The organism is Brevundimonas sp. P7753 (genome assembly GCF_013386595.1).
Taxonomy (GTDB): Bacteria; Pseudomonadota; Alphaproteobacteria; order Caulobacterales; family Caulobacteraceae; genus Brevundimonas; species Brevundimonas bullata.
In genome coordinates this window covers 1-57,671 of record NZ_JACARP010000055.1, presented here as the reverse complement: position 1 = coordinate 57,671, position 57,671 = coordinate 1, and the positions used below count along the sequence as shown (strand labels likewise).

Annotated in this window: 49 protein-coding genes and 1 tRNA gene (1 of these 50 running past the window's edge); 8 read left to right on the top strand and 42 right to left on the bottom strand. The window is 66.0% G+C overall.

The annotated features are described in order from the left end of the window. From HX774_RS11475 to dnaE, 9 genes are all read right to left on the bottom strand, one after another. Positions 1-470: the 5' portion of a phosphatidate cytidylyltransferase gene (locus HX774_RS11475; RefSeq protein ID WP_114816294.1), read on the bottom strand. Its footprint begins 349 nt before the window's first position; 470 of the gene's 819 nt are visible here — the first part of the coding sequence; it begins with the start codon at positions 468-470; the stop codon falls past the left edge of the window. Beyond that, positions 470-1,234 (bottom strand): polyprenyl diphosphate synthase, encoded by a 765-nt coding sequence (gene uppS, locus HX774_RS11470; RefSeq protein ID WP_178826906.1) that lies wholly within the window; start codon positions 1,232-1,234, stop codon positions 470-472. Before uppS ends, HX774_RS11475 begins: the two co-directional genes overlap by 1 nt. Positions 1,235-1,264: 30 nt before the next feature. Continuing rightward, complete coding sequence (frr, locus tag HX774_RS11465; protein WP_114816296.1) at positions 1,265-1,822, bottom strand: ribosome recycling factor; 558 nt, start codon at positions 1,820-1,822, stop codon at positions 1,265-1,267. A 39-nt stretch (positions 1,823-1,861) separates the two neighbouring features. Further along, positions 1,862-2,599 (bottom strand): UMP kinase, encoded by a 738-nt coding sequence (gene pyrH / locus HX774_RS11460; protein ID WP_178826904.1) that lies wholly within the window; start codon positions 2,597-2,599, stop codon positions 1,862-1,864. A 139-nt stretch (positions 2,600-2,738) separates the two neighbouring features. Beyond that, positions 2,739-3,680, bottom strand: coding sequence for a translation elongation factor Ts (gene tsf, locus HX774_RS11455; protein ID WP_114816297.1), 942 nt, complete (start codon positions 3,678-3,680; stop codon positions 2,739-2,741). A gap of 100 nt (positions 3,681-3,780) precedes the next feature. After that, a complete protein-coding gene (gene rpsB, locus HX774_RS11450) occupies positions 3,781-4,629 on the bottom strand; it encodes a 30S ribosomal protein S2 (RefSeq protein ID WP_114816298.1) in 849 nt (282 codons plus the stop codon). A gap of 164 nt (positions 4,630-4,793) precedes the next feature. Further along, positions 4,794-5,144 carry a GFA family protein gene (locus HX774_RS11445; protein ID WP_178826903.1) on the bottom strand — a complete coding sequence of 117 codons (351 nt, stop codon included), beginning with the start codon at positions 5,142-5,144 and terminating at the stop codon, positions 4,794-4,796. Between the two features lie 15 nt (positions 5,145-5,159). After that, on the bottom strand, positions 5,160-5,573 hold the full coding sequence (locus tag HX774_RS11440) for a DUF3224 domain-containing protein (protein ID WP_255500410.1): 414 nt from the start codon (positions 5,571-5,573) through the stop codon (positions 5,160-5,162). After that, entirely contained in the window at positions 5,573-9,028 is a 3,456-nt protein-coding gene (gene dnaE / locus HX774_RS11435) for a DNA polymerase III subunit alpha (protein ID WP_178826895.1), read from the bottom strand. Before dnaE ends, HX774_RS11440 begins: the two co-directional genes overlap by 1 nt. A gap of 317 nt (positions 9,029-9,345) precedes the next feature. Between dnaE and msrA the strand changes: the two genes are divergently transcribed. Next, positions 9,346-9,978, top strand: coding sequence for a peptide-methionine (S)-S-oxide reductase MsrA (msrA, locus tag HX774_RS11430; RefSeq protein ID WP_178826893.1), 633 nt, complete (start codon positions 9,346-9,348; stop codon positions 9,976-9,978). Positions 9,979-10,009: 31 nt separating this feature from the next. Here msrA and HX774_RS11425 read toward each other — a convergent pair whose 3' ends face one another. Genes HX774_RS11425 through HX774_RS11410 form a run of 4 tightly spaced genes read right to left on the bottom strand, consistent with a single transcriptional unit; the run spans position 10,010 to position 13,667 of the window. After that, positions 10,010-10,726: an ABC transporter ATP-binding protein gene (locus HX774_RS11425; protein ID WP_255500409.1), complete on the bottom strand. Its 717-nt coding sequence runs from the start codon at positions 10,724-10,726 to the stop codon at positions 10,010-10,012. After that, positions 10,719-12,029 carry a lipoprotein-releasing ABC transporter permease subunit gene (locus tag HX774_RS11420; RefSeq protein ID WP_178826891.1) on the bottom strand — a complete coding sequence of 437 codons (1,311 nt, stop codon included), beginning with the start codon at positions 12,027-12,029 and terminating at the stop codon, positions 10,719-10,721. Before HX774_RS11420 ends, HX774_RS11425 begins: the two co-directional genes overlap by 8 nt. Next, the gene (proS, locus tag HX774_RS11415) at positions 12,026-13,342 is read right to left on the bottom strand and encodes a proline--tRNA ligase (RefSeq protein ID WP_178826889.1); all 1,317 of its coding nucleotides are present in this window, start codon (positions 13,340-13,342) and stop codon (positions 12,026-12,028) included. The genes HX774_RS11420 and proS overlap by 4 nt, the downstream gene beginning before the upstream one ends. Positions 13,343-13,400: 58 nt before the next feature. Further along, entirely contained in the window at positions 13,401-13,667 is a 267-nt protein-coding gene (locus HX774_RS11410) for a DUF1467 family protein (protein ID WP_178826887.1), read from the bottom strand. A gap of 90 nt (positions 13,668-13,757) precedes the next feature. Here HX774_RS11410 and HX774_RS11405 point away from each other — a divergent pair, with 90 nt between their 5' ends. Further along, positions 13,758-14,117 carry a 5-carboxymethyl-2-hydroxymuconate Delta-isomerase gene (locus HX774_RS11405; protein ID WP_178826885.1) on the top strand — a complete coding sequence of 120 codons (360 nt, stop codon included), beginning with the start codon at positions 13,758-13,760 and terminating at the stop codon, positions 14,115-14,117. Between the two features lie 143 nt (positions 14,118-14,260). Here HX774_RS11405 and HX774_RS11400 read toward each other — a convergent pair whose 3' ends face one another. The 21 genes from HX774_RS11400 to HX774_RS11300 all read right to left on the bottom strand — a co-directional run bounded on the left by HX774_RS11400 (position 14,261) and on the right by HX774_RS11300 (position 33,033). Continuing rightward, on the bottom strand, positions 14,261-14,599 hold the full coding sequence (locus HX774_RS11400; RefSeq protein WP_178826883.1) for a DUF3088 family protein: 339 nt from the start codon (positions 14,597-14,599) through the stop codon (positions 14,261-14,263). Next, entirely contained in the window at positions 14,599-16,272 is a 1,674-nt protein-coding gene (locus tag HX774_RS11395) for a ribonuclease J (protein ID WP_178826881.1), read from the bottom strand. The genes HX774_RS11400 and HX774_RS11395 overlap by 1 nt, the downstream gene beginning before the upstream one ends. Before the next feature lie 6 nt (positions 16,273-16,278). Beyond that, complete coding sequence (locus HX774_RS11390; RefSeq protein ID WP_178826935.1) at positions 16,279-17,085, bottom strand: type III pantothenate kinase; 807 nt, start codon at positions 17,083-17,085, stop codon at positions 16,279-16,281. Further along, positions 17,082-17,828 (bottom strand): biotin--[acetyl-CoA-carboxylase] ligase, encoded by a 747-nt coding sequence (locus HX774_RS11385; protein ID WP_178826879.1) that lies wholly within the window; start codon positions 17,826-17,828, stop codon positions 17,082-17,084. Before HX774_RS11385 ends, HX774_RS11390 begins: the two co-directional genes overlap by 4 nt. 6 nt (positions 17,829-17,834) lie before the next feature. Further along, the gene (gene nuoN, locus HX774_RS11380) at positions 17,835-19,277 is read right to left on the bottom strand and encodes an NADH-quinone oxidoreductase subunit NuoN (RefSeq protein WP_178826877.1); all 1,443 of its coding nucleotides are present in this window, start codon (positions 19,275-19,277) and stop codon (positions 17,835-17,837) included. 7 nt (positions 19,278-19,284) lie between these two features. Continuing rightward, complete coding sequence (locus HX774_RS11375) at positions 19,285-20,772, bottom strand: NADH-quinone oxidoreductase subunit M (RefSeq protein WP_114816350.1); 1,488 nt, start codon at positions 20,770-20,772, stop codon at positions 19,285-19,287. Positions 20,773-20,777: 5 nt separating this feature from the next. Continuing rightward, positions 20,778-22,859: an NADH-quinone oxidoreductase subunit L gene (nuoL, locus tag HX774_RS11370; RefSeq protein WP_178826933.1), complete on the bottom strand. Its 2,082-nt coding sequence runs from the start codon at positions 22,857-22,859 to the stop codon at positions 20,778-20,780. 14 nt (positions 22,860-22,873) lie between these two features. Beyond that, a complete protein-coding gene (gene nuoK, locus HX774_RS11365) occupies positions 22,874-23,182 on the bottom strand; it encodes an NADH-quinone oxidoreductase subunit NuoK (protein WP_105563431.1) in 309 nt (102 codons plus the stop codon). Next, the gene (locus tag HX774_RS11360) at positions 23,182-23,808 is read right to left on the bottom strand and encodes an NADH-quinone oxidoreductase subunit J (RefSeq protein ID WP_114816312.1); all 627 of its coding nucleotides are present in this window, start codon (positions 23,806-23,808) and stop codon (positions 23,182-23,184) included. Before HX774_RS11360 ends, nuoK begins: the two co-directional genes overlap by 1 nt. A gap of 63 nt (positions 23,809-23,871) precedes the next feature. Continuing rightward, the gene (nuoI, locus tag HX774_RS11355) at positions 23,872-24,363 is read right to left on the bottom strand and encodes an NADH-quinone oxidoreductase subunit NuoI (protein ID WP_040345161.1); all 492 of its coding nucleotides are present in this window, start codon (positions 24,361-24,363) and stop codon (positions 23,872-23,874) included. Further along, positions 24,363-24,566: a hypothetical protein gene (locus tag HX774_RS11350; RefSeq protein ID WP_178826876.1), complete on the bottom strand. Its 204-nt coding sequence runs from the start codon at positions 24,564-24,566 to the stop codon at positions 24,363-24,365. The genes nuoI and HX774_RS11350 overlap by 1 nt, the downstream gene beginning before the upstream one ends. Further along, a complete protein-coding gene (locus HX774_RS11345; RefSeq protein ID WP_178826874.1) occupies positions 24,566-24,760 on the bottom strand; it encodes a hypothetical protein in 195 nt (64 codons plus the stop codon). Before HX774_RS11345 ends, HX774_RS11350 begins: the two co-directional genes overlap by 1 nt. A 29-nt stretch (positions 24,761-24,789) precedes the next feature. After that, positions 24,790-25,866: an NADH-quinone oxidoreductase subunit NuoH gene (gene nuoH, locus HX774_RS11340; protein WP_178826871.1), complete on the bottom strand. Its 1,077-nt coding sequence runs from the start codon at positions 25,864-25,866 to the stop codon at positions 24,790-24,792. Positions 25,867-25,869: 3 nt separating this feature from the next. Next, a complete protein-coding gene (gene nuoG / locus HX774_RS11335) occupies positions 25,870-27,915 on the bottom strand; it encodes an NADH-quinone oxidoreductase subunit NuoG (RefSeq protein ID WP_178826869.1) in 2,046 nt (681 codons plus the stop codon). A gap of 5 nt (positions 27,916-27,920) precedes the next feature. Continuing rightward, positions 27,921-29,234: an NADH-quinone oxidoreductase subunit NuoF gene (gene nuoF / locus HX774_RS11330; protein WP_114816317.1), complete on the bottom strand. Its 1,314-nt coding sequence runs from the start codon at positions 29,232-29,234 to the stop codon at positions 27,921-27,923. Between the two features lie 6 nt (positions 29,235-29,240). Then, positions 29,241-29,507, bottom strand: a complete 267-nt coding sequence (locus HX774_RS11325) for a hypothetical protein (RefSeq protein WP_178826867.1) — start codon at positions 29,505-29,507, stop codon at positions 29,241-29,243. Then, positions 29,507-30,181 (bottom strand): NADH-quinone oxidoreductase subunit NuoE, encoded by a 675-nt coding sequence (gene nuoE / locus HX774_RS11320; protein ID WP_178826865.1) that lies wholly within the window; start codon positions 30,179-30,181, stop codon positions 29,507-29,509. Before nuoE ends, HX774_RS11325 begins: the two co-directional genes overlap by 1 nt. Beyond that, positions 30,178-31,356, bottom strand: a complete 1,179-nt coding sequence (locus HX774_RS11315) for an NADH-quinone oxidoreductase subunit D (protein WP_245945082.1) — start codon at positions 31,354-31,356, stop codon at positions 30,178-30,180. Before HX774_RS11315 ends, nuoE begins: the two co-directional genes overlap by 4 nt. Before the next feature lie 95 nt (positions 31,357-31,451). Continuing rightward, positions 31,452-32,078: an NADH-quinone oxidoreductase subunit C gene (locus HX774_RS11310; protein WP_114816321.1), complete on the bottom strand. Its 627-nt coding sequence runs from the start codon at positions 32,076-32,078 to the stop codon at positions 31,452-31,454. Beyond that, on the bottom strand, positions 32,075-32,665 hold the full coding sequence (locus HX774_RS11305; RefSeq protein WP_370523489.1) for an NADH-quinone oxidoreductase subunit B family protein: 591 nt from the start codon (positions 32,663-32,665) through the stop codon (positions 32,075-32,077). Before HX774_RS11305 ends, HX774_RS11310 begins: the two co-directional genes overlap by 4 nt. Further along, positions 32,656-33,033: an NADH-quinone oxidoreductase subunit A gene (locus HX774_RS11300; RefSeq protein WP_114816323.1), complete on the bottom strand. Its 378-nt coding sequence runs from the start codon at positions 33,031-33,033 to the stop codon at positions 32,656-32,658. The genes HX774_RS11305 and HX774_RS11300 overlap by 10 nt, the downstream gene beginning before the upstream one ends. A gap of 210 nt (positions 33,034-33,243) precedes the next feature. On the opposite strand from HX774_RS11300, the gene HX774_RS11295 reads away from it, so the two are divergent. Both HX774_RS11295 and HX774_RS11290 read left to right on the top strand, forming a co-directional pair. Continuing rightward, positions 33,244-34,851: an AbgT family transporter gene (locus tag HX774_RS11295; protein WP_178826860.1), complete on the top strand. Its 1,608-nt coding sequence runs from the start codon at positions 33,244-33,246 to the stop codon at positions 34,849-34,851. Positions 34,852-34,962: 111 nt separating this feature from the next. After that, positions 34,963-35,039: transfer RNA gene (locus HX774_RS11290), tRNA-Asp, on the top strand. Between the two features lie 95 nt (positions 35,040-35,134). Here HX774_RS11290 and HX774_RS11285 read toward each other — a convergent pair. Then, entirely contained in the window at positions 35,135-36,385 is a 1,251-nt protein-coding gene (locus HX774_RS11285) for a glycosyltransferase (protein WP_178826858.1), read from the bottom strand. A gap of 303 nt (positions 36,386-36,688) precedes the next feature. On the opposite strand from HX774_RS11285, the gene HX774_RS11280 reads away from it, so the two are divergent. Continuing rightward, positions 36,689-39,985, top strand: a complete 3,297-nt coding sequence (locus HX774_RS11280; RefSeq protein ID WP_178826855.1) for an autotransporter domain-containing protein — start codon at positions 36,689-36,691, stop codon at positions 39,983-39,985. Between the two features lie 149 nt (positions 39,986-40,134). On the opposite strand, the gene HX774_RS11275 is transcribed toward HX774_RS11280, so the two are convergent. Beyond that, positions 40,135-41,448 (bottom strand): amidohydrolase family protein, encoded by a 1,314-nt coding sequence (locus tag HX774_RS11275; protein WP_178826853.1) that lies wholly within the window; start codon positions 41,446-41,448, stop codon positions 40,135-40,137. Positions 41,449-41,629: 181 nt separating this feature from the next. Then, complete coding sequence (locus HX774_RS11270) at positions 41,630-44,644, bottom strand: TonB-dependent receptor domain-containing protein (RefSeq protein ID WP_178826851.1); 3,015 nt, start codon at positions 44,642-44,644, stop codon at positions 41,630-41,632. 949 nt (positions 44,645-45,593) lie between these two features. Here HX774_RS11270 and HX774_RS11265 point away from each other — a divergent pair. Together HX774_RS11265 and HX774_RS11260 are read left to right on the top strand one after the other, a co-directional pair. Continuing rightward, positions 45,594-47,105: a sensor histidine kinase gene (locus HX774_RS11265; protein ID WP_255500408.1), complete on the top strand. Its 1,512-nt coding sequence runs from the start codon at positions 45,594-45,596 to the stop codon at positions 47,103-47,105. Beyond that, a complete protein-coding gene (locus HX774_RS11260; RefSeq protein WP_114816327.1) occupies positions 47,102-47,479 on the top strand; it encodes a response regulator in 378 nt (125 codons plus the stop codon). Before HX774_RS11265 ends, HX774_RS11260 begins: the two co-directional genes overlap by 4 nt. Here the strand turns inward: HX774_RS11260 and HX774_RS11255 are convergent. The 5 genes from HX774_RS11255 to HX774_RS11235 form a co-directional block, all read right to left on the bottom strand. Continuing rightward, on the bottom strand, positions 47,466-49,052 hold the full coding sequence (locus HX774_RS11255; protein WP_178826849.1) for an NAD(P)/FAD-dependent oxidoreductase: 1,587 nt from the start codon (positions 49,050-49,052) through the stop codon (positions 47,466-47,468). The two genes, HX774_RS11260 and HX774_RS11255, sit on opposite strands and share 14 nt — an antisense overlap. A 36-nt stretch (positions 49,053-49,088) precedes the next feature. Further along, entirely contained in the window at positions 49,089-52,580 is a 3,492-nt protein-coding gene (locus HX774_RS11250; RefSeq protein WP_178826847.1) for a DNA methyltransferase, read from the bottom strand. Between the two features lie 57 nt (positions 52,581-52,637). Next, positions 52,638-53,849 carry an imidazolonepropionase gene (gene hutI / locus HX774_RS11245; protein WP_178826845.1) on the bottom strand — a complete coding sequence of 404 codons (1,212 nt, stop codon included), beginning with the start codon at positions 53,847-53,849 and terminating at the stop codon, positions 52,638-52,640. A 445-nt stretch (positions 53,850-54,294) separates the two neighbouring features. Next, a complete protein-coding gene (locus HX774_RS11240) occupies positions 54,295-55,185 on the bottom strand; it encodes an agmatinase family protein (protein WP_255500407.1) in 891 nt (296 codons plus the stop codon). A gap of 5 nt (positions 55,186-55,190) precedes the next feature. Then, positions 55,191-55,889, bottom strand: a complete 699-nt coding sequence (locus HX774_RS11235; protein WP_178826840.1) for a UTRA domain-containing protein — start codon at positions 55,887-55,889, stop codon at positions 55,191-55,193. Between the two features lie 95 nt (positions 55,890-55,984). Between HX774_RS11235 and hutU the strand changes: the two genes are divergently transcribed. Next, positions 55,985-57,649, top strand: coding sequence for a urocanate hydratase (gene hutU / locus HX774_RS11230; protein WP_178826838.1), 1,665 nt, complete (start codon positions 55,985-55,987; stop codon positions 57,647-57,649). Positions 57,650-57,671: the final 22 nt, after the last annotated feature.

Genomic DNA, 57,671 nt, shown 5'->3' with positions numbered 1-57,671 from the left:
GCGCTGCCGACCAGATAGGCCAGAATGTCGGACGCCCAGGCCACGGCGAACACCAGAACGGTCCAGTAAAGGCCCTGCGCATCGTTCAGGTCACGCAGCCAGATCAGCAGGACACAGGGCCAACCGAGGTAGAGAACCCCGTAGGCCGCATCCAGCGCCTCGGCCCCGCGCGAACGGGCGAACAGGCCCGCCGCCAGAGCGCCGAAGACCAGAAGGATCAGGGCCAGCGACATCTGGCCGACGTGGGCCGCGACCACGGCGACGATCAGCGCCAGCGCGACAGCCGCCCCGACCGAACGCCAGAAGCGCGGCGCGCTCATCCGCGCCCACTCGAACGCCAAAAGACCGCAGGCCGCGACGACCAGGGCACAGAACCAGCCGCCGCCGGCCCAGGTAGCCAGCACGGCCGCCGGCGCGAGCACCACGGCCGAGGCCGCTCTCAGGCCGATGTCACCGATCTTCAACGCCATCAACCTACCGCCGTCTTCGCATCGGCGTCTGACAGGACGTCGCGCCCGCCATATCGCCGCTCGCGATTACCATAGAGGGACACCGCCTCGGCCAGAGCCTCGGCGCCGTAGTCCGGCCAAAGGATGTCCTGAAACACCAGTTCGGCGTAGGCGGCTTCCCACAACAGGAAGTTGGACAGCCGCTGCTCGCCCGATGTTCGCACGATCAGGTCCACCGGCGGCGCCCCCGCCGTCGACAGGCCGGCCCCGAGGTCGTCCTCGGTCACGTCGCCCTCGAACTGTCCGGCGCGCGCCTGATCGATCAGCCGCTGGGCCGCATCCACCAGATCAGCCCGCCCGCCATAGTTGAACGCCACCTGCAAAAGGAATCGCGTGTTGTGGGCGGTCTGGGCTTCGGCGCGATCAACGATGGCGGCGATGTCGCTGGGCAGGCCCTTGCGGCGCCCCAGGATGCGGATACGCACGCCCGCCTCATCCAGCCGCTTGAGGTCGCTGCCGACGAACGCCCGCACCAGCCCCATCAGGTCCGACACCTCGTCCGCCGGGCGGCTCCAATTCTCGGTCGAGAAACCGAACACCGTCAGGCAGCGAATGCCGAAGTCCGGGGCCGCCTTGATCGTGCGCCGCAGAGCCTGAACCCCCTCACGGTGCCCCATGACGCGCGGCAGACCGCGACGCTCGGCCCAGCGACCGTTGCCGTCCATGATCAGGGCGACGTGACGTGGCCCCTTTTCAGGCCCGGTGGCGACGGTCTCGGCCGACATTGCTTGGGTCCCTCCCGACGCTGGCTTGCGTCAGACCTGCATGATCTCGACTTCCTTGACCTTCAAGGCCTCGTCGATCTTCTTGATGGCGGCGTCCGTGTCCTTCTGGACCTCGGCTTCCATCTTCTTCTGCTCGTCCTGGCTGATCTCGGTGGCCTTTTCGGCCTTTTTCAGGTCGTCGTTGGCGTCGCGACGCACGTTGCGCACGGCGATCTTCTGCTGTTCGGCGTATTTGCCGGCCAGCTTGACCAGGTCCTTGCGGCGCTCTTCGGTCAGCGGCGGCACCGGGATGCGCAGGGTCTGACCGTCAACGATGGGGTTCAGGCCCAGACCGGCGGCGCGAATGGCCTTCTCGACCGGGCCGACCATGCCCTTGTCCCAGACGCTGACCGAGATCATGCGCGGCTCAGGCACGCTGATAGCGGCCACGGCGTTCAACGGCGAGGTCGAGCCATAGGCGTCAACCTGAACCGGGTCCAACAAGCCCGAGTTGGCCCGGCCGGTGCGCAGACCCGCGAAGTCTTCCTTCAGCGAGGCGACCGCCTTTTCCATGCGGTCGCGATAGGTCTTGAGGTCGGGCTTGGCCATGGTGGTTTTCCTTGGTCTGTCGTTCGGGTGGAGAGCCGCTTACGCGGCCTTGTTGGTGATGACGGTGAAGGTGCCTTCGCCGCGCAGGGTCTTGCGCAGGGAGTCTTCCTCGCGGATCGAGAAGACCACGATCGGGATATCGCTGTCGCGCATCAGGGCGATGGCCGAGGCGTCCATGACGCGCAGGTCCTTGGCCAGGACCTCCTGATAGGTCAGCGTCTCGTAGCGGGTCGCGGTCGCGTCCTTCTTGGGATCGGCGGTATAGACGCCGTCCACGCTGGTCCCCTTCAGCAGGGCGTCGCAACCCATTTCAGCCGCGCGCAGGGCGGCGCCTGAGTCGGTCGTGAAGAAGGGTGCGCCCACGCCGGCGGCGAAGATCACCACCCGTCCCTTTTCCAGATGCCGCATGGCGCGGCGGCGGATGTAGGGTTCTGCGATGGCGGCCATGGGAATGGCGCTCTGGACCCGCGTATCGACGCCGATCTTCTCGAGCGCGCCCTGCATGGCCAAGGCGTTCATGATGGTCGCCAGCATGCCCATGTAGTCGGCGTTGGCGCGATCCATGCCCTCGGCGGCCTTGGACAGGCCACGGAAGATGTTGCCGCCGCCGATGACCAGGCAGATCTCGACGCCTTCGCGCGCCACCTGGGCCACAGCCGCCGCCACGACATCGACGGTCTTCATGTCGATGCCATAGGACTGATCGCCCATCAGGACCTCGCCCGAGACCTTGAGCAGGACGCGCTTGTAACGAAACTCGGAGGGGGCGTCGGGCATGGGTCTGGGTCCGTGGATACTGGGGTTAGGCATCCGCGCGAGGTGAATCGGCGGCTCATCATAGACGAAGGGCGCGCCGGCCATCAAAGCCGAACGCGCCCTTTTGAAAATTCTTCCCTTTCAGGAAGAAACTTCGGTGTTAGTTGCCGCCCGTCATCGAGGCGACTTCAGCGGCGAAGTCAGGGCTCTCGACCTTCTCGACGCCTTCACCCAGGGCCAGACGGACGAAGCCGGCCAGCTTGAGGTTCGAGGAGCCCAGTTCCTTGGCCGAGTTCACGACCAGCTGCTCGATGGTCACGTCAGGGTCCATGACGAACGGCTGCTTGGTCAGCACCACGTCCTTCTGGAACTTGTTGATCTGGCCTTCCACGATCTTGGCGATCATGGCTTCCGGGCGACCTTCTTCCTTGGCCTTTTCGGTCAGAACAGAGCGTTCCTTCTCGATGGCGGCCGGGTCCAGGTCGTCGGTGTTCAGCGACAGCGGCGCCGTGGCGGCGACGTGCATGGCGATCTTGCGGCCCAGTTCGCGCAGAGCAGCCTTGTCGCCCTCGCCTTCCAGAGCCACCAGAACGCCGATGCGGCCGACGCCCGGCGAGACGGCGTTGTGGACGTAGGACGACACGACGCCCTGCGACACGGCCAGACGGGCCGCGCGACGCAGCTGCATGTTCTCGCCGATGGTGGCGATCAGCTGGGTCACTTCGTCCTGAACGGTGCGGCCGCTTTCCAGCGTCGCGCCGCTGATGGCTTCGACGCCGTCATGGTGCAGCGCCAGGGCAGCGAACTGCTTGGCGGCGGTTTGGAACAGGTCGTTGCGGGCGACGAAGTCGGTTTCCGCGTTGAACTCGATGGCGGCGGCGACTTCGCCCTCGCCGTCTTCACGCGTGGCGACGGCGACAACGCCTTCAGCGGCGACGCGGTCGGCCTTCTTGGCGGCCTTGGACAGACCCTTGGCGCGCAGCCAGTCGATAGCTGCGTCGATGTCGCCGTTGGTTTCCACCAGCGCCTTCTTGCAGTCCATCATGCCGACGCCCGAACGCTCGCGAAGGTCCTTCACGAGGGCGGCAGTGATCTCGGCCATGTTCTTCTCCTGAAAATTCAAATGAGCGGCCGGGCATGGATAGCCCGGCCGCATGTCAGTTTGGCGTAGGCCCGATCACCGATCGGGCCCCGAGAGCGCCTTAGCCCTCGACCTTTTCTTCAGTCGTCGCGAGCAGTTCTTCAGCCACAGCTTCCGTACCGGCCGGGGCAGCTTCGGCTTCAACCGGAGCAGCAGCGGCTTCACGCAGCATGGGTTCAACCGGAGCTTCCGAAGCGCCCAGGTCGATGCCCGAGGCCGAAGCGCCTGCGGCCAGGCCGTCCAGGACGGCGTCGGCGATCAGGTCGCAGTAGGTCTGGATGGCGCGGGCGGCGTCGTCGTTGCCCGGGACCGGATAGGTGATGCCGTCCGGGTCCGAGTTGGTGTCCAGGATGGCGATGATCGGGATGTTCAGCTTGCGGGCTTCCTGGATCGCGATCGCTTCCTTGTTGGTGTCGATCACGAACATGATGTCCGGGATCGAACCCATGTCCTTGATGCCGCCCAGCGACAGTTCCAGCTTGTCCTTCTCGCGCTGCAGGTTCAGCAGCTCTTTCTTGACGCGGCCTTCGCCGCCGGTGGCCAGAACGGTTTCCAGCTCGCGCAGGCGGGCGATCGAGCCCGAGACGGTGCGCCAGTTGGTCAGCGTGCCGCCAAGCCAGCGGTTGTTCATGTAGTACTGGGCGCAGCGCGTGGCGGCTTCAGCCACCGGGCCGGCAGCCTGACGCTTGGTGCCGACGAACAGAACGCGACCGCCCTTGGCGGCGACGTCGCGCACAGCCACCAGAGCCTGGTGGAACAGCGGCATCGTCTGCGACAGGTCGATGATGTGGATGTTCGAGCGCGAGCCGAAGATGTAGCGGTCCATCTTCGGGTTCCAGCGGTGCGTCTGGTGGCCGAAGTGAGCGCCGGCTTCCAGCAGCGTACGCATCGAGAATTCTGGCAGTGCCATGATCGTGGTGTCCTTTTTCCGATCAAACCTAGCGTGGGCGAGTAAAAGGACCTGCGGTCCCTCGGAACGGTGCAGGCCGGGATGTCTCCCCGGACCGCGCCACGCCCACGTGCGAAGTGCGCGCGCTCTCTAGGCGGATTGTTCGGAAAAGGCAAGCCAATCAGTCAGAAGCTGCGCCCGTCCACACGCGTCGCCGTCCAGCTCCAGGGCTCCACATCGGTCAGCGTCCGCACATTGATCGCCGCCAACTCCGACCCGTCCGGCGCCACGCCATAGCCGAAGGGCTGAACTCCGCAGGTCTTGCAGAAGCGGTGATCGATCTTGTGCTGGTTGAAGAAGTAGGAGGTCGTGGCGTCCTCGCCCGCCGTCTGGCGGAAGGCTGCGCGCGGCGCGAAGGCCAGGACGAAGCCCTTTCGATAGCAGTGCGAACAGTTGCTCTCGATCAGGCCCTCCAGCCCGACCTCGACCTCATAGGCCACTGCGCCGCAGTGGCAGGACCCCTTATGCACCGGCATATTCGCTCTCCTCCTTCAGGATGTCGGCAGACTGTATTCCAGATCGTAGTGATGAACGCCGTCCTTGATCGTCAGATGAAAGACCCCGGCGATCCCCGCCAGGTCCCCTGCCCCCGATCCCGGCACGATGGTGATCAGCAGCTCCTGCGCGCCCCGGTCCATCAGACCGCGATGCACCAGGGTGAAGGCCCCTTCGCGACCGTCGATGACGCCGCGAACCCGGTCGAGCGCCACATAGGCGCCGGACCGCTCAGGGCTCATCGTCGCCAGCATTTCGCCAGCGGCGGTTCCGATTAGATCGCCATGAAAGGTCTTGGCCAGCAGCATCCGGCCTGGACCATCGACTGCCGCGCCCTGCGCCGGCTGAACCGGGGTGATGATGACGTCAAAGGTTCCGCAGGCTCGCTTCATCAGTTGCCCCTCGCTCATCAGGCGTCCTCCAGCATCACCACGCCCGGCGCCGACTTCAACGCCCCGCGCAGGGCGGCGTCGAGGCGATAGCGGCCCGGCAGCTTGATCTCGACCTCAGTGCGACCGCCCAGGGTCGCCTGCAACCAGACCTCGCCGCCCTTGCCCTGAGCCCGCGCCCGGTCCAGCCGCGCCTTCAGCGCCTCGGCGTCCGCCGTCTGCGCCGAAAGCACGACGCGCAGCCCGATCTGGGTGTCGTCCAGCAGGGTCTCCATCCGGCTGGCGTCGTCGCCGAAGAAGCGCACCTCGCCGTCCGCCGACTTGGCCCGCACCTTGACCAGAACCGAGGTCCCGACCTCAAGGATATCACGGCATCGCCGCAGCTGTTCCGGCGGGAACAGGCACTCGAACTCGCCCGTCGGGTCCGAGAAGGTGACGAAGGCGAACTTCTCGCCGCTCTTGGCGCTGGCCCGCTCCTGACGACGACGCACGACGCCGGCCATCAGGAAGGCTTCATGCCCGGCCTCCGCCAAGCCTTGCGCCTCGGCCACAAAGGTCACGCGCTTGCGCTTCAGCGCCGGCGTCAGATCCTCCAGCGGGTGGCCCGACAGATAGAATCCGACCGCCGACAGTTCCTGATCCAGCTTGTCCGGCCCGGCCCAGGGCTCCACGCTGCGCAGACGCGGGCGCGAGGCCCCTGCCTGATCCGCGCCGAACAGGCTGACCTGCGACGAGGCGCGCTCCGCAGCCACGCTCTGGCAATAGGCGATCAGGATGTCGGCCTGTTCGAACAGCTGGCGGCGGTTAGGGTTGAGGCTGTCAAAGGCGCCGGCCTTGGCCAGGCCTTCCAGCGCCCGCTTGTTGACCGCCTTTGGATCGACCCGTTCCAGGAAGTCGAAGAGGTCGGCGAAGGGTCCGCCCGCCTCGCGCACCTCGACGACATGCTTCATCGCCTCCAGGCCGACGTTGCGGATAGCGCCCAAAGCATAAAGGACGCTGCCCTGCCCGTCCTTCCACTGGACGTCGAAGTCCGCCGAGGAACGGTTGATGTCCGGGGCCAGGACCGGCACCTCGAAGCGGCGGCAGTCCTGATAGAAGACCGCCAGCTTGTCGGTGTTCGACAGGTCGAGGCTCATCGAGGCGGCGAAGAACTCGACCGGGTGATTGGCCTTCAGCCAGCCCGTCTGGAACGAGATCAGCGCATAGGCGGCGGCGTGCGACTTGTTGAAACCGTAGCCCGCGAACTTGGCCACCAGGTCGAAGATGGAGCCGGACTGAGCCTCGGGGACGTTCTTTTCCGAGGCGCCCTTGACGAAGCGAAGGCGCTGGAAATCCATCTCCTCCTTCTTCTTCTTGCCCATGGCGCGGCGCAGAAGGTCGGCTTCGCCCAGGCTGTAGCCCGCCAGGACCTGGGCGATCTTCATCACCTGTTCCTGATAGATGATGACGCCGTAGGTCTCGGTCAGAACCTCGGTCAGGGACGGGTGCAGATAGTCCACCTCGGCCCGGCCGAACTTCCGGTCGATATAGGTGTCGATCATCTCCATCGGCCCCGGCCGATAGAGGGAGATCAGGGCGGTGATTTCCTCGATGGAGCCGCAGCGCATCTTGCGCAGGGTGTCGCGCATCCCCTGGGATTCCAGCTGGAACACCCCGACCGTCTGGCCCGAGGCCATCAGTTCATAGGTCTTTGTGTCGTCCAGCGGCAGCAGGTTCCATTCCGGCGCCGCGCCGCGCCGCTCCAGATACTCCCGCGCCCGGTCCAGCACCGTCAGGGTCTTCAGGCCCAGGAAGTCGAACTTGACCAGACCCGCCGGTTCGACCCACTTCATGTTGAACTGGCTGGCCGGAATGGTCGAGCGCGGGTCCTGATACAGCGGCACCAGCTCGGTCAGCGGGCGGTCGCCGATGACGATGCCGGCGGCGTGGGTCGAGGCGTTGCGGTACAGCCCCTCCAGCTCCAGCGCCGTCTCCAGCAGGGTCCGGACCGCAGGCTCGGCGTCGCGCGCCTCCTTCAGGCGCGGCTCCAGATCAATGGCCTGGGCCAGAGTGACCGGGTTGGCCGGGTTGTTCGGCACCATCTTGCAGAGGCGGTCCACCTGGCCCAGCGGCATCTGCAGCACCCGGCCGACGTCGCGCAGCACGGCGCGCGCCTGAAGCGTACCGAAGGTGATGATCTGGGCCACCCGGTCCTTGCCGTAGTGGTCCTGCACATAGTCGATCACCTCCTCCCGCCGCTCCTGGCAGAAGTCGATGTCGAAGTCGGGCATGGAGACGCGTTCGGGGTTCAGGAACCGCTCGAACAGCAGGCCGAACCGCAAGGGGTCCAGATCGGTGATGGTCAGCGACCAGGCCACCAGAGAGCCGGCGCCTGAGCCCCGCCCCGGTCCGACCGGAATGCCGTGCAGCTTAGCCCACTTGATGAAGTCGGCCACGATCAGGAAGTAGCCGGGGAACCCCATCTGCTGAATTATCCCGACCTCCCATTCGAGGCGGGTCCAGTATTCCTCTTCCGGCGCGGCGGGCGCGACCTGTTGCAGGCGGGCCTTCAGCCCCTCGCGCGCCTGGTGCGCCAGTTCGTCGGGCTCGGAACGACCGGCGCCGGCGTCGAAGCGCGGCAGGATGGGCGCCCGCGTGGGCACCAGGAAAGCGCAGCGGCGCGCGATGTCGATGGTGTTGTCGCAAGCCTCGGGCAGGTCCGCGAACAGCTGGCGCATGGCCTCCGCCGTCTTGAACCAATGTTCCCCGGTGATGCGGCGCCGGTCTTCCTGGCCGGTGAAGGCGCCGTCGGAAATGCAGAGCAAGGCGTCGTGCGACTTCGCCTGCGCCGCCTTGGCGTAATAGACGTCGTTGGTGGCGACCAAAGGCACGTCGTTGGCGTAGGCCCAGTCGACCAGGCCACGCTCGGCGACCGGCTCCTGCGGCAGACCGTGGCGTTGCAACTCTACATAGAAACGATCACCGAAGACGCGCTTCATCTCTTCGAGAGAAGATATGGCGTCATCGCGCTTGTTCTGGACGAACAGAGGGTCGATCGGGCCGTCGGGACCGCCGGACAGCAGGATCAGCCCCTCGGACTTATCCACAACCAGTCGCCAGGGCACGCCCGGCTCCGACATCTCGCCGGCGTCAAGATAGGCGGCGGACGACAGGGCGCAGAGGTTGAGCCAGCCCTGCTCGTTCTGGACCAGTAGGACCACGGTCGAGGTCTTGGCCCAACGCTCGGCGACCTGGCCGCCGATGCCCAGCACGGGCAAGGCGCAGGCGACGATGGGCTGAACGCCCGCATCCTTGGCGGTCTGGCTGAACTCCAGGGCGCCGAACAGGTTGGCGCGGTCGGCCACGGCCACGGCGGGCATGCCGGCGTCCGCCGCCATCTTGCCGATCTTGCTGGCCTTGATCGCGCCTTCCAGCAGGGAATAGGCGCTGCGGACCCGCAGATGGACAAAACCCTGACTGTTCGCCGTTTCCGCCAATACCAACTCCGCTGATCCCGAAAACCGGGACCTCTCATATCCGACCGCCGCGCGGCCGAAGTTTGATCATGCAGGGAGTCGATGCGGCGATCACGTCACCAGGAAAGACGCCTGCCAGATCATCCAGACGAACCCGCCACACGACGCAAGCGACAGCATATCCCTCACCCAACGCGACATCGGCTTATCCCCAGTTAGCGTGTTCCTGAAACGTTCTATATTCCCGCTTTGTTCTCATTGCAAGCGCCCGTGAACGCCCACAGCCATCCGTCTTCCCGGCTTGCGCGTATGCTGAAGAGAATGACCGGGAGTGTCCTATGTCGCGCCTTCTGCCTCTGATCGGCTTGATCCTGACGGCGGCCTGCTCGCCCAGCGAAGCGCCCGCCAGCGCCGCGCCGCTGGAGCCCGCCCCGCCCGGCTATCAGACGGCGGTCTTCGCCGGCGGCTGTTTCTGGTCCAGCGAAAAGGCGTTCGACGGCCTGCCCGGCGTGCGCTCGGCGGTGTCGGGCTTCGTCGGCGGCACGCGGCCCAACCCGACCTATGAGCAGGTGATCCGAGGCGGGACCGGCTATCGCGAGGCGGTGCAGGTGACGTTTGATCCCGCCGTCGTCAGCTATCGCGCCCTGGTCGACCGCTACTGGCGCACCATCGACCCCACCGATCAGACCGGCCAGTTCTGCGATCAGGGCCCGTCCTATGTCACGGCGGTCTATGCCACAGAGGCCCAGACGGCGACCGCACAAGCGTCTCGCACAGCGGCCCAGGCCGCGCTGGGCGCCAAGGGCTCGCGCTTCACCACCCCGGTCTATCCCGCCATGCGCTTCTGGCCCGCCGGCGCCGAGCATCAGAACTACGCCCGGCGACGGCCCGCTCAGTATGAAGCCTATCGCGTGGGTTGCCGTCGCAGCGTCAGGCTGCGCGCCCTGTGGGGCGACGCCGCCGTGGGCTGATCAGCAGGCGCAAGACCTCAATCGGCTGGCCTCAGTAGGCTTGGGCCTCGGCGGCGCGTTCTTCCAGATGGCCGTCCTTCAGGGCGAAGACGCGGTCCATGTGACCGGCCAGCTCCATGTTGTGGGTGGCGATCAGGGCGGCGACGCCCGTGGTCTTGGCCAGTTGGCGCAAGCTCTCGAACACCGCGTGACTGTTGGTCGGGTCAAGGTTGCCGGTGGGTTCATCGGCCAGCAGCAGGCGCGGGCTGTTGGCCAGCGACCGGGCGATGGCGACCCGCTGCTGTTCGCCGCCCGACAGTTGCGCGGGCTGGTGCAGGAAGCGCTCGCCCAGACCCAGGCTGGTCAGCAGGGCCTCGGCCCGGCGGCGGGCTTCAGCCTCGGAATGACCAGCGATGCGCATCGGCAGGGCGACGTTGTCCCGTGCATCAAATTCCGGCAGCAGGTGGTGGAATTGATAGACGAAACCGATCCGCGACAAGCGCAGACGCGTGCGCGCCCGCTCGTCCAAACCGCCGACGTCCTCGCCGGCGATCATGACCTGACCGCTGGTCGGGCGCTCCAACAGGCCGGCGGCGTGCAGCAGGCTCGACTTGCCCGAACCCGAAGGTCCGATCAGGCCGACAACCTCGCCCGGCATGATGTCCAGATCGACGCCCTTCAACACCGTCAAGCCGCCAGAAGCCGTCGGATAGGTGCGGGTGATGCCGCGCAGGCGCAGCGTCGGCGTGGTGTTCAGCGGACTATTCAAAGCGCAGGGCCTCCACCGGGTCGATCCGCGACGCGTTCCACGACGGCGGCAGGCTGGCGAGGCAGCTCATGAAGAAGGAGAAGACCGCGACCCAGGTCACGTCCCACGGATCGACCAGGGCCGGGATGGCGTCCAGCATATAGACGTCGGCGTTGAACAGCTGCACCCCGGTAATGCCTTCGATGAAGTGCTGGATCGCGCCGATGTTCAGGCAGAACAGCAGGCCCAGCACCAGACCGGCGATGGTGCCGCCGATGCCGATAGCGGCGCCCGAGATGAAGAAGATGCGCAGGATCGACGAGGGGCTGGCCCCCACGGTGCGCAGGATGGCGATGTCGCGGGTCTTGTTCTTCACCAGCATGACGATGCCGCTGATAATGTTCATGGCGGCGATGGCCACGACCAGGCCCAGGATGATGCTCATGGCCACACGCTCGACCTTCAGCGCGCCCCAGAAGGCGGCCAGACGGGTGCGCCAGTCGGTGACGATGCTGCCGGGCCCGGCGGCCTGCTGCACCGGCGCCAGCAGGGTTTCGACCTGATCCGGCTCAGCGACCTTCATCTCGATGACGTCCCAAACGCCTTCCTTGCCGAAGAAGAGCTGGGCCTGTTCCAGCGGCATAAAGATGAAGGCGCGGTCGTAGTCGGCGGTGCCGGAGCTGAAGATGCCACCGATCCTGTAGGTCTTTTCCAGACCGCCGAGGTTGCCGAAGGCGCTGTCGGCCCCGGTCGGCGAATAGATGGACAGGGCGCTGCCCACGGTCAGACCCATCTGGTCGGCCAGAGCCTTGCCGATCAGGATATTGTCGCCGCCATAGGCGCCTTGACCGAAGGAGGCCCGCATCTCAGGCGTCAGGCTGTCATAGACGAACTTGGTCGAGGCCAGGTCCTGAGGCCGCACGCCGCGCACGACGCCGCCGGTCATCTGACCGCCCGCACGGAACATGGCGGGGGATTCCGTCAGCGGCGTCACCGAGACGACGCCGGGGACGTCGCCGATCCGCTTCACCGTCGCGTCGCGGTCGGGCGAGGTGAGCACCGGCCCCTGGACATACATATGCCCGTTGAACGACAGCATCCGCCCCAGCAGTTCGCTGCGGAAGCCGGCCATGATGCTCATCACGCTGATCAGCACCGCCACGGCCAGCATGATGCCGATGAAGCTGATGATGGCGATCAGGGCGACCCCGCCCTCCTTGCGCTTGGCGCGCAGGTAGCGAAGGGCCAGTCCGATCTCCCAGGCGGAGAAGGGACCGGCGGGCTTTACGGCAGGCGGCGCGGAAGCCGTCGCGGCGTCGGTCATTGCGTCAGCAGCTCCAGGGCGGCGTCCAGCGGCAGGGTTTGCTTCTCGCCCGTGGCGCGGCGCTTCAGTTCGACCACGCCGTCAGCCAGGCCCTTGGGACCGATGGTCAGCTGCCACGGCACGCCGATCAGGTCAGCGGTGGCGAACTTGCCGCCCGGACGCTCGTCGGTGTCGTCGTAGAGGACGTCCTTGCCCAGGGCTTCGAGTTTAGCCACGGCGTCTTCACAGGCCGCCGAGACGGCTTCGTCGTTGGCGCGCAGGTTAATCACCACCACGTCGAACGGAGCGACCGAGTCCGGCCAGATGATGCCGCCGGCGTCGTGGCTGGCCTCGATGATGGCGCCCATCAGACGCGACACGCCGACGCCGTAGCTGCCCATGTGGACCTCGGTGTCCTGACCGTCCGGCCCGGCGACCTTGGCCTTCATCGGGGTCGAGTATTTCGTGCCGAAGTAGAAGATGTGACCGACCTCGATGCCGCGCGCCGACAGGCGGTCGCCCTCGGCGGTCTGGCTCTCGAACTGGGCCGCGTCGTGCATTTCCTCGGTCGCGGCGTATAGAGCCGTGCGCTCGTTGAAGACGCCTTCCAGTTGTTCGACGCTGAGGTTGTGGCCCGGCGCGTCCATCTCGACCAGCTTGCGGTCGCAGAAGACCTCGCTCTCGCCGGTTTCGGCCAGAACGATGAACTCGTGGCTCAGGTCGCCGCCGATGGGGCCGGTGTCGGCGCGCATCGGCACGGCCTTCAGGCCCAGACGCGAGAAGGTGTTCAGATAGGCGGCGAACATCCGCTTGTAGGCGATACGGGCCGAGGCCTCGTCCAGATCGAAGGAATAGGCGTCCTTCATCAGGAACTCGCGGCCGCGCATGACGCCGAAGCGCGGACGGCGCTCGTCGCGGAACTTCCACTGGATGTGGAAGAGGTTCAGCGGCAGGGCCTTGTACGACTTCACATAGGCCCGGAAGATATCCGTGACCATTTCCTCGTTGGTCGGTCCGTACAGCAGCTCGCGCTCATGACGGTCGGTGATGCGCAGCATCTCGGGGCCGTAGGCGTCGTAACGCCCCGACTCGCGCCACAGGTCGGCCAGTTGCAGCGTCGGCATCAGTAGTTCGACCGCCCCTGCCCGCTCCTGCTCCTGACGCACGATGCCTTCGATCTTGCGCAGGACGCGCAGGCCCAGCGGCAGCCAGGCGTAGATGCCGGCGGCCTCCTGTTTGATCATGCCGGCGCGCAGCATCAGCTGGTGCGACACGATCTGGGCGTCGGAAGGGGCTTCTTTGAGGGTCGGCAGGAAGTAGCGCGACAGGCGCATGTGAGAATCTCTGCAAAATCAGTCTGGCCCGAGGTTAACCGGGCGAATGGGGCGAAAGCTAGAGCGCAGGTCCGCGGCTAAAGTCCGGCAGCGGCATCCACCCTGTCCAGACGATGAAGACGATGAAGGCCCAGACAATGGCCGACACCCAGGTCGTGGTGATGAACTTCTTCTTCAGCTGGGGATTGGCGGGCGCGCCCCACTGGCTGCCGTCGGTCGGCGGCGTCTCGACCTGCTTGGACGAGCCCAGCGGCAGGATCGTGAACAGCACGATCCACCACGAGGTCAGATACAGCGCCACCAGGGTGAAGGGGCCAAGAGGCATCGGGGCATTCCATCCATCAGTTCGTGCGCCCTTCGCATTCCGCCCGCGACGGCGGCAGGCTAATGAGGGGCGCGAAACAAGGACGCCCTCATGCCACAGATCACCCTGGAACACTCCCCCCATTTCGACGGGACAGATTGGCGCGCCCTGGCGCTGGGGATCCATCAGCTGTGCGTGGATGTGGTCGGCGCGACGACCCAAGCGTGCAAGACGCGCATCGTGCGCTGCGACGACCTGATCATCGCCGACGGCGACCCGGCCCAGGCCATGGTCCACTGCGACCTGCGCATCCTGACCGGACGGACGCAGGAGCAGAAGACGGCGCTGGGCGAAGCCGTTCAGGCGGCGCTGCTGGCGGGGGTGAAGCCCTATGACGGTCCGGCGCAGATCTCGGTCGAGATCGGGGCGCTGGACAAGGACAACTATCGGAAGGTCACGCTGGGCGGGTAAGGTCGTCCTTTCCTCCCCATTTCATGGGGAGGTGGATCGGCGGCGTAGCCGGCGAGACGGAGGGGGCGACTCGACCGCAGATGTCTGCGCCGCCCCCTCCACCACTTCGTGGTCCCCCTCCCCACGCGTGGGGAGGAAAAAGCTTAAGGGTGCGGCCGCCCGATGCCGTAGCGCGCCGCCCAGTAGGGCAGGATGTCGTCGTCCTGCAAAAACCGGGCGCCGGTCTCTGCGCTGACCTGGGCGTCGGGCCAGTCGAACTTGCCGTCCAGCACCAGAAGCGGGCAGCTCTGGTTCGCCTCCCCCACCTCGGCCACCACGGCGGCGCGCGGACGGGGGTGGTCCAGGTGCGTGACCTGGACCTGCTCGCGGAGACGCGGATAGAGGCCCAGCACGCCCTCGATCCGGGCGCCGGGCGGGCAGTACCAGGGCCCGCCCTGATCGTCGAACCAGTCGGCGTTCAGCAGATAAAGCCGGTCCGTCATTACAGACGCAGGATGACGGTTTCGACGATGGGACGACGGTCCCATATCTGCTGGCTGGCCTTTTTGAGCACGCGGCTGACGGCCTGTTCGACCACCAGTTCATCGTCCAGAGCCTCGCCCTTCAGCTTGCGAACCGCCTGTTCGGCGCGCTCGGCCAGATCGTCGAGGATGTCGCCCAGAGGACGGTCCTCGTCGCCCGGCAGGCCGATGCCGCGCACGTCGATGTCGCTGACGATCTTGCCGCGCTTGTCCATGGCGAAGCTGACGACCAGAACGCCGTTGGAGGCCGCGTGCCGGCGCTCGCGCAGGGCCTCGCCCGCCTCCTCAACCAGCATCCCGCCGTCGACGAACAGACGGCCCGAGGGCACTTCGTCGATGATGGCTGCGGGTCCGGGGGCCAGACGCACCATGTCGCCGTTGCGCGGGGTCACGGTTTCCGGGACCATCATCTCCTTGGCCAGGATGGCGTGCTCCATCAGGTGACGGCGCATCCCGTGGGTCGGCACCGCGATCTGCGGACGGGCCCAGCTGTACATCTGGCGCAGTTCGTCACGGCACGGGTGGCCGGAGACGTGGATGCCCGGATGGTCCTTCTCGGTGTAGAGGCGCACGCCCTTGTCCGCCATCTTGTCTTGCAGGCGGCCGATCGACAGTTCGTTGCCGGGGATGACCCGCGACGAGAAGATGCAGTGGTCGCCCTTGCCCAGCCGGATGAAGGGGTGGGTCCCCTCGGCCACGCGCGACAGGGCGGCGCGGACTTCGCCCTGGCTGCCGGTGCAGAGATACAGGATCTCGTCGGCGGGCCAGACGCGGGCTTCCTGCTCGCTGAGGAAGGGTTTGACGTCGCTGAGCATGCCGACCGACTTGGCGGCTGCGGTGATGCGGTGCATGGACCGACCGGCCAGAGCCACGCGACGGCCAGCCGCCTCGGCGGCGCGGATCACGCTGTCCATGCGGGCGACGTTGGAGGCGAAGCAGCCGACGGCGACCCGCCCCTTCAAGTCCTTGATCAGGTCGGCGATCGCCACCTTCACATCGCCTTCGGAACCGGCCGAGCCTTCCACGAAGACGTTGGTGCTGTCGCAGACCATGGCCAGCACGCCCTCGTCGCCGAGGCGTTTGATGGCCTCCACGTCGGTGCGGTCGCCGACGACGGGGTCGTCGTCGATCTTCCAGTCGCCGGTGTGCAGGATCGTGCCCAGCGGCGTCTTGATGGCCAGACCGTTCGGCTCGGCGATCGAGTGGGTCAGCGTCACATAGGTCACGTCGAACGGACCCAGGTTCACCTCGCCGCCCAGCGGCACTTCGTTCAGTTCGACGTCGTCGAGGATGTTGGCGTCGCGCAGCTTTTCACGGATCAGATAGGCGGTGAAGGGCGTCGCATACAGCGGCGCCTGAATGCGCGGCCACAGCCAGCCCAAGGCGCCGATGTGGTCTTCGTGGGCGTGCGTCAGCACGATGCCCAGGATGGTCTCGCCTTCCAGGAAGGAGGGATCGGGCACGATCACGTCCACGCCGGGCGTGGAGGGATCGCCGAAGGTCACGCCGACGTCGACGAGAATCCATTTGCGGTCATGCGCCGGGCCGAAGCCATAGGCGTTGAGGTTCATACCGATCTCGTTGGAGCCGCCCAGCGGCAGGAAAACGAGTTCGTTGGAGTCAGATTTTTTCATATGGCCCTAAAGGTGGGTATTCCGCCGCCAGATTTCGAGTAGGCCGCGGATGGTCAGGTCCGGATCGAACCGGTCGATTGATTGTGTAGAGCCCTCAAAGAGGGAGGCGACGCCGCCGGTGCCGACAACCGTCATGGGCTTGCCCCACTCGGCCTTGATGCGGTCCACCAGCCCTTCGATCAGGGCGATATAGCCCCAGAAGACGCCGGATTGCATGGAGGTGACGGTGTCGCGCCCGATGACGACCTCGGGGCGTTGAATGGCGATACGCGGCAGCTTAGCCGCCGCTTCATGCAGGGCTTGCAGCGACAGGTTGATGCCCGGCGCGATCAGTCCGCCCTCGAAGGCGCCCTGCCCCCGCTCGGCGCCGCCCGACACCACGTCAAAAGTCGTGGCCGTGCCGCTGTCGATCAGCAGCAGGTCGCCCTCATAGACCTGCAGCGCGCCGATGGCGTTGACCAGACGGTCGGCCCCGGCCTCGCTGGGCTTGGGGATGCGAACCTCGATGCCGAGGTTGACGTTCTCGCCGATCACCAGGGGTTCGACGTGGATATAGCGCCGCGCCAGGTTGCGCAGGTTAAAGATCGACTGCGGCACCACGCTGGAGATGATGCAGCCGTCGAGATCCTTCATGCTGAGGCCAGAGCTCAGCTTGGCCCCGCCCATCTCGAACAACTGGTGCAGCCAGACGGCGTATTCGTCGGCCGTGCGCATGGCGTCGGTCGCAGTGCGCCACTGGGCGATCCACTCCGTGCCGTCGTGGACGGCGAACAGGGTGTTGGTGTTGCCTTGCTCGATCGCCAGCAGCATCAGGCGGCCTCTCCGAAAAAGACGTCGCCGGCCGAGATCACGCGCAGCGATCCGTCCGACAGTTTCAGACGCAGCGATCCGTCAGCCTCGACCCCGTCGGCCGTGCCGGTCAGGGTCTCGTTCGTCAGCCGCGCCGTGCAGGATCCATATAGACCGGGAGTTCGCGCGATCCAGGCGTCGAGAACGGGCTGGAAGCCGAACGTCATCCAGCGATCCAGCCAGACGCCGAAGGTTTCGGCCAGGGCCTTGGCCGCCTCATCGACGGACGGGGCGGCGGCGACGCCCTGGCCAAGGTGTTCCGCGATGCAGGTGGCGGGCCGTTCGGTGTCGCCGGGCGTCTGGCTCAGGTTCACGCCTATCCCGACCGCCAGCCACATGCCGCCTGACGGGGCCGGGCCGGACTCGATGAGGATGCCCGAGGTCTTGCGACCGTCCAGCAGCACGTCATTGGGCCATTTGATCGTGACCAGGGCCGGCGGGACGTAACGATCCAGCAGGTCCGCCACCGCCAGCGAGGCGGCGAAGGTCAGTTGCGCCGCTTCGGCGGGCGATTTCTGCGTCAGCAACAGCAGCGAGGTGAAGAGATTGCCGCTGTCGCTGCCCCACTGGCGTCCGCGACGGCCACGGCCAGCCGTCTGCCGCCGCGCCGCGATCCACAGCGGTCCGACCTCGCCCGCCTCGGCGCGGCGTCGCGCCTCGGCGTTGGTGGAGTCGGTTTCGTCGAGGATCAGGACCGGGGCCGTCAAGCGCCCTTACCCGACGCCGACGCCCGAGGCGGCGGCGCGGGTCAGCGGCTCCAGCCACGTCAGGGCGACAATCACCAGCGGGAAGCAGAAGGCGGCGGCCGCAAGCGCGATCCACTTGGCTTCCAGCGGCGACCTGTCGGTGGCGACCTCGGTTTCGGCGGCATCGAACCACATCACCTTGATGATGCGCAGGTAGTAGAAGCCGGCCACGACCGAGGCGACCAGACCGGCGGCGCCGGCCATCCAGTAGCCCGCGTCGGCGGCGGCGCCGAAGACGAAGAACTTGCCCCAGAAACCCGACATCGGCGGAATGCCGACAGCCGACAGCGACAGGATGGTCAGGGCGACCGCCAGCAGCGGACGATCCTTCTTCAGCCCGGCCAGGTCGGAAATCTTGCGGATCGGACGACCATTGCGGCTCAGCGACAGCAGGACGGCGAAGAAGCCGAACTGGTCGATGGCGTACAGGGTCATGAACATCAGCGTGGCCTGAACGCCGGCTTCAGTGCCCGCCGCCACGCCGAGCAGGGCGTAGCCGATGTTGATGATCGAGGAATAGGCCAGCAGGCGCTGGATGTCCTTCTGCATCAGACCGCCGAACGAACCGACGGCGAAGCTGATCAGCGAGATCAGGATGATGACCTGCGCCCATTGACCGTGGGCGACGCCGAAGCCTTCGACCAGGACGCGGATGATCAGGACCATGGCGGCGATCTTGGGAGCCGTGGCGAACAGGGCCACGACCGGGGTCGGGGCGCCTTCATAGACGTCGGGCGTCCACATGTGGAACGGCGCGGCCGAAACCTTGAACGCCAGACCGCAGATCAGGAAGACCAGTCCGAAGATCAGGCCCGGGCCGGGGTTGGCGGTGGCGAAGGCGGCGATGTCGACGAAGCGCATCGAACCGGCGAAGCCGTAGATCAGGCTGGCGCCGTAGAGCAGTAGACCCGACGACAGGGCGCCCAGGACGAAATACTTCAGGCCCGCTTCCGAGGCCTTCAGGTTGTCGCGGTGATAGGCGGCCAGGACGTACAGCGCCAGCGAGTGCATCTCGATGCCGATGTAGAGCGAGATCAGGTCGCCCGACGAGGCCATCATCGACATGCCGACCGAGGCCAGCACGATCAGGACGGGGTACTCGAACTTGGCGATGCCGTTGCGGTGAATCCAGCCGTCGCCGAGGACGATGGCGACCGCCGCCGACAGGAAGATGGCGACCTTGCCGTAGACGGCCAGCGGATCAGCCACATAGGCGCCGTTGAAGGCCGTGCCCAGCGGGCCGATTGCGGCCAAGACCGAGGCGGCGGCCAGCAGCAGGATCGACAGGCCCGAGATCAGGCGCGTCGACTTTTCGCCGGTGAAGGCGCCGAGCATGAGCAGCACCAGCCCGCCGACCGCAAGGGTCAGTTCCGGGGCGGCGAGTTGAAGGGCGGAAGACAGATCAGTCATTATGCTCTCACCCGCCAATGGCTGCGCGATAGGCGGTCGTCAGGGCCTCAACGGTCGGCCCGGTGTAGTCGAGGACGGCGTTGGGATAGAGACCCAGCCAGATGGTGCCGACGATCAGCGGCACGAAGATCAGCAGCTCGCGCTTGTCGATGTCCGTGATGGTCTGCAGCGCCGGGTTCTTGATCTCGCCGTACATAACATTGCGGAACAGCGTCAGGGCGTAAACCGCCGAGAAGATGACGCCCGAGGCCGCGACCAGGGCCGTCCAGGTCGAGACCTGATAGGCGCCGGTCATCGTCAGCACTTCGCCGATGAAGCCCGAGGTGCCCGGCAGGCCGACGTTGGCCATGGTGAACATCAAGAAGATGGCGGCGTACCAGGGCATGCGCGCGGTCAGGCCGCCGTAGAAGGCGATCTCACGCGTGTGCATCCGGTCATAGACCACGCCGACGCAGAGGAAGAGCGCGCCCGAGATCAGGCCGTGGCTCAGCATCTGGAAGACCGCGCCCTGAACGCCCGTGTCGTTGCCCGCGAAGATGCCCATGGTCACGAAGCCCATGTGGGCGACCGACGAATAGGCGATCAGCTTCTTGATGTCGGTCTGACGGAAGGCGACCAGCGACGTATAGACCACGGCGATCACCGACAGGGTGAAGACCAGGGGCGTGAACATCTGCGACGCCTGCGGGAACATCGGCAGGTTGAACAGGATGAAGCCGTAGCCGCCCAGCTTCAGCAGGATGCCGGCAAGGATGACCGAACCGGCCGTAGGGGCCTGAACGTGGGCGTCGGGCAGCCAGGTGTGGACAGGCCACATCGGCATCTTGACCGCGAACGAGGCGAAGAAGGCCAGCCACAGGATCGGTTGAACCGCCGGATCGAAGGCGTACTGCTTCAGCTCGGGAATGCTGGTGGTGCCCGTCTCATGGGCCATCCACAGCATGGCCAGCAGCATCAGCACCGACCCCAGCAGGGTGTAGAGGAAGAACTTGTACGAGGCGTAGATGCGGTTCGCCCCGCCCCAGATGCCGATGATCAGGAACATCGGCACCAGGGTGCCTTCGAAGAAGATGTAGAAGAGGAACAGGTCCAGAGACGTGAAGACGCCGATGACCAGGGTCTCCAGCACCAGGAAGGCAATCATGTATTCGACGACGCGCGTCTCGATCGACTTCCAGCTGGCCACGATGCAGATCGGCATCAGGAAGGCGGTCAGCAGGACGAACAGGATCGAGATCCCGTCCACGCCCAGGTGATAACCGGCGCCGGCGAACCAGGCGTAGTTTTCAACGAACTGATAGGCCGGGTTCGACGGATCGAACTGGGCCACCAGCAGGACGGACACAGCCAGCACCACCAGGGTGGTGCCCAGGGCGATCCAGCGCGCGGCCGGAGCCGCGGCGTCCTGGCCGCCCTTGTTCATCATGCCAGCCAAAAGCAGCAGGCCGGCGCCGACCAGCGGCAGGAAGGTGACGATGCTCAGAATGTGAGGCACGAGGCTCAGGCTCCCCACGTGAAGATGGCGAAGGCAAGGAACGCAGCCACGCCGATCAGCATCACGAATGCATAGAAGTAGACGAAACCGGACTGGAAGCGCGACAGCCAGCCAGCCGATTTCAGCGAAGCCCAGGCGGCGCCGTTGGGGCCGAGGCCGTCGATGATCTTCACGTCGCCGATCTTCCAGAAGAAGTCGCCGAGCGCCTTGGCGCCCTTCACGAAGACGGCGTCATACAGCTCATCGAAGAACCACTTGTTGTAGAGGAAGGTCCACAGCGGACCCTTGCGGTCGGCCCACTGCTTGGCGACGCCTTCCTTGAGGACGTAGATCCAGAAGGCGGCGAAGGTGCCGAGCAGGGTCACGACCAGCGGCGACCACTTCACCCAGGTCGGGACGTTGTGGCTCTCGTGCAGGACGTGGTTGTTGCTGCCGACGAAGATGGCGCCACGCCAGAACTCGGCCTCATGATGACCGATGAAGTGCGGGGCGAAGATCATGCCCGCGAACACGGCGCCGATCGACAGAACCAGCAGCGGCACCACCATGGGCAGCGGGCTCTCATGCGGCGACAGCGGACCATGGTGATGGTCGTCGTGCGCGTGATCGTCATGAGCGTCATGGCTGGCCAGCGGTTCAGCGTGCGTCTCCAGCTGGGCGTGCGACGCGTGGTCGTCGGCGGCGTGATGGCCGTCGTCCTTCCACTTGGCCGTGCCGTGGAAGGTCATGAAGACCAGGCGCCACGAATAGTAGGCCGTCAGCAGGGCCGCCGAGATGCCGATGACGAAGGCGAACATGCCCGCAGCCGAGTGGCCGCTCGTCGCCGCCGCATAGGCGCTCTCGATGATGGAGTCCTTGGAATAGAAGCCGGCGAAGCCGCCGACGCCGGGCAGACCCAGGCCGGTGATGGCGATGGTGCCGATCATCATGACCGCATAGGTCACGGGCAGCAGCTTCCACAGGCCGCCCATCTTCCGCATGTCCTGTTCGTGGTGCATGCCGTGGATCACGGAACCGGCGCCCAGGAAGAGCAGGGCCTTGAAGAAGGCGTGCGTGAACAGGTGGAACATGGCGGGCTGATAGGCGCCCACGCCCGCAGCGAAGAACATGTAGCCCAGCTGCGAACAGGTCGAATAGGCGATCACGCGCTTGATGTCGTTCTGCATCATGCCGACGGTCGCGGCGAAGATGGCAGTGATGCCGCCGATGATGGCGATGAACAGGGACGCCGTCGGGGCGTGCTCATACAGCGGCGACAGTAGGCAGACCATATAGACGCCGGCGGTGACCATGGTGGCCGCGTGGATCAGGGCCGACACGGGCGTCGGGCCTTCCATGGCGTCCGGCAGCCAGGTGTGCAGGAAGAACTGGGCCGACTTGCCCATGGCGCCGATGAAGAGCAGCAGACCCGCCAGATCCAGCGCCGACCAGGTGTAGCCCAGGAACTCCCACCCAGTGCCGACCTTGCCGGCGATCTGCGGGAACAGCTCGGCGAACTGGATCGTGCCGAACATCCAGAAGATGGTCATCATGCCGAGCAGGAAGCCGAAGTCGCCGACACGGTTGACCACGAAGGCCTTGATGGCGGCGGCCGAGGCGGTGTCCTTCTTGTACCAGAAGCCGATCAGCAGATAGGAGGCCAGACCCACGCCTTCCCAGCCGAAGAACATCTGCAGGAAGTCGGCAGCCGTCACCAGCGCCAGCATCATGAAGGTGAACAGCGACAGGTAGGCGAAGAAGCGAGGACGGCTGTCGTCCTCGGCCATGTAGCCCCAGGAATAGAGGTGAACCAGCGACGATACCGTCGTCACCACGATCAGCATGGTGGCCGACATGGCGTCCACGCGGATCGACCAGTTCGACTGGAAGTCGCCGACGTGGATGAAGGGCGCGATGTGGACGGTGAAGGCTTCGAGCCCGCCCCAGGTCCACTGGCTGAACACGATCCAGGAGATCGCGCACGAGAAGAACAGCAGGCCGGTCGTGACCGACTGCGAGACGATGTTCCCGATCCTGCGACCGAAGAAGCCGGCGATCATGGCCCCCAGAAGGGGAGCAAAGACGCCGAGAGTGACGAGAGTCTGGATAGTCACGGTTCCGATCAGCCCTTCATCACGGAGGCGTCGTCAACCGCGATGTCGCCGCGGTTACGGAAGAAGGTGACGAGGATCGCCAGGCCGACGGCGGCTTCAGCCGCGGCGACGGTCAGGACGAACATGGCCATCAGCTGACCCGACACGTCGTTGAGATAGGTCGAGAAGGCGACGAAGTTGATGTTCACCGCGAGCAGGATCAGCTCGACCGACATCAGGATGATGATGACGTTCTTGCGGTTCACGAAGATGCCGAACACCCCGATGGTGAACAGCATGGCGGCGACCGCCAGATAGTGCTGGAGCGAGATGTCCATCACAGAAGCTCCTCGGGGGTGACGCCCTGGCCGGTAGAAACCGACTTGACCTCGACGGCCTTGGCGCGTTCGCGGTTGGCCTGCACGGCCAGGTCCTGGCGACGCACGCCGGGGCGGTGACGCAGGGTCAGGACGATGGCGCCGATCATGGCGATCAGCAGCACAATGCCCGCAGCCTGGAAGAAGTAGACGTAGTCCGTGTAGAGCACGCGGCCGATCGCCTCGATGTTGGTGGCGTCAGCCGTAGCGACGACCGGGCCGATCGCGGCCTTGGCCGCCCCGCCCTGCACCACAGTGATCGACACCATGATCATCTCGGCCAGCAGGACGCCGGCGACGATCCCCGCCAGCGGCAGGTAGCGGGCGTAGCCTTCGCGGAGGCGGACGAAGTCGACGTCCAGCATCATGACCACGAACAGGAACAGCACCGCGACGGCGCCGACGTAGACGACCACCAGCAGCATGGCCAGGAACTCTGCGCCCAGCAGGACGAAGAGGCCGGCGGCCGAGAAGAAGCTGAGGATCAGCCACAGGACGGAGTGCACGGGATTGCGCGCGGTCACGACCAAAAGGCCCGAAACCACGGCGACCGTCGCCAGAAGATAAAACGCTATGCCTTGCAGCATGGGTGGGACAAAGCCCCCTTCAAAATCTTGCGCTGCGATCCCATGGCGGAATCGCGGCTCGGTTTAGCGATACGGAGCGTCGAGTTCCAGATTCTTCGCGATCAGCCGTTCCCAGCGGTCGCCATTGTCCAGCAGTCGGGCCTTGTCATAGAGCAGTTCTTCGCGCGTCTCGGTGGCGAACTCGCTGTTCGGTCCCTCGACGATGGCGTCCACCGGGCAGGCCTCCTGGCACAGGCCGCAGTAGATGCACTTGACCATGTCGATGTCGTAGCGCGTCGTGCGGCGGCTGCCGTCGGCGCGCGGTTCGGCCTCGATGGTGATGGCTTGCGCTGGGCAGATGGCCTCGCACAGCTTGCAGGCGATGCAGCGTTCTTCGCCGTTCGGATAGCGGCGCAGCGCGTGTTCGCCGCGGAAGCGCGGCGACTGCGGGTTGCGCTCGAACGGATAGTTCACCGTCGCCTTCGGCTTCATCATGTACTTCATCGACAGGCCGACGGCGCCGAACACGTCGGTCAGCATCGCGCCCTTGGCCGCCTGAACGATACGGGTCAGCATTACGATTTCACTCCGGCGCAGTCGCGTTCATAGCGCGCGCTTTCCTTGTCGAGGGTTGCGCAGATGCGCGTGCGTTCAGCGTCTTCACGCTGAATACGCTCCACCTTGCGTTCCCATTGATAGACCGAGACGGGATCGGCCTCATACGAGGCGCAGCCACCGAGAACGAGCAGCAAGGGCAGGATCATGAGGGCGCGGGCCATCAGTTCACCTGCCGTTTGCAGGCGTCGCGATCGAAGCGCGGATCATCGCGCGACAGCCGCTGGCAATAGGCGCGCTTGTCCGCATCCTCGCGGCGTTCGCGCTCGACACGCTCCAGCCGCGCGGCTGCGCTCTCGGGTGCAGCGGGGTCCATCGGCTTGAAGGTGCAGGCCGACAGGCCGACGACGAGAGCCATCGCAAGCAATGATGTGGCGCGAACGCCCATCACGCACCCACCGCGAAGACGCGCCAGGCCGCGACAGCCACCACGGCGATCAGCGACGTCGGCAGGAAGATCTTCCAGCCCAGGCGCATCAGCTGGTCATAGCGGTAGCGCGGCACGAAGGCCTTGGTCAGGGCGATCATGAAGAACCAGAAGACGATCTTGGTCGCCAGAACCAGGAAGTAGAACAGGTTGGCCAGGAAGGTCGGCCAGCTGTCGAGGAAGTCGGTCGGGAAGCCCGGGTTCCAGCCGCCGCAGAACAGCAGGCTGATCATGGCGCACATGAAGACGATGTTGGCGTACTCGCCGATCATGAACAGCAGGTAGGGGGTCGACGAATATTCGACCTGATAACCGGCCACCAGTTCCGACTCCGCCTCGGGAAGGTCGAAGGGAGGGCGGTTGGTCTCGGCCAGGGCCGAGATGAAGAAGACCACGGTCATCGGGATCATGACCACGATGGTCGGCAGGGTGTCGAGGCCGCCGCCGAACATGTTCCAGTTCCAGATCCACCCGGTCTGCTGGGTGACGATCTCGGTCAGGTTCATCGTCCCGGCCAGCAGGATGACGTTGATGATGACCAGGCCCATCGAGACCTCATAGGACACCATCTGCGCCGCCGAACGCAGCGAACCCAGGAACGGGTACTTCGAGTTCGAAGCCCAGCCGCCCATGATGATGCCGTACACGCCCAGCGAGCTGATCGCGAGGATGTAGAGGATGCCGACGTTCAGGTCCGAGATGACCCAGCCCGGCGCGAACGGGATCACCGCCCAGGCGATGAAGGCCAGGATGAAGGTGATCAGAGGCGCGGCCAGGAAGACGACCTTGTCGGACCCCGACGGGACGACGATTTCCTTGAGCACGAACTTGAAGAAGTCGGCGAAGGACTGCAGCAGGCCGAACGGGCCGACCACGTTGGGGCCTTTGCGCATCTGCACGCCGGCCCAGATCTTGCGGTCCGCCAGCAGCAGGAAGGCCAGCGAGATCAGAATCCCGACCGTGACGATCAGGATGCCGCCGAGGGTGGCGAGGGTCCAGCCGAGGGGGGTGGCCCAGAAGGAGGTCGCAGCGTCCATGATTTACTCCGCCGCCAGAACGACCGGGGCAGTCCGCTCGGCGGACAGCTCGGCCATGGTTTCGCTGGCGCGCGCGATCGGGTTGGTCAGGTAGGGATCGACGATGGTCGAGACGAAGGCGACGTCGCCCAGATCGCCCTTGGCGCCCAGGGCCGCCACATCAAACGACGCCGCCGGGGCCAGATAGTCGATACGGCCAAAGGTCGGATGGTCGCCCATCAGCTTGGCGCGCAGCTGCTCCAGGGTGTCGAACGGCAGCTTCTGGCCGACCCGTTCCGACAGGGCGCGGATGATGGCCCAGTCTTCCTTGGCCTCGCCCTTGGGGAAGACCACGCGTTCGGCCATCTGCACCCGGCCCTCGGTGTTCACATAGATGCCCGACTTCTCGGTATAGGCGGCGCCCGGCAGGATGACGTCGGCGCCGTGTGCGCCGCGGTCGCCGTGCGAGCCCAGATAGACGCGGAAGGCGTCCGAGGCCGAAGCGTTGACCTCGTCGGCGCCCAGAAGGAACAGCACGTCCAGAGCGCCCGGCTTCAGCATGCCGGCCACGTCCAGACCGCCCTCGGCGGGGACAAAGCCCATGTCCAGACCGCCGACGCGGGCGGCTGCGGTGTGCAGGACATTGAAGCCGTTCCAGCCGTCCTTGACCACGCCGACCTTCTTGGCCAGCGCGCCCAGGGCGTTCAGCACAGCCGCGCCGGTGTCGTCGATCAGGGCGCCCGCGCCGACGATGATCGCCGGGCGTTCAGCCTTGGTCAGGAAGTCGACAGCGGCCTTGGGCAGCTTGCCCAGGGTCTTCGAACCGGCGCCCAGGTAGTTGTAGTCATAGGTCAGGTCGACCTGTTCGCCGATGACGCCGATCTCGGCGGCGCCCTTCAGCCAGGCCTTGCGGATGCGGGCGTTGAGCAGAGGCGCCTCGGTGCGAGGATTGGCGCCCACGATCAGGATGGCGTCTGCGTTTTCAATGCCTTGCAGGCCGGAGTTGAACAGCCAGCCCTCGCGAGCCCCCTGCCCGATCGCGGCGCCGTCCTGACGGCAGTCGGTGTTCGCCGAGCCGAGGGCGCGGAACAGGTCCAGCGTCGCCTTCATCGACTCGGCGTCCTGAAGGTCGCCGGCGATGACGCCGATGCGGTCAGCCGAAGCCGCCTTGATCTTGGAGGCGACGGCGTTCAGCGCCTCGTCCCACGAGGCGACACGCAGCTTGCCGTTCTCTCGGACATAGGGCTTGTCCAGACGCTGACGGGCCAGGCCGTCGACGGCGTAGCGGCTCTTGTCCGACAGCCACTCTTCGTTGATGCCCTCGTTCACGCGCGGCAGAACGCGCATGACCTCGGCGCCGCGCGCGTCGGCGCGGATGTTCGAGCCCAGGGCGTCCATGACGTCGATGGTCTCGGTCTTCTTCAGTTCCCACGGACGATAGTGGTACTGCCACGGGCGGTGCGTCAGGGCGCCCACCGGGCACAGGTCGTTGACGTTGCCCGACAGTTCGCTGTCGATGTTCTTTTCCAGATAGGTCGTGATCTCGGCGCCCTCGCCGCGCGAGATCATGCCGATGTCCGGCACGCCGGCCACTTCGGTGATGAAGCGAACGCAACGCGTGCACTGGATGCAGCGCGTCATGAACGTCTTGACCGTCGGGCCCATGTTCTTTTCTTCGACCGCGCGCTTGTTCTCGCCATAGCGCGAACCGTCACGGCCATAGCCGACAGCCTGATCCTGAAGATCGCACTCGCCGCCCTGGTCGCAGATCGGGCAGTCCAGCGGGTGGTTGATGAGCAGGAACTCCATCACCCCTTCGCGGGCCTTCTTGACCATCGGCGTGTCGGTGAAGATCTCTTGACCTTCGGCGGCCGGCAGGGCGCACGAAGCCTGCGGCTTCGGCGGTCCGGGCTTCACCTCGACCAGGCACATCCGGCAGTTGCCGGCGATGGACAGGCGCTCGTGGTAGCAGAAACGCGGGATCTCGTGACCGGCGCGCTCGGCGACCTGCAGCACGGTCATGCCGGGTTCGAACTCGGTTTCAACGCCGTTGACCTTGGCGATAGGCATTACGATTACTCCGCCGCGATCGCATGGCCGGCGAAGTTCGCGCGGCGGCTGCGGTAGGTGTTGATGCGGTCTTCGATCTCGTGACGGAAGTGCCGGATCAGGCCCTGAACGGGCCAGGCGGCGGCGTCGCCGAGGGCGCAGATGGTGTGGCCTTCGACCTGACCAGCCACGTCGAGCAGCAGGTCGATTTCCGACGGATCGGCGTCGCCGACAGCCATGCGTTCCAGCACGCGCCACATCCAGCCCGTGCCTTCACGGCACGGCGTGCACTGGCCGCAGCTCTCGTGCTTGAAGAAGTAGCTGATGCGGGCGATCGCCTTAACGATGTCGGTCGACTCGTCCATCACGGTGACGCCGGCGGTGCCAAGCGACGAGCGCATTTCGCGCATGGAGTCGAAGTCCATCAGCACGGTTTCAGCCTGTTCGCGCGTGATGACCGGGCAGGAGGCGCCGCCGGGGATGATGGCTTTCAGATTGCCCCAACCGCCGCGCACGCCGCCGCCGTGATCCTCGATCAGCTGACGCAGCGGGATCGACATGGCTTCTTCGACGACGCAGGGCGTGTTCACGTGGCCCGACAGGGACATCAGCTTGGTGCCCGTGTTGTTCGGGCGACCGAAGCTGGCGAACCAGTCCGCGCCACGGCGCAGGATGGTGCCGACCACGGCGATCGATTCCACGTTGTTCACGGTCGTCGGGCAGCCGTAGAGGCCGGCGCCGGCCGGGAACGGCGGCTTCAGGCGCGGCTGGCCCTTCTTGCCTTCCAGGCTTTCCAGCAGAGCGGTCTCTTCGCCGCAGATGTAGGCCCCGGCGCCGTGGTGGATATAGACGTGGAAGTCCCATCCGTGGACGTTGTTGTCGCCGATCAGCCTGGCCTCATAGGCCTGCTTGACCGCGGCTTCCATGCGCTCGCGCTCCAGCACGTATTCGCCGCGCAGGTAGATGTAGCAGGCGTGGGCCTTCATGGCGAAGGAGGCGATCAGGGCGCCTTCGATCAGCAGGTGCGGATCATGACGCATGATCTCGCGGTCCTTGCAGGTCGCGGGCTCGGACTCGTCGGCGTTGATGACCAGGTAGTGAGGGCGATCCTTCACTTCCTTGGGCATGAAGGACCACTTCAGGCCGGTCGAGAAACCGGCGCCGCCGCGTCCGCGCAGGCCCGAGTTCTTGACGTTGGTGATGATCCAGTCGCCGCCAAGGTCCAGCATGTCCTTGGTGGCGTTCCACGCCCCACGCGCCTTCGCGCCCTCCAGGCCCCAGTCATGGAAGCCGTAGAGGTTGGTGAAGATGCGATCCTTGTCTTCGAGGATTCCGACCATGAGCCCTTAAAGTCCTTCCGCCAGACGGCGCTTGTGGTGGCGGGTGCGCATGAAAATAGCCGTAACGACCAGCGCCCAGCCGGCGGCCAGCAGGCCATAGGCGACGATCAGCAGGTCTTCCGACAGCCACTTGCCGTCCTTGACCGCCAGCACCATGCCCGCGGCGACGAGGATCAAGGCCAGCCCGCCCCAACGCAGGGGCCAGCCGACGCGACGCAGCTCGGCCCGGTAGGCCGCCCTGCCCTCATCGCCGTCGAGGTTCGGTCTCGTCATCAGGCCGGCGCCTTCTCAGCCGCCGGCTGGGAGTTCGGCAGCGACTTGATCTTCTTGGCCCGCGAACCGTCGTACAGCGTCGGGTCCGTCAGGACCCGGGCGCCGCCCTCGGGCTCGGAGGTGTGACGACCGACGCGCGAACCCGGATTCGGCGACTGGCCGGCGGCGAAGTCGTCGATGATCTGGGCCATCGTCTCGGGCGTCAGGTCTTCGTAATAGTAGTCGTTGATCTGGGCCATCGGCGCGTTCGAGCAGGCGCCCAGGCACTCGACTTCCTGCCAGGTGAAGCGACCGTCGGCGGACAGGACGTCCTTGTCGCCGATCTTCTCCTTGCAGACGCGCATCAGCTCATTGGCGCCGCGCAGCATGCAGGGCGTGGTGCCGCAGACCTGGATCAGCGCGGTCTTACCGACCGGCTCCAGCTGGAACATGGTGTAGAAGGTCGCGACCTCCAGCACACGAATATAGGCCATGCCCAGCAGCTCGCCGATGGCGCGGATGGCGGGCTCCGAGACCCAGCCTTCCTGCTTCTGGACCAGCCACAGAATCGAGATCACCGCCGACTGGCGACGCGATTCCGGGTACTTCTTGATCCACCACTCGGCTTTGGCCTTCGTGTCCTCTGAAAAGGCGAAGGTTTCAGGCTGTTCCTTGGCGAGGCGACGAACGCTCATCGGTCCACTTCTCCGAACACCATGTCGAGCGAGCCGAGGATGGCCGACACGTCCGCCAGCATGTGGCCCGTGTTCATCCAGTCCATCGCCTGCAGGTGGCGGAACCCAGGGGCCGACAGCTTGACGCGGTAGGGTTTGTTGGTGCCGTCCGACACCAGATAGACGCCGAACTCGCCCTTGGGCGCTTCGACAGCCGCATAGACCTCGCCTTCCGGCGTCTTGAAGCCCTCGGTGTAGAGCTTGAAGTGGTGGATCAGCGCTTCCATCGAACGCTTCATCTCACCGCGGCGCGGCGGGGTGATCTTGTTGTTTTCGGCCAGGACCGGCTCGCCGGGGCAGTTGCGCAGCTTGTGGATGCACTGCTCCATGATGCGGATCGACTGCTTCATCTCTTCGATGCGGCAGAGGTAACGATCCCAGCAGTCGCCGTTCTTGCCGACAGCGATGTCGAACTCGAGGTCGGCGTAGCAGTCGTAGGGCTGCGCCTTGCGCAGGTCCCAGGCGATGTCCGAGCCGCGCAGCATGACGCCCGAGAAGCCCCAGGCCAGAGCCTGCTCCTTGGACACGACGCCGATGTCGACGTTGCGCTGCTTGAAGATGCGGTTCTCAGTGACCAGGCTCTCGATGTCCGCCAGCTTGGCCGGGAACTCTGCGCACCAGCGGCCGATGTCGTCGATCAGTTCCGGCGTCAGGTCCTGATGGACGCCGCCGGGACGGAAGTAGTTAGCGTGCAGACGGGCGCCGCAGGCGCGCTCGTAGAAGACCATCAGCTTCTCGCGCTCTTCGTGGCCCCACAGCGGCGGGGTCAGGGCGCCCACGTCCATGGCCTGCATGGTCGTGTTCAGCAGGTGGTTCAGGATGCGGCCGATTTCCGAATACAGGACCCGGATCAGTTGGCCGCGATACGGCACGTCCAGTTCCAGCAGGCGCTCGATGGCCAGGCAGAAGGCGTGCTCCTGGTTCATCGGCGAGACGTAGTCCAGCCGGTCCAGGTAGGGAATGTTCTGAAGATAGGTGCGCGCCTCCATCAGCTTCTCGGTGCCGCGATGCAGCAGGCCGATATGCGGATCGACGCGAGTCACCAGCTCGCCGTCCAGCTCCAGCACCAGACGCAGGACGCCGTGCGCAGCCGGGTGCTGCGGGCCGAAGTTGATGGTGAACTTGCGGTCGTCCATCGCCCGCGCGTGCGGGGTCAGGCCGTCTTCATAGTCCTCGAACGGATCGATCGCCTTGGGGGCGGCCGTCGCCGGAGTGTTATTGCCGTCAGCCATTACTTGGCTCCCGCCTTCTCGTCGCCCGGCAGGACCGGGGCCGGGTACTCAGCGCCTTCCCACGGAGAGAGGAAGTCGAAGTTGCGATATTCCTGGGCCAGCTTCACCGGCTCATAGACCACGCGCTTCTGCTCTTCGTCGTAGCGGACCTCGACATAGCCCGTCATCGGGAAGTCCTTGCGCAGCGGGTGCCCCTCGAAACCATAGTCCGTCAGGATGCGGCGCATGTCGGGGTGATCGGAGAAGATCATGCCGTACATGTCGAAGGCTTCGCGCTCGAACCAGCCGGCCGACGGATAGACCGACGACACGCTGGGGACAGGGGCGACTTCATCGGTCGACACCTTGACGCGAACGCGCGCGGCGCGCGTCAGCGACAGCAGATGATAGACCACCTCGAACCGCTCGGCGCGGTCAGGATAGTCGGCGCCGCAGGCGTCCATCAGCTGCTGGAAGCCGAATTGATCGCGCAGGGCCGTCATGACCGCGACGATGTTCTCGCGCGGGGCGATCAGGGTCAGCTCGCCATAGGCGACGACGGCCTCGACACCGAGAGCCGCGACCATTTCGGTCCCCAGCGGGGTCAGGGCGGATTCGCGCTCCGCGACGCGCACCAGTTCGCTCATCGCTCGATCGTCCCCGTGCGACGGATCTTCTTCTGCAGTTGCAGGATGCCGTACAGCAGCGCCTCAGCCGTCGGCGGGCACCCCGGGACATAGACGTCCACCGGCACCACGCGGTCGCAACCGCGCACGACGCTGTAGCTGTAGTGATAATAGCCGCCGCCGTTGGCGCAGCTGCCCATCGAGATGACGTAGCGCGGTTCCGGCATCTGGTCGTAGACCTTGCGCAGGGCCGGAGCCATCTTGTTGGTCAGGGTGCCGGCGACGATCATCAGGTCCGACTGGCGCGGCGAACCGCGCGGGGCCGTACCGAAGCGTTCCAGGTCGAAACGCGGCATCGACAGGTGGATCATCTCCACGGCGCAGCAGGCCAGGCCGAACGACATCCACATCAACGAACCCGTGCGGGCCCAGTTGATGACGTCGTCCAGCGAGGTCGTCAGGAAGCCCTGCTCGCCGAGCTCGGTGTTCACCTGCTCGAAGAACTTGTCGTGGATCTTGGGGTCGTAACCTTCCACGGTCGAGCGCGCAGCCGAGCCGGCGGGGACCAGGGGCGACGCCAAGGGCGACGAAGGCGCAACTATTGCCATTCCAGCGCTCCCTTTTTCCATTCGTAGATAAAGCCGACCGTCAGCACGCCGAGGAAGATCATCATCGACCAGAAGGCGAAGATCATGCCGCCGTGCGACAGGTCGAACATCGACACCGCCCACGGGAACAGGAAGGCCACTTCCAGGTCGAAGATGATGAAGAGGATCGACACCAGATAGAACCGGACGTCGAACTTCATGCGTGCGTCGTCAAAGGCGTTGAAGCCGCACTCATAGGCCGACAGCTTCTCGGTGTCGGGGTTTTTCGGCGCCAGAGCCCAGGCGGCCAGCATGAAGCCGAGGCCCAGGACGGCGGCGATCGCCAGGAAAACGACGATCGGGAGGTATTCCAGAAGAAATGCGTTCATTCGAGCTGCCTCGCCCGCCGAGGGAGGGGGCGGATTCGGGGCTTCTTAGACCCAACCTCGCCGGGGTTCAAACCCATGTCGGCAAAGGTTTTTGTGTTGCGAGCGGTTCGCAACATTGCGCGCGTTTTGCCGCAGCCTGCGGCGTTGCCAGTTGCACCGGCGATACGCGTAAATGGCGACTTCCCATACCTCTGTCATCAAGGTCGCAGCATGAGCCTGGCAGCCCGCTTGCTGAACACCATCGAGCGCGTCGGCAATCGCCTGCCCGATCCCGTTTTTCTCTTTCTGTGGCTGATCCTTGGCCTGATCGTGCTGAGCCTCGTCGGCGCGGGTCTGGGCTGGTCCGCCGTCAACCCGGTGACTGGCGACGTCCTGCAGGCCGAGAGCCTGCTGTCCCCCGCCAATCTGGAGCGGCTGTTCATCGGCATGCCGCGCACCCTGGCCGATTTTCCGCCCCTGGGGATCGTGATCACAATTATTTACGGCGCCTCGGTCGCCGAGCGGACAGGCATGTTCTCGACCGCCATTCGCGGCGCCCTGCTGAACGCCCCGCGATTCATCCTGACGCCGATCGTGGTGGTGACGGGCATGGTGTCGCACCACGCCTCGGACGCCTCCTACGTCGTCGTCATTCCTCTGGCCGCCGTCATCTTCGCCGCCGCGGGCCGCCATCCGCTGGCCGGTCTGGCCGCCGGGTTCGCCGCCGTCTCGGGCGGATATGCAGGCAACCTGTTTCCTGGCGCCAGCGATGCGCTGATTCTGGGCATCACCGAGCCCGCCGCCCACCTGATCGACCCGTCCTACGCCGTCAGCATCGCCGGCAACTGGTTCTTCATTGTCGGCGTCGTCTTCGTTTTCACCCCCATTGTCTGGTTCCTGACCGACAGGGTTATCGAACCGCGCCTCGGCCCGTGGGTTCCCACCTCCGCCGCCCCGGCCACCGCGGAAGAAAAGACACCGCTCAGCCACGCCGAAAAGCGCGGCCTGCTGTTCGCGGGTCTTGCCATCCTGTCGATGATCGCCCTGTGGACGCTCGTCACCCTCCTGCCCGGCTCGCCCTTCGTCGATGCCGACGCCGAGCCCGCCCAGCGCTTCAACCCCCTATATCGTTCGCTGGTCGCCTTCTTCGCCCTGACCTTCTTTGGGGCGGGCGCGGCCTTCGGCGTCGGCTCCGGCTCGATCAAGAGCCACCACGACCTGGTGCGGATGATGCGTGAGGGGATCAGCCAACTGGCCCCCTATATCGTCCTGGCCTTCTTCGCCGCCCACTTCGTCGCCATGTTCAACTGGTCGGGCCTGGGACCCATCCTGGCGGTCAACGCCGCCGCCTCCCTGCGTGAACTGGCCCTGCCCACGCCCCTGCTGCTGATCGTCGTGGTGCTGGTCTCCTGCGTCTTCGACCTGTTCATCGGCTCGGCCTCGGCCAAGTGGTCGGCCCTGGCCCCCATCGTCGTGCCGATGTTCATGCTGCTGGGCATCAGCCCCGAAATGACGACCGCCGCCTATCGCATGGGCGACAGCGTCACCAACATCGCCACCCCGCTGATGAGCTACTTCCCCCTCATCCTGACCTTCGCCCAGCGCTGGGACCCGCGTTTCGGCCTGGGGTCGCTGATGGCCACCATGCTGCCCTATGCCGGGGCCTTCCTGGTCGCGGGCCTGATCATGGTGGCCGCCTGGGTGGCGCTGGACCTGCCCTTGGGACCTGGCGTGGGCGTCCATTACACGCCGCCGCCGCCCGCCGTCGCGTCCCACCTGCCGATGGACGGCGGGATCGCCGGCCCTGTGGCTCCGCCGCAGGCGGCGGCGGCCAAGTAACGGAGGTCTCGCGATCTTTTCAGTTATCCACAGCCGGATCGCTTGACAGTAACCGGCCTCCCCGCCTAAACGACGCCCCTCGCCGGGACGCATGGCTTCCCAGTGAGCAACGCGGGTGTAGCTCAGTTGGTTAGAGTGCCGGCCTGTCACGCCGGAGGTCGCGGGTTCGAGTCCCGTCACTCGCGCCATTCTCTTCAGCGAAGAGAATGGCGCACACCGCCCCCCCCCATTACATTCTTAGGTGTTGCCCGTCGGTACGACGCTGTGCGCCGCCGTCACGCCGCTAATTCAGCGGCGCGACCTCCTGCGGCATGACGAACTCGGACCGACCGCTCAGCTCGCCATAGAGCATCGACAGGTCCTCGAAGACGCGATTCCAGGCGAACTGCTCGACCATCTTCACCCGCGCCGCTCGACCCAGAGCCTCGACGTCGCGCGCGAACAGGGCCTCGATGGCCTCGGCATAGTCGGCCGGGTCGGCGGAAACCGCCAACTGCCCCACGCTCGAATCCACCGTCTCGGCCACACCGCCGGCGTTGACCCCAACGACCGGGCGGCCGCAGGCCATGGCCTCCAGCACGATCAGACCAAACGGCTCCTTGTCGTTGGCGTGAACAAAGGCGTCGCAGCTGGCGATGATCCGCGCCACGGCCTTGGGGTCCTTCTCATAGGGCAGCGAGATCACGCGATCCTCGGGCGGCATTCCGGCCCCGGCGCCGACCAGCACCAGATGATAGGGCGCGCCGAGACGCTGTACCGCGTCGATCAGGACATCGACGTTCTTTTCCTTGGCCGGGCGCCCGGCGAAGCACAGCAGACGCGCGTCCGCGCCCAGACCCAGCTTCTTCAGCAGCCAGTCGCGATCCCGACGATCCGGGCGGAAGGTGTCGACCTCGACCCCCAGGGGGCGAATCACGATGCCGCCGACGCCTGCTTCCTCGAGCCGCCGCGCGATGAAGCGGCTGGGCGAAACGACGCGGTCGAATTGCGAAAACAGTTTGGCCCAGCGCTTCTCGACCGGCTTCTTGGCCCATTCGCCGAAATGCAGCGCCGCCAGACCGGCCGGGTCCGAGTGGCAGAAGCCGACGACCGGACAACCGGCGCGTTGCCCTGCCTCCAGAGCGCCCTGCCCCGGCGTATAGGGGTCGCCGGCCTCGATCACGGCCGGGTTCATCGAAGCCACCCAGGCCCCCCAGCGCCGCACTGAACTCGGCCAGCGATAGCCGTCGCCGAAAGGCAACTTGGCGGCGTGCAGCTGAACGATGCCGTCCGCCCCCGCCTTATGCTTGGCGCCCGGAACCACAAGCGTGTGGGCGACCGAAGGCCGATTCGCCTCCAGCCAGGCCTTCTTGGACAGCAGATAACGCTTCACCCCGCCCGAACGGGGCGCAAACAGCATGGTGGTGTCCACCAGACGCGGGCGCGGATCAGAGGTCGAAGCCTTCAGTATCCTAAGCGTTTCAGCGACTTCTTCGTCCAGCCCTGGGATCAGGCGCAGTTCGCCTTCCTGAACATCGATATCGCTCATAGTCATTGAGGCGTTTTCTCCAGATCTCGACGCCGCAACGCGGTTGGATCGGCTTTGGATGCGACGCGCGCGTTTGGAACTCACCATGAATCGCCCGTAGACCCGGAAACGGCTCCGCTCAAGCATCCTTTTCCACAACCCACGGCGGGGGCTCGAAAATGGCGGCGTTCAGCTGCGGTTCACCTGGGCCTGCCTACGCCGGGCCTTGCAATCGCCTCAAATTCGAGAAACTTGGGGCATGGCGACGCCGAGCCTGATAGACGGACGGCTGGCGTCGTTGCGCGTGTGTCCACGAGGGGTTTCTAACTAATGCGTATTCTGCTCGCGACCGCAGTGGCGATCGCTCCCTTGATGGTCGCCGTCGGCGCTCAGGCGCAAACGACGCCGACGCCCGAGACCGTGATCTCGACGGCGCGCACCACGCCGATCTCCACATCGACCGCCAAGGCTGGAGCGCCTGACAATATCCGCCTGGACAAGGACGGCTCCATCGCCGTCACCAGCGGCGCGGCGATCACCGTCGATTCCAGCAATAACGTCGATCTGGACGCCGGCTCCTCCATCAAGATGGAAAAGGCCGCCGACGGCGCCACCGGCATCCTGGTGCAGGGCGGTAACACGGCCAGTGTCACGGTCGGCGGCGCGATCACCATCACCGACTCGATCGAAGAATACACCGACACCGACAAAGACGGCGACCTGGACGGTCCCTTCGCCAGCGGCGCCAACCGCTATGGCGTCCGTGTCTCGGGTGCGACGCCCCTGACCGGAAATATGCTGATCGAAGCGGGGGGGTCCATCAAGGTCGAGGGCAACAACTCCGCAGGCGTCGCCATCGAAGCCCCCTTGGTCGGCAACCTGACCAATCTTGGCACCATCGGCGTGGTCGGCGACAACAGCTACGGCGTCCATGTTACGGGCCCAGTGACCGGCAACGTCGCCATCCTGGGCAGCATCTCCGCCCAGGGCGAGAACGCCACCGGCGTCGCTCTGGATGGCGATGTCCAGGGCTCGGTCAAGATCCAGGGGGCCATCTCCTCGACGGGATATCGCTACACCACGCCCCCTACGGCCAAGCCGACAACGGGCGACGTCAAGAACGAAACCCTCTATCTTGAAGACCTGGACGCCGATGACCTGCTGCAAGGCGGTCCGGCCGTGCGGATCGCAGGCGACGTCACCGGCGGCGTGGTGTTTGACACCGGCCCTCAGTATCTGAAGGGCGGCGTTGAAGGCGACGACGACGGCGACGGCGTCAAGAACGGCGACGAAGACGACGACGGCGACGGCGTCAAGAATCGTGAAGACACTGACCGCGACGGCGACGGCCTTCCCGATGCTTCCGAGGGCACGGCGACCATCAAGTCGTACGGCGGCGCGCCCGCCGTTCTGGTCGGCTCCAGCACCAGCGCCATCACCCTCAATGCGGTCGGAACGGGCGACAATGCCTACGGTCTGATCAATCGCGGCTCCATCGAAGCCTCGGGCGTTTACACCGGCATCAACGCTCAAGGGCTTCGGATCGGGGGAACCGGCCAAGCGGTCACGGTTGAAGGCGGCTTCTTCAACTCAGGGACTGTTGCTGCGAGCGCGCTCAACGCCAACAGCACCGCAGTCCTGGTCGGAGCCGGCGCTGATTTGCCGACCTTGGTCAACAAGGGAACGATCCAGGCGACCGCCGTCTCCGATGGCGTGCACACGGTTTCCGGCGTCCTGATTGAAGCTGGCGCTTCCCTGCCTTCATTTGAAAATTCTGGTCAGATCACTGCGGGCGTCGGCGGCTCCAAGACTGATGCCGTGGCGATCAGGGATGACTCCGGCACGCTGAGCAGCTTCCGCAACACGGGCGTGATCGCCTCCGGCATTAGCCCCACGGCCGATATCGACCAGACCGGCAAGGCCGTCGCCGTCGATCTCAGCAAGAACACCACGGGCGTCTCTTTCATCCAGGACGGCGTCGTCGTACCTGGCACGGAATTGCCCGATGCCGACAAGGACGGCGTGCCGGACAGCAAGGAACCGGCCATCCAGGGTGAGATCCGCCTTGGCTCCGGCGCCGATGTGCTGGACATCCGCAACGGCACGGTCACGGGCGACATCTCATTCGGCGCCGGCGCTGACACGCTGTCCATCTCGGGCGGCGCCGTTGTGACCGGAAAGCTGTCCAACGCCGACGGTCTGCTGGACATCAACATCTCCAAGGGCACGCTCGACGCGCGCCACTCCGGCCAGTTGGAAGTGACCGGACTCAACGTCGGCGCGGACGGCGCGCTGATCGTGACGCTGGACCCCGCGAACGGGACCTCCGGCGGCTTCAAGGTCAACGGCGCCGCCGATATCGCGACCGGCGCAGACTTGGGCGTTCGCTTCAACTCCCTGATCCAGACCGAAACCCGCTTCACCATCATCGACGCCGACACCCTGAACGCCGGCACGATTGACCCCGACGCGGCCCAGGCCAACTCGCCCTACGCTTTCGTCGTGAAGACCGGCGTCGACGCCGCCGCCGGCGACATCTACATCGACGCCCGCCGACGCACTGCGGAAGAAGCCGGCATGATCGGCGTGGAATCCGCCGCCTATGACTCGATCTACGGCGCCCTGGGTCAGAACGAAGCCATCCGCAACGCCATCCTCAACCAGACCGGCCGCGACGGCTTCTTCGACATCTACGAGCAGATGCTTCCCGACCACTCGGGCGGCCCCCTGCTCTCCCTGGCCAGCGGCGTTGATGCTGTGACCCGCGCCCTGACCGGCCGCAACGCCTCGGCCGCGCCGGGCGAGACCAGCGCCTGGGTTCAGGAAATCAACTTCTACGCCGACAAGGACAAGACCGACTCCTACGGCTTCCGTTCGGAAGGCTTCGGCGTCGCCGGCGGCGTCGAACGCGGCACCAGCATGGGCGCCATCGGCCTGTCCGCCGCCTTCACCTCGTCCGACCTGGAAGACCCCGAAGCGGCCGCTGAGGAAGTCCTGTCGGCCAATCTGCTGGAGTTGGGCCTCTACTGGCGAGCCCAGGGCCAGTACTGGACGACCTGGGCGCGGGCAGCGGGCGGCTACGCCTCGTTCAACGCCACCCGCAAACTGGTCGCTGACGGTCTGAACCTGAAGAACGAGTCCGACTGGCACGGCTTCACCCTGGCCGCGGCCGGCGGCGCTTCCTACGAACGCAACTTCGGTCGCCTGAACGTTCGTCCCGAAATCTACGGCGAGTATTTCTCGCTGAGCGAAGACGCACGCACCGAACAGGGTGGCGGCGACGGGTTCGATCTCGATATCGAAGAGCGCGACGGCCATATGTTCTCCGGCGTAGCCGCCGTGAACATCGGCTACGGCTTCGGCCAGAACGGCTGGATTCGCCCCGAGGTCCGCCTCGGCTGGCGCCAGAACTTCTCGGTCGACGCCGGCACGACCATCGCCCGCTTCGCCTCGGGCGGCGACGCCTTCACCCTGGACCCCGCCAGCATCGAAGGCGGCGGCCCCATCCTGGGCTTCCGCCTGAACATCGGCAACGATCTGGGCATGCTGGCCATCACCGGCGACGCAGAACTGCTGGAAGACTACGTCCGCTACACCCTGCTGCTGCGGGCCAGCTTCAAGTTCTGATCGGATCCACCGACCAGCAAAAAAGGCCGCCGGGTTCGCCCGGCGGCCTTTTTCTATGGCGGCATGCACCCGCCCATCACCGAGCAGGAAAGAGGGCCGATTTTCACCGGCCCTCTTCAACTCACCGCTATAGGCCGCGAGTTCGTCGACTATTCCTGGAGATAGACGACGCCGCCCTTCATCACGAAGCCGACCTTTTCCAGCGTCGTGACGTCGTCCAGCGGGTTGCCGGAAACGGCGACGATGTCCGCGGCATAGCCCGGCGTCAGGCGGCCGATTTCATTCTGCAGCTTGAAGTGGGTCGCCGCGTTGACGGTCGCCGCCTGAACCGCCTGCAAAGGCGTCAGACCGGCCTGAACCAGCAAGGCGAACTCCTTGGCGTTTTCACCATGCGGCGAGACGCCGGAGTCGGTGCCAAAGGCGATCTGGACACCGGCGCGGTGCGCGCGTCGCGCCATGTCCAGCATTTGCGGACCCGCTTCCAGCGACTTCTGGCGCTGGTTGGGGGTGAAGAAGGTACCCGGACGAGCCGCCTCGCGCGCCACATAGTCGCCGGCCAGCAAGGTCGGGACCAGCCAGCCGTTGTTGCCCTTGAAGATGCGGATCGATTCATCGTCGAGGAAGGTGCCGTGCTCGATCGAGTCGCCGCCGGCGCGCAGAAAGCTGTTGATGCCGTCCGTACCGTGCGCGTGCGCAGTCACCGTCCGCCCCATGAAGTGAGCGGTCTCGACAATGGCCGCCAGTTCCTCGTCGGAGAACTGCTGCCCCAGGCCCGCGCCCGTATCCGACAGAACGCCGCCCGTTGCGGTGATCTTGATGATGTCGGCGCCCGAGCGAACGCGCTCGCGCACGGCACGACGGCATTCGTCGGCGCCCGAGCACACCCCGTTCGTGCGCAGGACGGGCACCATGGCGCTGCTGACGCCATTGGCGTCGCCGTGGCCGCCATGCGGCGTAACAGTGCCGGCCGAAACTAGAAGGCGCGGCCCCGGAATCTTGCCGGCGGCGATACCGTTCCGCAGGGCGACAACGGCGTCGCTGGACCCGCCGAGGTCGGCCACGGTCGTGAACCCGGCCTTCAGCGTGACCAGGGCATAGGCCGCGCCCTGAACCGCGGAATCAGCGGCGGTGTTGGTGAAGCGGGCGACGCGATTGCCTTCGCCCTGCTGGTTGGTGATGTGAACATGGCTGTCGATCATGCCCGGCAGGACGAACTGGTTCGACAAGTCCACCACGTGACCTTCGCCGACAAAACCATCGACGATCTCGCGCACACGACCATTCTCGATCACCAGGGTCTGGCGCTCGGTCACGCGGCCCGTGGCGGGATCAGCCAGCAGACGCCCAGCGTGAATATAGGACACGGTCGATGCCGGAGCGGCCTGAAGGGCCAGAACCGGACTCGTGGTCAGAAGGGCCGCAGCAAAGCCGATGACCCAGGATTTCTTCGATGACAAACTCATATCCTCCTCCGCGCGGCGCAAACTCGCCGCCCCATGACTGTAAAAACGCGCCGCCGAACGCCCCTCGCGGGTGATCCTGGCCAGGTCGTTCGGATCAGACGCCGCGGCCCAAAGGCCATCCTCGAGAACGACGCGACAATCATCACGCCGCCCTCGAGGCCTCGAAGCTTCAATCGATAGCTCAGAAGGTCTTGCTGACGGCCACCGTGTAGTAGCGACCGAGAACGTCGTAGTTCTGCGGGTCGTAGGTCCCGCGCACATCGCCCACCTGCGGCGGGGCCTCGTTGAACAGATTGGTCACGGTGAACCGAAGCGTCGTCCCGTAGGGGGCGTCCACGCGCGCATTCAGGTCGAACACGTCATAGACGTCCACCCCCAGGGTGGTGCTGGTCGGCGAGGTCACACGGGCGCTGTTCATCATCTCCGACATGTGGCGCCAGCGCAGACCGATGTTCCAACTGTCCCGCGAATAGGTGATGCTGGAGTTGGCCTTCCATTCCGGGTGCGCCTGACCGGCGTTGGCCTCGATCGCCGTGCCCCAGGTGCCCGCGTAGTCATAGGTCGGGGCCCCCGGCAAAGCCTGAATCTCGAAGCTGCTCAGATAGCTGATGGCCGAACCAAAGCTCAGCGTGCCGTCGTCCGGCAGGCCTATGTCCGCCAGATGCAGGCGCCAGTCGAACTGCAGATCGACGCCCGTCACATTGAACTGGCCCAGATTCAGCAAGGGCTGACGAGGCGCGACCATGTTGCCGTCGGCCGCGCTGCGCCCCTGCAAGCTACAGTAGTAGTTGTTCTTGTCGTAAGTCGGGTTATTTCCGCCGTTGTTGAAGCAATAGCGGATCGCATTGCCGACCCCGAGGGTGCCGACCGCTTCGGACACCTTGATCTGATACCAGTCGATCGAAGCGGTGATGTTGCTCAGCCACGGCGACTTGAACGTCGACTGTACGACCGCCCCGAACGAATAGGTGTCGGCCGTCTCTTCTTCCAGTTGCGGGTTGCCGCCGGTCAGGGCGAAGACCTGCGATGCGCCGAACTGATAGGTGTCGATGATCGAGGACGGGACGCCCAGGTCGATACAGAGCTGGCGAACCTTGGCGCCGTCTGGTCCATTGCGGAACGAACTGCGGATGTCGCAGGGGTCCCCGCTGGTATTGGCGCCCGTCGCTGTGCCGATGTCGACGGTCGCAGACGAGATCGGCGAGTATAGTTCGCCGACGCTGGGAGCGCGGACCGCACGATTGTATCCGCCGCGAAGGCGCAGCGGCTCGTTGATGCGCCAGTTCAGGTCGGCCTTGTAGGCGTGGACGCCGCCGACGGAGCTGTAATCCGAGTAACGATAGCCGAGATCGAGCTCCAGCTCCTGAATGAAGGGCAGGTCGCGCAACAACGGCACCAGGAACTCGGCATAGACCTCCGTCGTGTCCACTTCGCCGGACGAGGCGCGCAGCGGACTATAGCCCAGAATGTCGCTGGTTCCGTCTGGCTGGTCCAGCAAGGAATCCGGCTGGAAGGCGAAGTGATTGTAGCGGTAGTCGGCTCCGACGGCGAAGCGAACCTCGCCCGCCGGCAGCGTGAACAGACCCCCCTGCACCGTTACTTCAGCCATACGCTGGGTCAGTTCGTTGGTGTTCGTGGTCCGACGCGTCACATAGTTGGCGCACTCGGCCGACGGCACGTGATTGCCGAAGGGGTTCAGACCGCCCGAGCAGAACTCCGAGCCGCCGGTGGGGCTGTAAAGCAGGCGAGAAATGGCGGCGCGGCTTACCCCACCCGTCTGATTGTTCTCAAACTGAGCCTTGGAAACACTGACATAGGCTTCCCAGGTCCAGTCCTTGTAACCCACATCGCCCGACAGTCCGCTGATGAACTGATAGACGTCATAGGCGTAGGACTGCAGACGCGGACCCGCAAAATCCAGGTCCTTCCAGAACACAAAGTCCGCCGTTGGATTGGGACGCGAGGCCAAGATCTTGGCGAAGTCGGCGCCGATATAGGGATTGGTGACGGGAACATTCAGGGCATAGGCCAAGCCCGCCAACGTCGGGTTGAAGATACCTTCGGACTGATAGCTGGTCAGCGAACCCTGGATGAAGAAGTCGACATTCGGCGCGACCTCATAGTCCACGCGCGAGAACAGCGAATAGCGCTCATTGTCGTTCTGAACGCTGTTCCGGGTCCAGCCCCACAGCATATTGGTGCCGGCCGCGTTCAGGAAGGCGTTGTCGGTCTCGGGGTCACGCAGGTTCATCACCTTCGACGCGCCGCCGAGGTTGAACAGGGTCTGGTCGCCGGTGTTGAAGCCAATCTGGCCATTGTAGAAGCCGTTGACGCCCAGAACAGGCGCGGTCCCATACTGTCCGACAAAGACATCGTTCACCGCCGCCAGCGTCGGGCGATTGGTGCCGAACTGGGCCGTCCCCTGGGCGATGATCGCCGTGTTCGACTCGCGGTTTCGACGGTAATAATAGTCCCGCTCGGCCTGCAACGCGGTGTCGCGCATCGAGTAGTCCAGCGAGATCACGGCCCGGCCGCGGTCATCGGCGAAGCGGTCGCCCGCCGTCACGGACAGTCGGAAGCTCTCGCCGTCGCCATAGTCGCTGACGCCGTACTGAGAGGCGACCGTCACGCCGCTGAAGTCTCGCTTCAGGCGGAAGTTGACCACGCCCGCCGTCGCATCTGAACCATAAGCGGTCGAGGCGCCGCCGGTGATGACCTCGACATTTCCGATCAAGGCCTCGGGAATGATATTCAGATCAACCGATCCGTCCGGGTTGGAGGGCTGAAGGCGCTTGCCGTCCAGCAGCAGCAATGTGCGCTTGGAACCCAGACCGCGCAGGCTGGCGTAAGCCTGCCCGCCGTTCAGAGATGTCGAAGACGAGCCGCTGGTGCTCTGACCCATGGCGCCCGAGAACTGGGGCATCTGCGTCAGAGCCTTTTCGACCGTGACCTGACCCGTATTCTCGATGGCCTCTGCCGTGACCGAGACCAGCGGGCTGTTGGAGGCATAGTCACGTCTGGCGATCCGCGAGCCGGTGACGACGACCTCCCCCAGTTCGACCGCCGCCTGACCTTGATCCGGCGCTTCTTGCGCCGTTGCGGCGCCCCCGCTCAGCAAGGCTAGAGACGCAGACCCACCGGCCAGCAGGGCGCGATACGCGGCAGGGCGTGCGCCCTGACGTTGAGAACGACTCATGGAATTCCCCTCAAGAAAACAGTGCCGACTAGTGTCAGCAACTCCTCCCCCAAGGCGCCGCTAAGCCGAACCCTCACCGCTATTCGAGACACAAACAAGACATAAAAATGACGAAATGAGGCGGGGAGAAATTTATATTTCAAAATCAGAACCTTAACGGTATAGATTGATTGCTTTCGTGCTCATTCAACTGCGATTGATGCAAATTTTAACCCTGCCGAAATCCTTGCCGCCGGCTCGGCTGCGTCCGCTCTTGTGACGCTTTTCGAACATCATGCCCACGCCGGCCTCTGTCAGAGACTGCATCCTGACCAGACCGCCCGGCGCCACGACCACCTTCCTGTCGGCGGAATGACAGTGAGTCGAATCACAGGCTCACTGGAAAATAGGTTCACCGGCCATCAGCTCCCATACACAGCCTGCTTGACCGAATAGGACTCTGTGCCTGTTCAAGGTCTTGAGTCCGCAAATACTCAGAGAGCGCACAGGCCTCATTGCAAGGTGGCCGTGCACCTTCGCGGAAGGCGGCCATAGAACGAATGGGCGCCTGGACGCTGCGATCGCCTCGAACACCGGACCACAACCCGGCGCGCTCAGAGCTCTGTGTTCCACCTCATCGTGAAGGGCTGGAGCAGAAGGTCAGAACAGCCTGCCGCAGCCCCCGGGTCCCGATATGATGCCTGACGCCAGGCCAAGGCGGCGCGGTCATATTTACCGTGAAACGTCGCGATTGAAGACACGATCAGGCTCGACAGGTCCGTTCCCAAGGCCAGAGGCGCAACCTGCCTCAGGCCTAGGCTAAAGGCGGCGCACCGACACGGCAGACCGGGCAGGGTCGAGAACAATCCAGGGCGCAGACGCAGCGACTGGACATCCCCGCCGATTTTGCGTCAGGAACACGCACCCTTTCGCTTTCGGTCGCGTTAGGTGTGCGACTACGGGGGTCCTATTGCGAACACTCGCCAAGACAATCGATCTGGTCGCTGCGTTCGACGCCTCGCCCAATCCCTATATGCTGCTGGACGCCGAGCTTCGCTATGCGGGGATGAATCAGGCCTATCTGGACGTGACCCAGCGCCGCCGCGAGGAGCTGCTGGGTCAGCTGGTGATGCAGGAATATGACGGGGGTCCGGGTCAGGAAGCGCAGGAAAACGCTCGCCAACTTCTGGCCTCCTTCGAGAAGGTGCTGGCGACCGGGAAACCCGATCATCTAGCCGTCCTTCACTATCCCATTCCGGTGCCGCAGGACGACGGAACGACAACCTACGAAGACCGCTACTGGAGTTGCACCCACACCCCGATCAAGGACGCCGAGGGTCGCGTCACCCACATCCTTCAGCACACCAGCGACATCACCGAACTGGAACGGCTGCGTCGTCAGGTCGGGCGGCTTCGGCCCGCAGACCCATCCTCGGCTCTGGACAGCCTGATCGGCGGCGGGATGTTCCGTCGCGCCATGAGCGTTCAAGCGGACAATCGGCGGCTGGAGACGGAGCGGCGACAGCTGCTGGACATGTTCATGCAGACGCCGGGCTTCGTCGCCGTGCTGAACGGGCCGCAACACGTGATCCAACTGCACAACGGCGCCTATGGTCAGTTGATCGGCCATCGCGACGTGATCGGAAAGCCCATCCGCGAGGCCCTGCCGGAACTGGCGGGTCAGGGCTTCTATGATTTTCTCGACGAGGTGCTGGCGACGGGCGAGCCCTGCCAGGGGCGGCAGAGTCCCGTGCAGTTGCAGCAGACGCCCGACGGCTTGCTGGCGACCCGCTATCTGAACTTCATCTATCAGCCGATCCGCAACGACGCCGGCACGATCATGGGCGTCTTCGTCCAGGGGCATGACGTCACCGACACCGTCCTGGCCGCCGAACGCCAGAAACTGATGATCGACGAACTGAACCACCGGGTGAAGAACACCCTGGCCACGGTCCAGTCCATCGCCATGCAGACGGCGCGCTCGCACGAGGACCCCCGCTCCTTCGCCGAGACCTTCCAGTCGCGCATCCTGTCCCTGTCGCACACCCACGACCTGCTGACCCGCAGCCACTGGGAAGGCGCCGACCTGCGCGAGGTGCTGGAGCACGAAACCACGGCCCACGGCCTGCATCGCCTGACCCTGAACGGGCCGAACGTGGCGCTGGACCCGGCCATGGCCGTGTCCCTGGGCATGATCTTTCACGAACTGGCGACCAACGCCGCCAAGTACGGGGCGCTGTCGTCCGGCGACGGTCGGGTGCTGGTCGACTGGTCGGTGGCGAACCAGACCCATCCGCAGCTGGGCATCGTCTGGCGCGAGACCGGCGGGCCGTCCGTGACCGTGCCGGAACGGCGGGGCTTCGGCAGCCGCTTGATCGAACGCAATGTCCGTCACGATCTGGCGGGCACGGTTCAGATGCACTATCGCGACGACGGTTTTACCGCCGAAATCACTATCCCGTTGAGTAAGGAAGCCGCATGACCAACGCTTTGCAGGGCCGTCGCGTACTGGTGATTGAAGACGAGTCCCTGGTGGCCATGTTGCTGGAAACCATCCTCGACGACATGGGGTGCACGGTCGTGGGCCCCGAATCCAATATCGACGACGGGTTGATCGCCGCCACGACCGAGGCGTCGCTGGACGCCGCCCTGCTGGACGTCAACGTGGCGGGCCGTGAGGTCTTTCCGGTGGCCGAGGCCCTGCGCGCGCGCGGCGTGCCCTTCGTCTTCTCGACCGGCTATGGCGAGGCGGGTCTGCCCGAACACTGGCGCGGCAATCCGACCATCCAGAAACCCTTTACCGAAGGCGCAATCCGCGACGCCCTGATGAAGGCGATGAACATCAGCCTGGCCTGAGGTCCTTCAGCACGGCGCGCGCCGCATTGTGGCCCGGCGCGCCCGTGACGCCGCCGCCGGGATGGGCGCCGGAACCGCACAGGTAGAGCCCCGGCACAGGCATCCGGTGATCGGCATGGCCCAGCACCGGCCGGGCGCTGAACAGCTGATCCAGCGTCAGTCGCCCATGGAAGATGTCGCCGCCGATCAGGCCGAAGCGCCGCTCCAGATCGCGGGGCCCCAACGCCAGCCGCCCGACCACCGAGGCCTTGAAGCCCGGCGCATGGGCCTCGACCGTCTCGATCATCAGGTCGGCCACAGTGTCGCGATGCTCATCGCTTAGATCCGGCGCAACGTGCTGGCAGAACAGGCTGGCGACGTGCTGCCCCGGGGGCGACAGGCTGTCGTCCAGGGTTGAGGGGATCAGCATCTCGACGATGGGCTTGGACGACCAGCCGTTCAGCCGCGCCTCGGCATGGGCGCGGTCCATATAGGCCAGGGTCGGCGCGATGATGATGCCCGCCGTCAGATGATCGCCCGCCCCCGGCAAGGCGGTGAACCGGGGCAGTTCGGACAGGGCCAGATTCATGCGGAAGGTGCCGGAGCCGGAGGCGTAACGGCCCATCCGCTCGGTGAAGTCCGCCGGGACCACCGCCGGATCGACCAGCCGGTCGAACAGCAGGCGCGGATGCAGATTGGAGACGACGGCGCGGGCGCGGATCACGTCGCCCGTCTCGGTCACGGCCCCGACCGCCCGGCCCTTTTCGGTCAGCACCTCAGCGACCGGCGCGTCCAGCCGGATGTCGACGCCCTGTTCGGCGCAGGCGGCGGCCATGGCTTGAGTGATGGCGCCCATGCCGCCTATGGCGTGCCCCCAGGCGCCCTTCTTGCCGTTCACCTCTCCGAAGACGTGATGCAGCAGGACATAGGCCGAGCCGGGGGTATAGGGGCTGGCGTAGTGGCCGACGACGCTGTCGAAACCGAACAGGGCCTTGATCGGATCGCTCTCGAACCAGCCGTCCAGCCAGTCGCCCGCCGACTTGGCGAACAGGTCCAGCAGGTCGCGCTGCGCCGCCAGGCCCAGACCCGAGACCCGCCGCCCCAGCGACGCCGCCTTCAGCATCTCCGGCAGAGCCGCCAGCCAGCCGCCCTCGACCACGTTCGGCGGCGGCGTCAGGATCAGGTCGCGCAGGATGGCGGCGACCGTCTCCAGCCGCGCCTCATAGTCGGGCAGGCGTTCGGAATCGCGCACCGAGAACTTGGCCACCTCAGCCTGGGTCCGCCCCTCGCCGGTCAGCAGGTAGCGCCCGTCGTCAAAGGGCAGGAAGTTGGCAGCCCGCCGCTCGACCACCCGCAGCCCGTGGCGCGCCAGCTCCATGTCGGCGATCACGCGCGGGTTCAGCAGGCTGACGGTGTAGCTGGCGGTCGAGTTGCGGAAGCCGGGATGAAACTCCTCCGTCACCGCCGCCCCGCCGACGACGCCGCGCCGCTCCAGCACCGTCACCTTCAGCCCGACCCGCGCCAGATAGAAGGCGCAGACCAACCCGTTGTGGCCGCCGCCGAGAATGACGACGTCCGTCTGTGATTGCGCCATCCTGCTCGCCCCCGCTTCCAGAGGCGGAGGCTAGCATCAGACTCGCCGCGGGGTGAACCATCCGTCCTGAGTGCGCTGCACCGACCCGGCCACGGCCAGGACGGCGAGGGTCTGTTCGATGCGGTCCTCCATCCGCCGCCCCCGACGCCCGCCGAACCGGGCCGCCAGAGCGCGCGGGCCGACCGGCACGCCTTCTTGTCTGAGGGCATGCAGGAGCGCGGACGCCATAGGCCCCGGCGCCTCAGGCAGTGACGGCAGGGTGACGGCGGCGTCCAGGGTCGCCTCGATCTGGATCGACCGGCGCGAGGTCTTGACCCGACCCGTCTGGAATTCGGGACGGAGGAAGCGCACCTCGCCGCGCGCCTCCTCGACCGCGCGCTCGCGGTTCAGGGCGACCAGACGCACCACCGCCTCCTGCGCCGACAGATCAACCGGCCAGCCGTAGGCGGTCATGACCGCCGCATCCAGCCGCTGATGCAAATGGTCCAGCAGCCCGACGCACCCTGCCTCATGCACCGCGCGCTCGGCCTCGGTCAGCGACGCGCCCGCGGCCAGCCGCGCGCGGGCGTTGTAGAGGCCGGTCATGGTCAGGAAATCATGTCGCTCCAGCACCTGCGCCCGCAAGTCGTCGATCTCGTCCGCCAGGATCGCGATCTCAGCCCTGGCCCTCCCCGAGAGGTCGGGAAAGGGGAAGGCGTCGAAACAGGCGCCCTTCACATAGACGGCGTCGCCGTCATAGACGCCGATCCGCGCCGAGTTGGCGACGAACCACTGCTGATGCAGGCGCGACGACAGGACGCCCAGAACCGCCGCGTCGTCACTGGCGATCACCACCAGCTTGTTGTCCGGCAGGATGTCCGCATCCAGAAACCGGAACCAGCGGTGCTTGGCCGTCTCGACCGTGGCGATATAGCGCCGCAAGCCTTCCAGCGCCGGCCGCAGTTCGCGACGCGGCTCGCCGAAAATCCACCAGTTGTCGCGATAGGAGGCCCGGTTGTTGCGGTCCCGCTCGGGCTTCACCGTCTCCAGAACGTGCTGAAAGATCGCCGGGTGACGCCGCCTCGCCTCCCCCTCGTCCCAGCCGAACAGGTCGATGACGTTGACGCCGCGCGGCCGGTCCGCCAGATCGCGGCCGTTGCGATAGGCGCGGATAGGCGAGGCCGCCTCGGGCTCCGACGCCGACAGCAGGGCCGCCGCCCGGTCCGGCGCGACGATGAAGCCCGCCCCATGCAGCTTGACCCCCGGCGAGCACAACAGGGCGTTGGCCTTCAGCTCGACGGCTTCGGTCACGTCCACCCCCACCGTCAGATCCGCCGAAACGGCGCCGCGCGCCTCGCTGAAGACGATGTCCGGCGCATCGCTATGCAGGCCGTCTTCGGCTGTCACGGTCAGCAGCCTTCCCTGCCCGTCCGGCTCGCCGCGCTCGGCCACGGTCATGGCGATGCGGACGGCGGCCCGATCGCCGCCCTTGATCCAGGGGTGGTCGGGAATGGCGAAGACCAGCCGCATCGGCGGCGCGCCCTTCAGGTGGTGCTCCAGCACGCGGCGGGAAAAGGTCTGGGTGATCGAGTTGGTGGTGATGAAGCCGAAGCGGCGCAGGCTGGAGCCCTTGGCCGTCAGGATATCCGCCGCCCGGTCCCACCAGGCCGTGACCAGATCAGCCGAGCGGAACCGCCCCTGCCGCACCTGCCACAGGGCGTCGACATAGCCGTCGCCCAACTCGCGCCTCAGGTCCTTGCCGCCGATGAAGGGCGGATTGCCGATGATGAAGTGGACGTCCGGCCACGGCGTCGGACGCGGGTCGACCAGGCGGACCACCTCGCGCTCGTCGGGGGCGGCGTCGAACAGCACCGGCGCGTCGCCGTCCTTGCGCCCTGGTCGGGGTCTGGGCCGGGCGCGCGTGACGGGCCGTCCCACGGCGTCGCGGACCAGTTCCTCGCGCGACCACGACAGCAGGGCGTCGGTTTGCCTGATTTTCTCGAAGTTGCGCAGGATCGGCTCCGACGGTTTGGCGTCGCCAAAGACCCGAAAATGCCACTGCAGATAGCCGATCCACATCACCATCTCGGCGATCCATGCGGCGTAGGCGTTCTTTTCCAGCCCCCAGAACTGCTCCGGGCTGACCGTGTGTCCGTCCAGCGCCAGGGTGCCTTGCGCCTCGCCCATCTCGGCCAGGACAGCGAGCACCTCGCCTTCCAGCTCCTTCATCATGCCCATGGCGACATAGAGGAAGTTGCCGGTGCCGCAGGCCGGGTCCAGCACGCGGATACGGCACAGGTCGCGGTGAAAATCCCGCACCATCCCGCGCGCCCCCCGCTGATCGCCCGCCATATAGAGGCCGATGGCGCTGGCCTCGACGGCCTCCCAGTCCGCACGCAGGGGTTCCATGATCGTCGGCTCGACCAGGCGTTCGACATAGGCGCGCGGAGTGTAGTGGGCGCCCAGTTCCGCGCGCTCGTCCGGGGCCAGGGCCTGCTCCAGCAAGGCGCCGAAGATGGCCGGCTCCACCGAGGCCCAGTCGCGCTGAGCCGCTGCAATCAGGGCCTCCAGTTCATCCTCGTTGATCGGCAGGGCCGCAGCGTGGCGGAACAGCCCCCCGTTGAACCGGCGCAGGGTCTGGCGAATGGCTGAACAATGCCCGCCCTGGTCCATGCGGTGAAAGAAGTCGCCCGCCCCCAGATGGAATTGGTTCGCGTGACCGCGATAGCTTTCCAGAAAACGCCTGAAACCCTTGTCCTCGATCAGGCCCACGCTGTCGGCGAACATGGCGAAGATGCACTGCATGACGAACAGAGCCGTCTGATTGGCCCGCGCCGCCTTGGCCACCGGATCGGGTCGTCCGTCCACGCCGAGCGCCACGCGCCCGCCGATGGAGCGGACTAGCCAGGCCAGGCGCGAGGCGATGTCGGTCGTTACCTCGGCCACGCGGGCGGCGGGGTCCAGGCTCATCGGATCGGACCAGACCCGCCTCAGCCGATCCCGTACCGCCTCGTCGCGCAGATGCGCCATCTCGATACGATAGCGAGCGCGGTCGGGGAACGGGGCATAGGCCTTGCCCTGCCGCCCAAAGTCCGACCACAGCTCGATGGCGCGGCCTACGTCCACGACGACGATGAAGGGCGGCCACTCGTCCAGGGCCTTGGCGTAGTTCTCGGCCTGCCGCTTGGCGTTGCGCATCAGGGTTTCGAGCGTGTTGGACGGCGGCGCGGCCTTGCGTCCCTTGCCGCCGAACAGGGCCAACTGCGGCTGCGGGTCCAGCGCCCCGCCCGCTCCGCGCTTGCCCGACTGCTTGGCCTCCAGAACAAAGGCGCCGCGCCGATAACAGTCGATGTAGCCAGGATGGCTGCCGCCGTCCTCGTGCAGGAACTTCACCGGGCGCTCGAAGCAGTAGTCCAGGTCGCCCGTCCGCTCGTCATCGGGCGCCGCGACCCCGATCAGCCGGCACAGCTGGCCGATGAAGGTCTGGTAGTGGGCGCGCTCGCTGATCGGAGCCTCGGACCAGCGGCGAATGAAGTCGTCTGCATCCATGGATTGTCGGCCTCCCCGCCAACAACCCTAGATTAGAATAACGACGAAATACAACCTTTAGGAGTCGATGCCGTCGAGGTAGCGCCGATGCAGCAGCGGCGCGCCCAGCCAGTAGCAGAGCTCGGCCGGGCGGCTGATGTCCCAGACGGCCAAGTCGGCGGCCTTGCCCGGCTCAATCGTGCCGACCTCATCCTGCAGCCCCAGGGCGCGGGCGGCGTGGCGAGTGGCGCCGGCGAGGGCCTCTTCCGGCGTCAGGCGGAACTGGACGCAGGCCAGGTTCAGCGCCGCCGTCATCGAGGCGACGGGCGAGGTGCCGGGGTTGCAGTCGGTGGCCACCGCCATGCGCACGCCGTGCTGGCGCAGCAGGGCCACGGGCGGCGCCTTGGTCTCGCGCAGCATCAGGAAGGCCCCGGGCAGCAGAACCGCGACCACGCCCGCCTCGGCCATGGCTTTCACGCCCGGTTCGGTCGTGTGCTCGATATGGTCGGCGGACAGGGCGTGATAGCGGGCGGCCAGGGCCGCCCCGCCGCCGTCGGACAGTTGGTCGGCGTGCAGCTTGACCGGCAGGCCCAGGGCCTCGGCCTTGTCGAACAGGCGCGCCACCTCGTCCGTGGTGAAGGCGATGGGCTCGCAATAGGCGTCCACGGCGTCGACCAGACCCTCGGCATGGGCGGCGGGCAGGATTTGATCCACAGCCTTGTCCACATAGGCGGCGCGGTCGGCTTTGTGCTCAGGCGGGACGGCGTGCAGGCCCAGATAGGAGGTGCGCACCCGCACCCCCGCCTCGCGCCCGATACGGCGGGCGACGCGCAGCATCTTCAGTTCGCTGTCGTGGTCCAGGCCATAACCGGACTTGATCTCGACCGTGGTGACGCCCGTGGCCTTCAGCCCCTCCAGACGCTTGCAGGCCGGGGCGTAGAGGGAGTCCTCGCTGGCATCGCGCGTCGCCTTGACCGAGGAGACGATGCCGCCCCCGGCGCGGGCGATCTCTTCATAGGTCGCGCCCTCCAGCCGCCGCTCGAACTCGCCCGAGCGGTCGCCGCCGAAGACCAGATGGGTGTGGCAGTCGATCAGGCCCGGCGTGACCCAGCGGCCGCCCAGGCTGTCAGTTTCCACAGCCTTGTGCACAGGCAGATCGACGCGCGGCCCGACCCAGGCGATGCGCCCGTCCTTGATCAGGATCGCGGCGTCCTCGATCGCGCCATAGGGGACGCCGCCCTCGGTCATGGTCGCGACGTGGCAGTCAGTGATGAGGCGGTCGTAGGTCATTGTCCCTGATCCGTTTTCAGCCTGACAGCAGCGTCTTTCAAAGCTTCGACCGCCTTCGGGTCGACGACCTCAGCCGGTGCACGGTGGTCCATCACGTACCAACTGCCCCACCGCCAAGGCTGCAAAGGCATGTCGCTGGCTCGAATGCGGCGCGCAAAAGCGATTACCACGCCTTCGGAGGGCGCCTCCCCGCAGTTCACACTGACGTTTGCCACACTTCGTCGAGGCGGCGACCGGCCATAAAGGGAAACCACTGGAACAAGCTGACTCTGAGCCTCACCCACGGGCGTCGCCCTAGCGAGGAAGACGGCGTCTGAATCTCTCCAGAGTCTTTGCTGGAAGTACAAATCCTCCCGGTACGTCGTCGCAAAATACGTGCAGGACCAAGCGGGTGCCGCCGCTAGAATGCCCAGCAGAAGAATAGGCGCCGCCATCCAGCGTCGTGTCATCGCGCGGCGGCTCCAGCCAGCAGTTCACAGAACCAGCGTCCCGCGGTCAGGGAGCCGACGTCGCCGACTTCCAGAGAGGGGTCGTATTCGGTCAGGTCGACGGCGCGCACCTTGGCATGGGCGCCGATGGCGCGGGCGGCGTCGAAGAAGTCGTGGACCGAAACCCCGCCGGGGCGGGCGCCTGGGCTGGCGGGCCACTGGCTGCGGTCGATGACGTCGATGTCGAAGTCGACGTAGATGACCTCGCACAGGGACGACAGGCGCTCCAGCTCCTCGACCACCACGGTCGCCAGACCGCGCTGGCGGCATTCGCGGGCGGTGCGGACGCTGATGCCCGCCGCCTCGGCCTTTTCGTGGGCGCGGCGGGTGTTGGCGAAGGGGGCGAGGCCGATCTGGCTGATGCGGTGCCCGTCCAGCCCATCGTCCAGCAGAGCCTGAATAGGATTGCCGTTGGTCAGGCCCTGATCCGTGTCGCGCAGGTCGAAATGGGCGTCGAGCGTCAAGACGCCGACACGGTCGAGACCGAGGGCGTGAACACCGGGCCGGGTGATGGCGTTGTTGCCGCCGACGAGGATGGTCAGGGCGCGATGGGCCTGAGCCCCCACCGCGTCGCGCACCGGCTCGAAGGCGTCGAACGGCGAGACGGCCTTCAACGCCACGTCGCCGGCGTCGTGGACCAGAACGTCCAGCTCCAGCCCCGTCTCGACGTCATAGGTGGACAGGCGCGGCAGGACGGCGCGCAGGGCCTTGGGGCCGAGATCGCAGCGGCCCGGCGTCAGCGACCGCTCGTTCAGCGGCGCGCCGATCAGGGCGACGGGGGCGTCGGGATGGTTCCCCACCAGATCCGCGACAGAGCGCCAACCGAGGGCTTCAGACGGTTCGCTCATCGGGATCATCCTTTGGTCGGAGAGAAGCGGGCGACCAGATCATAGGCCGCGCCGGGGAAGGTCTGCCACGCCCAGGTCACGCCCTGGCCGTCGCGCCAGGTGCGGCGCTCCAGCCGCAGACAGGGGGCGCCGTCGGCCAGACCCAGATGCTTGGCGGTCTCAACGTCGGCGCCGACGGCAGAAATCCGGTGCTCGGCCTCGGTCCAGGGCATGTGGGCCAGCAGCCATCCGCCCGGCGGCTGGGCGGTGAAGTCGGCGGCCTCGGCCTCGGGCGCAGCGCTCAGAGAGATCAGGCGGCGTTCGAAGACGAAGGGCAGATCGTCGGCCAGATGCAGGGTCTCCAGCTCGACCACCCGCTCGCCCAGACCCTCGTCGGCACGCGCCGGGCGGACGATCCGGCCCAGCAGGCGATGGGCGTAGGCCAGCCCCCTGCCCTCGACCTCGGACTGGATGTCGGGGATGGCGACCAGGGCCGAGGAATGCACCGGCGGATGGGCCACCACCGTCCCGGCGCGGCGCCGCCGCACCACCAGGGCCCGCGCCGACAGGTCCGACATGGCGCGCGACACCGTCATCCGGGCGCAGCCGTATTCGGCCATCAGTTCGGCCTCGGTCGGGATGCGGAAACCGGGCCGCCATTCGCCCGAGGCGATACGGCGCTCGATGTCGCCGGCGATCCGTCGATGAAGCGGCTCATGATCCATGAATCGAAACTGCCCCTTGCACGCGATAATGTCTAGACATAACACTCCCCCCAAACGACGGCCCAACCCGCACTCTGGGCCGCATGGAGGAATCGATGAGCGCCACGCCCAACACCCGCATCATCCGCAGCCCGCACGGCGCTGAAAAGACCGCCAAGACCTGGGCCGCCGAGGCGGCCATGCGGATGCTGATGAACAACCTCGATCCTGAGGTGGCCGAGCGCCCCGAGGACCTGGTCGTCTATGGCGGCATCGGCAAGGCGGCCCGCAACTGGCAGGCCTTCGACACCATCGTAGAGCAGCTGCAAAAGCTGGAAGCAGACGAGACCCTGATGGTCCAGTCGGGCAAGCCGGTCGGCGTCTTCCGCACCCACGAAGACGCGCCGCGCGTCCTGATCGCCAACTCCAACCTGGTGCCCAAGTGGGCGACCTGGGAGCATTTCAACGAACTCGATCGCAAGGGCCTGATGATGTACGGCCAGATGACGGCCGGGTCGTGGATCTACATCGGCACCCAGGGCATCGTCCAAGGCACCTATGAGACCTTCATGGAGGCGGGTCGCCAGCACTATGGCGGCGACTGGTCGGGCAAGTGGATCCTGACCGCGGGCCTGGGCGGCATGGGCGGCGCCCAGCCTCTGGCTGCGACCATGGCCGGCGCCTCGTGCATCACCATCGAGTGCCAGCGCAGCCGCATCGAGTTCCGCCAGCGCACCCGCTACGTCGACGTCATGGCCGAGACCCTGGACGAGGCCCTGGCCCTGCTGGAGCAGTCGTTCAAGGACAAGAAAGCCTTGTCGATCGGCTTGTTGGGCAATGCGGCTGACCTTCTGCCTGAAATGGTCAAGCGCGGCGTTCGTCCCGACCTGGTGACGGATCAGACCAGCGCCCACGACCCGGTCAACGGCTACCTGCCCTCCGGCTGGACCGTCGCCGAATGGGAAGAAAAGCGCGTCAGCGACCCTGCCGCCGTAGAGGCCGCCGCGCGTCAGTCGATGGCCGTGCACGTTCAGGCCATGCTCGACTTCCACGCCATGGGCATCCCCACCGTCGACTATGGCAACAACATCCGGCAGGTCGCCTTTGACGAGGGCGTGAAGAACGCCTTCGACTTCCCCGGCTTTGTCCCCGCCTATATCCGCCCGCTGTTTTGTCGCGGCATTGGACCGTTCCGCTGGGCCGCCCTGTCGGGCGATCCCGAGGACATCCGCAAGACGGATGCGGCGATGAAGAAGCTGTTCCCCGACAACGCCGGCCTGCACCGCTGGCTGGACATGGCGGGCGAGCGCATCGCCTTCCAGGGCCTTCCCGCGCGCATCTGCTGGATCGGTCTGGGCGACCGTCACCGCGCCGGTCTGATGTTCAACGACATGGTGGCCTCGGGCGAGCTGAAGGCCCCCATCGTCATCGGTCGCGACCATCTGGACTCCGGCTCCGTCGCCAGCCCGAACCGCGAGACCGAGGCCATGATGGACGGCTCGGACGCCGTGTCCGACTGGCCCCTGCTGAACGCCCTGCTCAACACCGCGTCTGGCGCCAGCTGGGTGTCGCTGCACCACGGCGGCGGGGTCGGCATGGGCTATAGCCAGCACTCGGGCGTCGTCATTGTCGCCGACGGCACGCCGGAAGCCGCCAAGCGTCTGGAACGCGTCCTGTGGAACGACCCGGCCACCGGCGTCATGCGCCACGCCGACGCAGGATACGACATCGCCAAGGACGCCGCGCGCGAACACGGCCTGAACCTGCCGAGCCTGACATGACCTGAAAGCCCTCCCCCTCGAG

Coding starts and splice junctions, on each gene's coding strand:
- uppS (WP_178826906.1), bottom strand. CDS start 1,234: ATGTCGGCCGAGACCGTCGCCACCGGGCCTGAAAAGGGGCCACGTCAC.
- frr (WP_114816296.1), bottom strand. CDS start 1,822: ATGGCCAAGCCCGACCTCAAGACCTATCGCGACCGCATGGAAAAGGCG.
- pyrH (WP_178826904.1), bottom strand. CDS start 2,599: ATGCCCGACGCCCCCTCCGAGTTTCGTTACAAGCGCGTCCTGCTCAAG.
- tsf (WP_114816297.1), bottom strand. CDS start 3,680: ATGGCCGAGATCACTGCCGCCCTCGTGAAGGACCTTCGCGAGCGTTCG.
- rpsB (WP_114816298.1), bottom strand. CDS start 4,629: ATGGCACTGCCAGAATTCTCGATGCGTACGCTGCTGGAAGCCGGCGCT.
- HX774_RS11445 (WP_178826903.1), bottom strand. CDS start 5,144: ATGCCGGTGCATAAGGGGTCCTGCCACTGCGGCGCAGTGGCCTATGAG.
- HX774_RS11440 (WP_255500410.1), bottom strand. CDS start 5,573: ATGAGCGAGGGGCAACTGATGAAGCGAGCCTGCGGAACCTTTGACGTC.
- msrA (WP_178826893.1), top strand. CDS start 9,346: ATGTCGCGCCTTCTGCCTCTGATCGGCTTGATCCTGACGGCGGCCTGC.
- HX774_RS11420 (WP_178826891.1), bottom strand. CDS start 12,029: ATGACCGACGCCGCGACGGCTTCCGCGCCGCCTGCCGTAAAGCCCGCC.
- proS (WP_178826889.1), bottom strand. CDS start 13,342: ATGCGCCTGTCGCGCTACTTCCTGCCGACCCTCAAAGAAGCCCCTTCC.
- HX774_RS11410 (WP_178826887.1), bottom strand. CDS start 13,667: ATGCCTCTTGGCCCCTTCACCCTGGTGGCGCTGTATCTGACCTCGTGG.
- HX774_RS11405 (WP_178826885.1), top strand. CDS start 13,758: ATGCCACAGATCACCCTGGAACACTCCCCCCATTTCGACGGGACAGAT.
- HX774_RS11400 (WP_178826883.1), bottom strand. CDS start 14,599: ATGACGGACCGGCTTTATCTGCTGAACGCCGACTGGTTCGACGATCAG.
- HX774_RS11395 (WP_178826881.1), bottom strand. CDS start 16,272: ATGAAAAAATCTGACTCCAACGAACTCGTTTTCCTGCCGCTGGGCGGC.
- nuoN (WP_178826877.1), bottom strand. CDS start 19,277: ATGACTGATCTGTCTTCCGCCCTTCAACTCGCCGCCCCGGAACTGACC.
- nuoK (WP_105563431.1), bottom strand. CDS start 23,182: ATGGACATCTCGCTCCAGCACTATCTGGCGGTCGCCGCCATGCTGTTC.
- HX774_RS11360 (WP_114816312.1), bottom strand. CDS start 23,808: ATGCTGCAAGGCATAGCGTTTTATCTTCTGGCGACGGTCGCCGTGGTT.
- nuoI (WP_040345161.1), bottom strand. CDS start 24,363: ATGCTGACCCGTATCGTTCAGGCGGCCAAGGGCGCGATGCTGACCGAC.
- HX774_RS11350 (WP_178826876.1), bottom strand. CDS start 24,566: ATGGCCCGCGCCCTCATGATCCTGCCCTTGCTGCTCGTTCTCGGTGGC.
- HX774_RS11345 (WP_178826874.1), bottom strand. CDS start 24,760: ATGGCTCTCGTCGTCGGCCTGTCGGCCTGCACCTTCAAGCCGATGGAC.
- nuoH (WP_178826871.1), bottom strand. CDS start 25,866: ATGGACGCTGCGACCTCCTTCTGGGCCACCCCCCTCGGCTGGACCCTC.
- nuoG (WP_178826869.1), bottom strand. CDS start 27,915: ATGCCTATCGCCAAGGTCAACGGCGTTGAAACCGAGTTCGAACCCGGC.
- nuoF (WP_114816317.1), bottom strand. CDS start 29,234: ATGGTCGGAATCCTCGAAGACAAGGATCGCATCTTCACCAACCTCTAC.
- HX774_RS11325 (WP_178826867.1), bottom strand. CDS start 29,507: ATGACGAGACCGAACCTCGACGGCGATGAGGGCAGGGCGGCCTACCGG.
- nuoE (WP_178826865.1), bottom strand. CDS start 30,181: ATGAGCGTTCGTCGCCTCGCCAAGGAACAGCCTGAAACCTTCGCCTTT.
- HX774_RS11315 (WP_245945082.1), bottom strand. CDS start 31,356: ATGGACGACCGCAAGTTCACCATCAACTTCGGCCCGCAGCACCCGGCT.
- HX774_RS11310 (WP_114816321.1), bottom strand. CDS start 32,078: ATGAGCGAACTGGTGCGCGTCGCGGAGCGCGAATCCGCCCTGACCCCG.
- HX774_RS11305 (WP_370523489.1), bottom strand. CDS start 32,665: ATGGCAATAGTTGCGCCTTCGTCGCCCTTGGCGTCGCCCCTGGTCCCC.
- HX774_RS11300 (WP_114816323.1), bottom strand. CDS start 33,033: ATGAACGCATTTCTTCTGGAATACCTCCCGATCGTCGTTTTCCTGGCG.
- HX774_RS11295 (WP_178826860.1), top strand. CDS start 33,244: ATGAGCCTGGCAGCCCGCTTGCTGAACACCATCGAGCGCGTCGGCAAT.
- HX774_RS11285 (WP_178826858.1), bottom strand. CDS start 36,385: ATGACTATGAGCGATATCGATGTTCAGGAAGGCGAACTGCGCCTGATC.
- HX774_RS11280 (WP_178826855.1), top strand. CDS start 36,689: ATGCGTATTCTGCTCGCGACCGCAGTGGCGATCGCTCCCTTGATGGTC.
- HX774_RS11275 (WP_178826853.1), bottom strand. CDS start 41,448: ATGAGTTTGTCATCGAAGAAATCCTGGGTCATCGGCTTTGCTGCGGCC.
- HX774_RS11270 (WP_178826851.1), bottom strand. CDS start 44,644: ATGAGTCGTTCTCAACGTCAGGGCGCACGCCCTGCCGCGTATCGCGCC.
- HX774_RS11260 (WP_114816327.1), top strand. CDS start 47,102: ATGACCAACGCTTTGCAGGGCCGTCGCGTACTGGTGATTGAAGACGAG.
- HX774_RS11255 (WP_178826849.1), bottom strand. CDS start 49,052: ATGGCGCAATCACAGACGGACGTCGTCATTCTCGGCGGCGGCCACAAC.
- HX774_RS11250 (WP_178826847.1), bottom strand. CDS start 52,580: ATGGATGCAGACGACTTCATTCGCCGCTGGTCCGAGGCTCCGATCAGC.
- hutI (WP_178826845.1), bottom strand. CDS start 53,849: ATGACCTACGACCGCCTCATCACTGACTGCCACGTCGCGACCATGACC.
- HX774_RS11240 (WP_255500407.1), bottom strand. CDS start 55,185: ATGAGCGAACCGTCTGAAGCCCTCGGTTGGCGCTCTGTCGCGGATCTG.
- HX774_RS11235 (WP_178826840.1), bottom strand. CDS start 55,889: ATGGATCATGAGCCGCTTCATCGACGGATCGCCGGCGACATCGAGCGC.
- hutU (WP_178826838.1), top strand. CDS start 55,985: ATGAGCGCCACGCCCAACACCCGCATCATCCGCAGCCCGCACGGCGCT.